Annotated in this window: 47 protein-coding genes (1 of these 47 running past the window's edge); 18 read left to right on the plus strand and 29 right to left on the minus strand. The window is 34.0% G+C overall.

What is annotated here, in order from left to right; translation table 11 throughout:
* Positions 1 to 131 (plus strand): T9SS type B sorting domain-containing protein (locus tag AC23MC_RS12160; protein WP_487568691.1); only part of this gene is annotated, 131 nt, incomplete at its 5' end.
* A 169-nt stretch (positions 132 to 300) separates the two neighbouring features.
* Positions 301 to 660, plus strand: a complete 360-nt coding sequence (locus AC23MC_RS12165) for a hypothetical protein (protein WP_487568625.1) — start codon at positions 301 to 303, stop codon at positions 658 to 660.
* Positions 661 to 709: 49 nt separating this feature from the next.
* On the opposite strand, the gene AC23MC_RS12170 is transcribed toward AC23MC_RS12165, so the two are convergent.
* The 3 genes from AC23MC_RS12170 to uvrA all read right to left on the minus strand — a co-directional run bounded on the left by AC23MC_RS12170 (position 710) and on the right by uvrA (position 6,055).
* On the minus strand, positions 710 to 1,435 hold the full coding sequence (locus AC23MC_RS12170) for an LOG family protein (protein WP_487568626.1): 726 nt from the start codon (positions 1,433 to 1,435) through the stop codon (positions 710 to 712).
* A 200-nt stretch (positions 1,436 to 1,635) separates the two neighbouring features.
* A complete protein-coding gene (locus AC23MC_RS12175) occupies positions 1,636 to 3,129 on the minus strand; it encodes a T9SS type A sorting domain-containing protein (RefSeq protein WP_487568627.1) in 1,494 nt (497 codons plus the stop codon).
* Positions 3,130 to 3,223: 94 nt separating this feature from the next.
* Positions 3,224 to 6,055 carry an excinuclease ABC subunit UvrA gene (gene uvrA, locus AC23MC_RS12180; protein WP_487568628.1) on the minus strand — a complete coding sequence of 944 codons (2,832 nt, stop codon included), beginning with the start codon at positions 6,053 to 6,055 and terminating at the stop codon, positions 3,224 to 3,226.
* 108 nt (positions 6,056 to 6,163) lie between these two features.
* On the opposite strand from uvrA, the gene AC23MC_RS12185 reads away from it, so the two are divergent.
* Entirely contained in the window at positions 6,164 to 6,685 is a 522-nt protein-coding gene (locus tag AC23MC_RS12185) for a hypothetical protein (protein ID WP_487568629.1), read from the plus strand.
* A gap of 69 nt (positions 6,686 to 6,754) precedes the next feature.
* Here AC23MC_RS12185 and AC23MC_RS12190 read toward each other — a convergent pair whose 3' ends face one another.
* The 4 genes from AC23MC_RS12190 to AC23MC_RS12205 form a co-directional block, all read right to left on the minus strand.
* The gene (locus tag AC23MC_RS12190; RefSeq protein WP_487568630.1) at positions 6,755 to 7,711 is read right to left on the minus strand and encodes a Fic family protein; all 957 of its coding nucleotides are present in this window, start codon (positions 7,709 to 7,711) and stop codon (positions 6,755 to 6,757) included.
* 61 nt (positions 7,712 to 7,772) lie between these two features.
* Positions 7,773 to 9,587 (minus strand): chloride channel protein, encoded by a 1,815-nt coding sequence (locus tag AC23MC_RS12195; RefSeq protein ID WP_487568631.1) that lies wholly within the window; start codon positions 9,585 to 9,587, stop codon positions 7,773 to 7,775.
* 37 nt (positions 9,588 to 9,624) lie between these two features.
* Positions 9,625 to 11,307 carry a gamma-glutamyltransferase gene (ggt, locus tag AC23MC_RS12200; RefSeq protein ID WP_487568632.1) on the minus strand — a complete coding sequence of 561 codons (1,683 nt, stop codon included), beginning with the start codon at positions 11,305 to 11,307 and terminating at the stop codon, positions 9,625 to 9,627.
* Positions 11,304 to 11,888, minus strand: a complete 585-nt coding sequence (locus tag AC23MC_RS12205; RefSeq protein ID WP_487568633.1) for an acyl carrier protein phosphodiesterase — start codon at positions 11,886 to 11,888, stop codon at positions 11,304 to 11,306. The genes ggt and AC23MC_RS12205 overlap by 4 nt, the downstream gene beginning before the upstream one ends.
* A 117-nt stretch (positions 11,889 to 12,005) precedes the next feature.
* On the opposite strand from AC23MC_RS12205, the gene glmM reads away from it, so the two are divergent.
* Together glmM and def are read left to right on the plus strand one after the other, a co-directional pair.
* Entirely contained in the window at positions 12,006 to 13,403 is a 1,398-nt protein-coding gene (glmM, locus tag AC23MC_RS12210) for a phosphoglucosamine mutase (protein WP_487568634.1), read from the plus strand.
* A 1-nt stretch (position 13,404) separates the two neighbouring features.
* Entirely contained in the window at positions 13,405 to 14,052 is a 648-nt protein-coding gene (gene def / locus AC23MC_RS12215; RefSeq protein WP_487568635.1) for a peptide deformylase, read from the plus strand.
* Here the strand turns inward: def and AC23MC_RS12220 are convergent.
* Positions 14,049 to 14,456, minus strand: coding sequence for a 5-fold beta-flower protein (locus tag AC23MC_RS12220; protein ID WP_487568636.1), 408 nt, complete (start codon positions 14,454 to 14,456; stop codon positions 14,049 to 14,051). The two genes, def and AC23MC_RS12220, sit on opposite strands and share 4 nt — an antisense overlap.
* A 4-nt stretch (positions 14,457 to 14,460) precedes the next feature.
* On the minus strand, positions 14,461 to 15,390 hold the full coding sequence (locus AC23MC_RS12225; RefSeq protein WP_487568637.1) for a TolB-like translocation protein: 930 nt from the start codon (positions 15,388 to 15,390) through the stop codon (positions 14,461 to 14,463).
* A gap of 145 nt (positions 15,391 to 15,535) precedes the next feature.
* Between AC23MC_RS12225 and AC23MC_RS12230 the strand changes: the two genes are divergently transcribed.
* Positions 15,536 to 17,017: an aminotransferase class V-fold PLP-dependent enzyme gene (locus AC23MC_RS12230; RefSeq protein WP_487568638.1), complete on the plus strand. Its 1,482-nt coding sequence runs from the start codon at positions 15,536 to 15,538 to the stop codon at positions 17,015 to 17,017.
* Positions 17,018 to 17,020: 3 nt separating this feature from the next.
* Here AC23MC_RS12230 and AC23MC_RS12235 read toward each other — a convergent pair whose 3' ends face one another.
* Complete coding sequence (locus AC23MC_RS12235) at positions 17,021 to 17,890, minus strand: lysophospholipid acyltransferase family protein (RefSeq protein ID WP_487568639.1); 870 nt, start codon at positions 17,888 to 17,890, stop codon at positions 17,021 to 17,023.
* Between the two features lie 103 nt (positions 17,891 to 17,993).
* Between AC23MC_RS12235 and AC23MC_RS12240 the strand changes: the two genes are divergently transcribed.
* Together AC23MC_RS12240 and AC23MC_RS12245 are read left to right on the plus strand one after the other, a co-directional pair.
* Entirely contained in the window at positions 17,994 to 18,635 is a 642-nt protein-coding gene (locus tag AC23MC_RS12240; RefSeq protein WP_487568640.1) for a rhomboid family intramembrane serine protease, read from the plus strand.
* A gap of 140 nt (positions 18,636 to 18,775) precedes the next feature.
* Positions 18,776 to 19,462 (plus strand): SIMPL domain-containing protein, encoded by a 687-nt coding sequence (locus AC23MC_RS12245; protein ID WP_487568641.1) that lies wholly within the window; start codon positions 18,776 to 18,778, stop codon positions 19,460 to 19,462.
* A 62-nt stretch (positions 19,463 to 19,524) separates the two neighbouring features.
* Here the strand turns inward: AC23MC_RS12245 and AC23MC_RS12250 are convergent, their stop codons facing one another.
* The 6 genes from AC23MC_RS12250 to AC23MC_RS12275 all read right to left on the minus strand — a co-directional run bounded on the left by AC23MC_RS12250 (position 19,525) and on the right by AC23MC_RS12275 (position 25,615).
* Positions 19,525 to 21,396 carry a monovalent cation:proton antiporter-2 (CPA2) family protein gene (locus AC23MC_RS12250; RefSeq protein ID WP_487568642.1) on the minus strand — a complete coding sequence of 624 codons (1,872 nt, stop codon included), beginning with the start codon at positions 21,394 to 21,396 and terminating at the stop codon, positions 19,525 to 19,527.
* Complete coding sequence (gene kefF, locus AC23MC_RS12255) at positions 21,389 to 22,000, minus strand: glutathione-regulated potassium-efflux system oxidoreductase KefF (protein WP_487568643.1); 612 nt, start codon at positions 21,998 to 22,000, stop codon at positions 21,389 to 21,391. The genes AC23MC_RS12250 and kefF overlap by 8 nt, the downstream gene beginning before the upstream one ends.
* A gap of 55 nt (positions 22,001 to 22,055) precedes the next feature.
* Positions 22,056 to 23,402, minus strand: coding sequence for an adenylosuccinate lyase (purB, locus tag AC23MC_RS12260; RefSeq protein WP_487568644.1), 1,347 nt, complete (start codon positions 23,400 to 23,402; stop codon positions 22,056 to 22,058).
* A 146-nt stretch (positions 23,403 to 23,548) separates the two neighbouring features.
* Positions 23,549 to 24,238, minus strand: a complete 690-nt coding sequence (locus AC23MC_RS12265; protein WP_487568645.1) for an SIR2 family NAD-dependent protein deacylase — start codon at positions 24,236 to 24,238, stop codon at positions 23,549 to 23,551.
* A 49-nt stretch (positions 24,239 to 24,287) separates the two neighbouring features.
* Complete coding sequence (locus AC23MC_RS12270; RefSeq protein WP_487568646.1) at positions 24,288 to 25,085, minus strand: anti-sigma factor; 798 nt, start codon at positions 25,083 to 25,085, stop codon at positions 24,288 to 24,290.
* Positions 25,082 to 25,615, minus strand: a complete 534-nt coding sequence (locus tag AC23MC_RS12275) for an RNA polymerase sigma factor (RefSeq protein WP_291095203.1) — start codon at positions 25,613 to 25,615, stop codon at positions 25,082 to 25,084. Before AC23MC_RS12275 ends, AC23MC_RS12270 begins: the two co-directional genes overlap by 4 nt.
* A 59-nt stretch (positions 25,616 to 25,674) precedes the next feature.
* On the opposite strand from AC23MC_RS12275, the gene AC23MC_RS12280 reads away from it, so the two are divergent.
* Positions 25,675 to 26,340 (plus strand): TrmH family RNA methyltransferase, encoded by a 666-nt coding sequence (locus AC23MC_RS12280; RefSeq protein ID WP_487568647.1) that lies wholly within the window; start codon positions 25,675 to 25,677, stop codon positions 26,338 to 26,340.
* Between the two features lie 350 nt (positions 26,341 to 26,690).
* Here the strand turns inward: AC23MC_RS12280 and AC23MC_RS12285 are convergent, their stop codons facing one another.
* The 3 genes from AC23MC_RS12285 to AC23MC_RS12295 form a co-directional block, all read right to left on the minus strand.
* Positions 26,691 to 27,455, minus strand: a complete 765-nt coding sequence (locus tag AC23MC_RS12285) for a carboxypeptidase-like regulatory domain-containing protein (RefSeq protein ID WP_487568648.1) — start codon at positions 27,453 to 27,455, stop codon at positions 26,691 to 26,693.
* A gap of 86 nt (positions 27,456 to 27,541) precedes the next feature.
* The gene (locus tag AC23MC_RS12290; protein ID WP_487568649.1) at positions 27,542 to 29,413 is read right to left on the minus strand and encodes a DEAD/DEAH box helicase; all 1,872 of its coding nucleotides are present in this window, start codon (positions 29,411 to 29,413) and stop codon (positions 27,542 to 27,544) included.
* A gap of 151 nt (positions 29,414 to 29,564) precedes the next feature.
* A complete protein-coding gene (locus AC23MC_RS12295) occupies positions 29,565 to 30,143 on the minus strand; it encodes a non-canonical purine NTP diphosphatase (RefSeq protein WP_487568650.1) in 579 nt (192 codons plus the stop codon).
* Positions 30,144 to 30,229: 86 nt separating this feature from the next.
* Between AC23MC_RS12295 and AC23MC_RS12300 the strand changes: the two genes are divergently transcribed.
* From AC23MC_RS12300 to AC23MC_RS12310, 3 genes are all read left to right on the plus strand, one after another.
* Positions 30,230 to 30,751 (plus strand): GNAT family N-acetyltransferase, encoded by a 522-nt coding sequence (locus AC23MC_RS12300; RefSeq protein ID WP_487568651.1) that lies wholly within the window; start codon positions 30,230 to 30,232, stop codon positions 30,749 to 30,751.
* A 21-nt stretch (positions 30,752 to 30,772) separates the two neighbouring features.
* Entirely contained in the window at positions 30,773 to 31,405 is a 633-nt protein-coding gene (trhA, locus tag AC23MC_RS12305) for a PAQR family membrane homeostasis protein TrhA (protein WP_487568652.1), read from the plus strand.
* Positions 31,406 to 31,607: 202 nt separating this feature from the next.
* A complete protein-coding gene (locus AC23MC_RS12310) occupies positions 31,608 to 33,989 on the plus strand; it encodes a 7TM diverse intracellular signaling domain-containing protein (protein WP_487568653.1) in 2,382 nt (793 codons plus the stop codon).
* A gap of 188 nt (positions 33,990 to 34,177) precedes the next feature.
* Here AC23MC_RS12310 and AC23MC_RS12315 read toward each other — a convergent pair whose 3' ends face one another.
* Positions 34,178 to 34,933, minus strand: coding sequence for an NYN domain-containing protein (locus tag AC23MC_RS12315; RefSeq protein WP_487568654.1), 756 nt, complete (start codon positions 34,931 to 34,933; stop codon positions 34,178 to 34,180).
* A 167-nt stretch (positions 34,934 to 35,100) separates the two neighbouring features.
* On the opposite strand from AC23MC_RS12315, the gene capB reads away from it, so the two are divergent.
* On the plus strand, positions 35,101 to 36,360 hold the full coding sequence (gene capB, locus AC23MC_RS12320; RefSeq protein WP_487568692.1) for a cysteate-C-fatty acyltransferase: 1,260 nt from the start codon (positions 35,101 to 35,103) through the stop codon (positions 36,358 to 36,360).
* 54 nt (positions 36,361 to 36,414) lie between these two features.
* On the opposite strand, the gene AC23MC_RS12325 is transcribed toward capB, so the two are convergent.
* Together AC23MC_RS12325 and AC23MC_RS12330 are read right to left on the minus strand one after the other, a co-directional pair.
* Positions 36,415 to 37,533, minus strand: coding sequence for a GTP cyclohydrolase (locus AC23MC_RS12325; protein ID WP_487568655.1), 1,119 nt, complete (start codon positions 37,531 to 37,533; stop codon positions 36,415 to 36,417).
* Between the two features lies 1 nt (position 37,534).
* A complete protein-coding gene (locus AC23MC_RS12330; protein ID WP_487568656.1) occupies positions 37,535 to 38,497 on the minus strand; it encodes a transporter in 963 nt (320 codons plus the stop codon).
* A gap of 119 nt (positions 38,498 to 38,616) precedes the next feature.
* On the opposite strand from AC23MC_RS12330, the gene AC23MC_RS12335 reads away from it, so the two are divergent.
* The 5 genes from AC23MC_RS12335 (at position 38,617) to AC23MC_RS12355 (ending at position 44,551) form a co-directional block, all read left to right on the plus strand.
* Positions 38,617 to 38,877: a hypothetical protein gene (locus tag AC23MC_RS12335; protein WP_487568657.1), complete on the plus strand. Its 261-nt coding sequence runs from the start codon at positions 38,617 to 38,619 to the stop codon at positions 38,875 to 38,877.
* Between the two features lie 46 nt (positions 38,878 to 38,923).
* A complete protein-coding gene (locus AC23MC_RS12340; protein ID WP_487568658.1) occupies positions 38,924 to 41,362 on the plus strand; it encodes a YfhO family protein in 2,439 nt (812 codons plus the stop codon).
* Between the two features lie 40 nt (positions 41,363 to 41,402).
* Positions 41,403 to 41,567: a hypothetical protein gene (locus AC23MC_RS12345; RefSeq protein ID WP_487568659.1), complete on the plus strand. Its 165-nt coding sequence runs from the start codon at positions 41,403 to 41,405 to the stop codon at positions 41,565 to 41,567.
* Positions 41,568 to 41,759: 192 nt separating this feature from the next.
* Positions 41,760 to 43,052 carry a glycosyltransferase family 4 protein gene (locus AC23MC_RS12350; protein WP_487568660.1) on the plus strand — a complete coding sequence of 431 codons (1,293 nt, stop codon included), beginning with the start codon at positions 41,760 to 41,762 and terminating at the stop codon, positions 43,050 to 43,052.
* Between the two features lie 35 nt (positions 43,053 to 43,087).
* Positions 43,088 to 44,551 (plus strand): lipopolysaccharide biosynthesis protein, encoded by a 1,464-nt coding sequence (locus AC23MC_RS12355; RefSeq protein ID WP_487568661.1) that lies wholly within the window; start codon positions 43,088 to 43,090, stop codon positions 44,549 to 44,551.
* A gap of 192 nt (positions 44,552 to 44,743) precedes the next feature.
* Here the strand turns inward: AC23MC_RS12355 and AC23MC_RS12360 are convergent, their stop codons facing one another.
* The 7 genes from AC23MC_RS12360 to AC23MC_RS12390 all read right to left on the minus strand — a co-directional run.
* On the minus strand, positions 44,744 to 45,193 hold the full coding sequence (locus tag AC23MC_RS12360; RefSeq protein ID WP_487568662.1) for a hypothetical protein: 450 nt from the start codon (positions 45,191 to 45,193) through the stop codon (positions 44,744 to 44,746).
* Positions 45,194 to 45,485: 292 nt separating this feature from the next.
* Positions 45,486 to 47,282: an SLC13 family permease gene (locus AC23MC_RS12365; protein WP_487568663.1), complete on the minus strand. Its 1,797-nt coding sequence runs from the start codon at positions 47,280 to 47,282 to the stop codon at positions 45,486 to 45,488.
* Between the two features lie 497 nt (positions 47,283 to 47,779).
* A complete protein-coding gene (locus AC23MC_RS12370; protein WP_487568664.1) occupies positions 47,780 to 48,130 on the minus strand; it encodes a DUF2200 domain-containing protein in 351 nt (116 codons plus the stop codon).
* A gap of 132 nt (positions 48,131 to 48,262) precedes the next feature.
* Positions 48,263 to 50,956 carry a T9SS type A sorting domain-containing protein gene (locus AC23MC_RS12375; RefSeq protein ID WP_487568665.1) on the minus strand — a complete coding sequence of 898 codons (2,694 nt, stop codon included), beginning with the start codon at positions 50,954 to 50,956 and terminating at the stop codon, positions 48,263 to 48,265.
* Positions 50,957 to 51,148: 192 nt separating this feature from the next.
* Positions 51,149 to 53,320, minus strand: a complete 2,172-nt coding sequence (locus AC23MC_RS12380) for a DUF7619 domain-containing protein (protein WP_487568666.1) — start codon at positions 53,318 to 53,320, stop codon at positions 51,149 to 51,151.
* A 438-nt stretch (positions 53,321 to 53,758) separates the two neighbouring features.
* Positions 53,759 to 56,164 carry an alpha-ketoacid dehydrogenase subunit alpha/beta gene (locus tag AC23MC_RS12385; protein WP_487568667.1) on the minus strand — a complete coding sequence of 802 codons (2,406 nt, stop codon included), beginning with the start codon at positions 56,162 to 56,164 and terminating at the stop codon, positions 53,759 to 53,761.
* Between the two features lie 186 nt (positions 56,165 to 56,350).
* Positions 56,351 to 57,671: the 3' end of an aminopeptidase gene (locus AC23MC_RS12390; protein ID WP_487568668.1), read on the minus strand. The gene runs 1,511 nt beyond the window's last position; only the last 1,321 of its 2,832 coding nucleotides appear in the window; its start codon lies off the right edge, out of view; it ends in the stop codon at positions 56,351 to 56,353.

Consider the following 57,671-nt stretch of genomic DNA (forward strand, 5'->3'; position numbering starts at 1 on the left):
CGGCAGGCCAAGGTTGGGATGGAACATTCAACGGTCAAAACCTCCCATCAACCGATTACTGGTTTACAATTGAGTACTTGGAAAACGGTCAAAATAGAACATTTAAAGCACATTTTTCATTAAAAAGATAGAAATAAAACTTAATAATAGAAAACTCCTGATGAACGTCAGGAGTTTTTTTTATCGATGAAATCCACTTGGCATTAAGTTAAACGTTTATATCTTCATTTGAACGATTTTAATGTTTATAGTTTGTTCTAATCATTAGATTTACAACAGTTTATTTCTAAATGTTGTTTAATGAAAAGGATTATTGTAGTTTTTGTAATTGGATTAATTTTGATCGGATGTGAATCAGAATCTGCTGAACTTGACATGCAAGTATTTAATTTGCCTGAATGGTTAAAAGGAGATTATGAAGGAGTTCATACAGGTGAATATCTTCAAATTTCAAATCAAAATATAGTATTTAAAGTTGATGAGCAAGTTTATCAATTTCAACCTAATATGATTATTTCGGAAACGGAAGATGAAAATCATTATATTTTAACTACCAATACAGATGTTTTAGTATTTAATAAAACAACTTTGGAAGAAGAAATTAATTTTCAATTTAATGATTTAAACTTAGGGTGGTTCAAGGGTATAAAAGTAGAATAAATATAAAATTTAAAATCCCGCTAATTCAAAATTAGCGGGATTTTTTTAATTAAAAGTTTGGACTCAAATTGTATTTTTTATAGAACGCATCGAGCACTTCAACTACTTCGTCTTCAGTATCAACTAATTTGATTAGATTCATATCATCCGGACTTGCATTTTTCTGCTTGTCAATCATCACATTTTTAATCCAATCTAGTAAACCAGACCAATATTCTGTTCCCACTAAAATAATGGGAAATTTACCAATTTTTTTGGTTTGAATTAAGGTGATGGCTTCAAACAGTTCATCCAACGTTCCAAATCCACCTGGCATTACAACAAAGCCTTGCGAATATTTTACAAACATTACTTTTCGAACAAAGAAGTAATCAAAATTTAAATTTTTGTCTTTATCGATATATGGATTGAAGTGTTGTTCAAAAGGCAATTCAATATTTAAACCAACCGAGGTTCCTTCACCACGGTGAGCACCTTTGTTTCCTGCTTCCATAATTCCGGGACCGCCACCAGTAATAACGCCATAACCTGCTTTACTGATTTTATAAGCTACACTTTCAGCTAACTCATAATATTTTTCACCTGGTTTTGTTCTGGCAGATCCAAAAATAGAAACACACGGACCAATTCTAGCCATACTTTCGTATCCATTAACAAATTCGGACATGATTTTAAAAATCGCCCAAGAATCATTCGTTCGTATTTCGTTCCAGTTTTTTTGTTTGAATTTTGCCTGGATTCTATCGTCATCGTTTTCGTAATTATGTACTGACATTTCTTTTCTTTTTTAATTAAACAAACGTGCTAAAGTAATTCTTTTTTTAGAAATTTAGCCGTAAATAATGCTCTTAGTATGAATATTTTCTTGCCATCTCTTAGATCTATAAACTTTGTCATGAAGATGGACGATATAACCGGGATAAAAAACCAGTTGATAAAAGTGTATATTTTTTTGAGAGTAGGAAGGGTGGAAAATTATTTTTTTACAAATTTTTGAATGAATTTCTTGTCATCATTATTGCTAACTTCCAAAATGTATGTTCCTGTTGAAAGTGATGAAATATCAAGATTATCGTTCTTATCATTATCATCAATAATAATCCTTCCTTGGAGATCAATGATTCGGCACGTTTTTATCTGGATACCTGAAATTGAAAGTAAATTGCTGGCAGGGTTTGGGTAAATAGTCATTTTTTCAACTTCATATTCTTCTATATCTAAGGCTTGGCTAGGGTTGAGTCTTCCCATCCTCCAATTAAAATCTACACCTCTTGAATGTCCGGCAAAATATATTTTATTATCAGGGCCGAGCTTAAGTTTGTTGATATTTTCGTTTCCAGAAGAAAATGAAACGGTATGCAATCCATTTGTTCCAAAAGTTGTATCGGTTGTACCATCTGCATTATATCTCCTAAAATAACAATTAGCACCGTTACCTTCCACTGCATCTATGTAATCTCCTGCAAAAACCATTTTACCATCAGGCTGAATTGCAGCTGCAGTACCAGTACCGAAAACGTTAAAAATTTTGGTTTCACTAGAAATAATATTACCTGTATTATCAAATTTTGCATAAACCATATTTGCTGTTGGGCTTGAAAATGTTGATTGTCTGCCAAGTGTGGTAATCTGATCATTGGAATCCATTTCTATAAACTGAAATAAATTTACAAGTTCAGTAGGAAAACTAATTCCATCTGAGCCGTAAGTTTCATCTACTAATCCTGTGGAAGATGATATTCTAGTTAAAAATAGCTTACTTTTCGTGACTCCTTCATCAACATATTCGCAATTACCTGCTACTACTATTTTTCCATCGCTTTGAAGAAAACATTTAACACCGCCATTATTATTAAATCCAGCATCTATTGTTACAAATCCATCAGAACCAAAATTTGTATCTATGTTGCCGTCTGGATTAAGTTTTTTTAAGATTAATACTCTTTTAGAAAAACCAGTTGGCTTTCCTGAACCAAATATCAGAATATCTCCATCGGGCAGCAAAAGCAAATTATGTGCACTACTAGAAGAACCGAAGTCACTGTAATACTTAACTCCGTTGTTGCCAAAACTTGAATCTACAATACCGTCAGGACTCATTTTTACTAAACAATGATTAAAATAGTTACCTAACATAAATAAGTTTCCTGAATCATCATTCATTAAATCACTTATTGAGTAATTGGTTGAATTTGGATGTACTTGTGTCACTCCATTTGTACCAAATGAGGTATCCAGTGCTCCAGTATTTAAAAACCGTGCAACAGCCATTTTTTTTGGACCTGTTGCTCCGGAAGTTTCTTCAACTGAACCACCAACAATAAGCCTACCATTTTGCTGGAAATGAATTTTTCTTGCATCATCATAATAACCGATATTAAGTCCAAACGTGATATCAATTACCTGAGCATGTCCAAATATACTAATGAAGGAAAAACATAGTAAAATAATGAAGTAATTTTTTTTCATAATTATTTTAAATTTCATTAAATCTGATTGCTTTGCTGTTGGAGCAAAAATACTATAAAAATAGGAAATTTTTGGTTCTCATACTTTTAATCATCTAGCCTAGTTCCTTTTTAAGAAATTGTGCCGTGAAGCTTTTCTTGTTTTTCACAATTTCTTCCGGAGTTCCTTTGCATATGATTTCTCCGCCACCTTTTCCGCCTTCCAAACCAATATCAATAATATGGTCGGCAAGTTTTATGACATCCATATTATGTTCTATAACCAATACGGTATTTCCTTTGTCAACTAATTTTGTGATTACTTCCATCAACACACGAATATCTTCAAAATGTAAGCCGGTGGTAGGTTCGTCTAAGATGTAAAAGGTATTTCCTGTATCTTTTTTAGATAATTCGGTTGCCAATTTAATCCGTTGAGCTTCTCCGCCTGAAAGTGTTGTACTTTGTTGTCCTAACGTAATATAACCCAAACCAACATCTTGAATTGTTTTTACTTTTCGATATATTTTCGGAATGTTTTCAAAGAATTCAACTGCTTCATCCACCGTCATATTCAAAACATCAGAAATCGATTTTCCTTTGAAACGGATTTCTAAGGTCTCTCGGTTAAAACGTTTTCCCATACAGGTTTCGCATTCCACATAAACGTCCGGTAAGAAACTCATTTCGATGGTTCGAACTCCGGAACCTTCACAGGTTTCGCATCTTCCGCCATTTACATTAAAACTAAAACGTCCGGCTTTGTATCCGCGAATCATTGCTTCCGGAGTTTGCGTAAACAGACTTCTGATTTCCGAAAAAACATCGGTGTAAGTAGCAGGATTACTTCGTGGTGTTCTTCCAATCGGACTTTGGTCGATGTCGATGACTTTATCAATGTGTTCCAAACCTTCAATTTTTTTGAATGGTTGTGGTTTTTTTACCGCATTAAAAAAGTGTTCGTTTAGAATAGGATAAAGTGTTTCATTAATTAAAGTAGATTTTCCGCTGCCTGAAACTCCTGTCACGCAAATTAGTTTTCCTAAAGGAAATTCTGCCGTAACATTTTTTAAATTATTTCCGGTTGCTCCTGATAATTTCAGCACTTTTCCGTTTCCTTCACGACGTTTTTTGGGAATTTCGATTTTCATCTTTCCACTCATATACTGAGCCGTCATTGTATTTTCTAATAATAATTGTTTTGGAGTTCCTTCGCTGATGATTCTTCCGCCAAAACGACCTGCTTTCGGACCAATGTCGATGACCCAATCGGCACGTTCAATCATATCTTTGTCGTGTTCGACTACTAAAACAGAGTTGCCAATATCACGAAGATTTTCTAACGAATTAATCAAACGTTCGTTATCTCGCTGATGCAATCCAATACTAGGTTCATCCAAAATATATAAAACACCAACTAATTGTGAACCAATTTGCGTGGCCAATCGAATACGTTGTGCTTCGCCACCCGAAAGCGATTTGGAACTTCGGTTTAGCGATAAATAATTCAAACCAACATCCAACAAAAATTGCAATCGTGCTTTAATTTCTTTGGAAACTTCAATAGCGATGGCTTTTTGTTTATCGGATAAATTTTCGTCTAAATTGATAAACCAATTTGCTAATTCCGAAATATCCATTTGCGATAAATCGGCAATGTTTTTATCGTTTATTTTAAAATATAATGCTTCCTTTTTCAATCGAGAACCGTGACAATTAGGGCATTCAATTTCATCCATAAATTCTTTTGCCCAACGTTTGATGGAAGTGGAACTGCTTTCGTCGAATTGATTTTTAATGAAATTAGAAATTCCTTCAAATTCAATTTTATATTCTTTGGTAATGCCTAACGTTTTTGATTCAACTGAAAATTTTTCTTTTCCGCCATTCAAAATCATTTCCATGGCTTCGTTTGAAATACTATCAACCGAATCGGTTAATTTAAAACCATATTTTTCGCCAATCGTTTCCAATTGTTTAAAAATCCAATTCGATTTATATTCGCCAAGTGGAGCAAAACCACCTTGTTTGATGGTTAATTTTGGGTTTGGAATTATTTTTTTCAAATTAATTTCGTTCACCGTTCCCAATCCGTTGCAATGATCGCAGGCACCTTTTGGCGAATTGAATGAAAAATTATTCGGTTCCGGATTCGGATACGAAATTCCTGAAGTTGGACACATTAAGGTTCGACTAAAAAATCGAACTTCGTTACTTTCGTGTTCAATCACCATCATTACATCATCTCCGTGATGCATCGCTGTTTTGATGCTATCGGCTAAACGTTTATCGGTATTTTCATCTTCATCAATTTGCATTCGGTCGATGACGATTTCTATGTCGTGGGTTTTATATCGATCCAATTTCATTCCGGCTGTGATGTCAACAATTTCGCCATTCACACGAACTTTTACAAATCCTTGTTTGGCGATTTGTTGAAATAATTCGGCATAATGACCTTTACGTGAACGAATCACCGGAGCTAAAATATTAATGCGTTTTCCTTTGAAATTTTCAATAATCAATTCTTTGATTTGCTCATCAGAATAGGAAACCATTTTTTCGCCGGTGTTATAACTGTAAGCATCGGCGGCACGAGCAAATAACAAACGCAAGAAATCATAAATTTCAGTAATGGTTCCAACGGTCGAACGTGGACTTTTACTTGTTGTTTTTTGTTCAATGGCAATCACAGGAGAGAGTCCGTCAATTTTATCCACATCCGGACGTTCTAATCCGCCTAAGAATTGTCGAGCATACGCCGAAAAAGTTTCGATGTATCTACGCTGTCCTTCCGCATAAATAGTGTCAAAAGCCAACGATGATTTTCCCGAACCTGAAAGTCCGGTGATGACCACCAATTTTTCTCTTGGAATGGATACGTCAATGTTCTTAAGGTTGTGAACCCGAGCTCCTAAAATTTCAATCGTTTGGTCTGGTTGTTGCATAATTTTTTGGCAAAACGCAAAGTTACGATTTTAACAGCAAGATTTATGCAGACAGATAAGAAGAATTTGTTAAACAATTTCTATTTTTGAAAAAATTAAATTTAGAATATGAAGATATTAGGAATTGGTTCCAGAATTAAACATCCGGAACACGGAGCAGGAGTAGTTACAAACGTTACAGCCAAACATTATTGGGTAACTTTTATCGAAAGCGGATTAGAAACCATCGATGTTGATAGCGAATTTGAAGTTATTGAAGCCTTGGAAGACGAAGTAGACTCTGTAAGTTTTTATGAAGTTGAAAAAACCTTGAAAAATTTGCTACAAAAATGGTCTGATGTTTCACAAATTGTTCCCATTGCTGATAAATGGAAAGGCGGAAAACTCATCATGGAACCGGGAACGGCAACGCAAAACAAGGAAGTGCCAATTGACACTTTTTTCCATAAAATCATCATGGTTCGTGACCGTTTGCGAGTAATGGAACAAAAAATAAATGCAAGCAATCTCGACGCGGCAGAAAAAGTTGATTTGCAACAATATATTACAAGAATTTACGGTAGCTTAACTACGTTTAATGTGTTGTTTAAAAGCACGAATGATTATTTTGTGGGAGAGAAATCAAAGTAGTATTCAGTAAACAGTTTTTAGTGTTCAGTTTATAACTCCAACTGAATACTAAAAATTGAACACTGCCAGCTATCTCATCCGCTTCCTATTCGCCATGTATTCTTCAATGGCTTTTTTTGTAGTAAACCAATTTCTGCCTTCTTTGTGAGCATCAATTTTCCCTTGACGGGCTAGTAAACTAATGTATTCTTGTCCGTATGGCAATTCATTTGGTTCCCTAACTATGTTGGAAATTTCTTGAAAGTCATAATCATTATCAGGTAATGAACTTACATAAATGTTCAGCGTTCTTTCCAAAGCTTGACTCATCAACAAAATTAATTTTTGATAATTTCCTGAATTAGCTTGGTTGAGTGCTTCGTAATATTTCTTTCGGTCATTTTTTAAGATGATAGCGGGAGGAAAACCTTTCCGCATTAGCAATAAATTCATGGCTAAACGAACTGTTCTTCCATTTCCATCAAAAAAGGGATGAATCCAAACCAATTTATGATGAAAAACAGTTGCCAATTCAATATCATTTAAATCAAGTGGATTTGTATTGACAAAATCAATTAATTCATCCAACAAGTCTGAAACTTTATTTGCATTTGGCGGAACAAAATTGGCTCCAGTAATTCGCACACCACCATTTCTGATTCTTCCTGCAAATTCATCTTCAATCATTCGCAAAACTAATTCGTGTAATGATAGAATATCAATACTCCGTAAAGTATAATTTTCATCAACTAATGAGTACAAATAGTCAATTGCTTTTTCATGGTTTTTGGCTTCAAAATGTTCTCGAAGCGATTTGCCTTTTATGGTAATTCCTTCCTGTAAAACCATTTGAGTTTCACGCAAAGTCAATGTATTTCCTTCAATACTGTTGGAATTATAGGTCCATTCAATCGTTAACGATTCTTTAATTTTTTGCAATGCAATGTTAGGAAGCGGTCTGCTTTGTTTTAAAACAGTCAGCTTTTCATACAATCGTTCAAAAGTTGATTGAAATTCGGGTCGGTATGATGTATCAATGTTCCACATAATAAAACAAAGATACTATTATCGGTTGTATAAAAAAATAAATCTATCCGATATTAAGAAATTATTCAATAATCATATTCTTCAATCGAATTCGATACGCTTCTAAAATTGAGGTTTTTGACAATAATCCAATCACTTGATTATTTTTTAAAACAGGTAGAAATTCTTCTTCAGTACGATCAAATTTCTCCATGATGGTATCCATGATTTCATCATAGTTTACTTTTTCTGCGGCTGGACGCATGATTTCTTGAATTTTTGTGAATTTTACTTTATAAGAATTGAAAATATAAGGACGTATATCTTCAAAATTTACCATACCAATCAATTCATTATTATCATTTACTATCGGGAAAACAGATTGATTATGAGAAGAAATTTTGGTTACCAATTCTTCTAATGAATTTGATAATTTCAACGTCTGAATATTGGTTTGAATGAGATTGGAAGGTGCAATGCCTGAAAGAATATTTCTATCGCGATCATCGGTAAACACATCGCCTTTGGCTGCCAGATTTTTTATATCAAAAGAATATGGTTCATATCTTTTAGAAATAGCAAAACTAATGGATGAAACCACCATTAGTGGAACCATTAAACTGTAACCACTCGTAATTTCGGCAATAAGGAAAATGGCGGTCAGTGGAGCATGAAACAATCCGCTCAGAATTCCTGCCATACCAACCAACGTAAAATTAATTACGGGAAGTTTAAAACCGATTTGGTTAAAAAATGTAGCAATAACAAATCCCAAATATGAACCCACAAATAGGGAAGGAGCAAAGTTTCCACCGTTTCCACCACTTCCAATGGTGATACTTGTGGCATAAACTTTAATAAGCATTGTAGCTCCCACAAAAAGTAGCAAAACCCAAATATTATCTTTAAAATTCTGAAGTACAGTGTTTTCTAAAATTTGTTGCGGATTTGTATTGGCTAACATTTTGATACTTTCATATCCTTCACCAAATAACGTTGGAAAAAAGAAAATCAAAATAGCTAATAGAAAAGCTCCGTAAAATGCCTTTCGTATGGGTTTGAGTTTTGATTTTTCAAAATGATGTTCGATTTTTCTGAAAGTTCGGGCATAATTTACGGAAACAAAGCCTGAAACTACTCCTAATAAAATATAAAAAGGAAGGTTATGATAATCAAAATCCAATTGTTTGCTGAACGTAAATAAAATTTCATCTTTCAACAAAATAGCTGAAACGATTGCTCCGGTTGCAGACGAAATCATGATGGGAATAAAAGCTGTAATACTAACATCCATCAAAACCACTTCGATAGCAAAAAGCACTCCTGCAATTGGAGCGTTAAACGCAGCAGCAATTCCGGCAGCAACTCCACAAGCCAAAAGCAACGTTCGGTCTTTATAGCTCAAGCGATAATTTTGGGCAAAATTGCTACCAAAAGCAGCTCCTGTAATGGTGATAGGCGATTCTAATCCGGCAGACCCTCCCATACCAACTGTGAGTGAACTGGTTATAATCTGAGCGTACATTTGCTTTTTAGGCATGATACCTGACTTTTTTGCAACGGCATACATAATTTGAGAAGTACCTTTTTCGATGGAACCATCCAATACTTTTTTTACCACAAAAGCGGTTAGCACAATTCCAATGATGGGAAGCGTACTATTACTGTACGGCAAGTGAAAAATGGAATCGATGTACTGAGCAAAAATATAAACCCAGTGAGCAAATGTTTTTAGTACAATTACAGCTAGAGCAGAGGAAACTCCCACCAAAAAACAGGCTAAATAAATAAATTGTCTTGGAGAAAGAAATGATTTTAGATAAAAAATAAATCCTTCCAGTCTTCTGAAGTTCTTTCTGAAAAATGTTTTAAAGATTGATTTTTTTTCGTTTGGCATGAAAATTATGTTTTAAACCGCTAAGATAAAACTTAATTTAAAAACCAACTGCTTTATCGTCGCCTCTTTTGTCTGCACCACCTTCATATTTTCCGTCAGGTAGAACTAAAATGGCGTCAACTTTTCCTAGAATTGGAGTAGCTTTTTCGTTAATGAGATAATTTTTCTTCTTTAACGATTGGAGAATTTCTTTAGAAAAACTTTCCGGTTCAAAAATCACTTCATCCGGTAACCATTGATGATGAAAACGAGGAGCATTTACGGCTTCTTGCATACTCATTTCAAATGCAGCAACATTTAAAAAAGTTTGTAAAACCGAAGTGATAATTGTTGAACCGCCTGGAGTTCCTAAAATCATAAACAATTTTCCTTCTTTCTCAATAATGGTTGGTGTCATCGAACTCAACATTCTTTTTTGAGGAGCAATGCTGTTTGCTTCGGAACCGGTTAAACCAAACATATTAGGAGTTCCTGGTTTAGAAGAGAAATCATCCATTTCGTTATTTAAAAAAAAGCCTAATTCGTCGCAATACAATTTAGAACCATACGCATCATTTATTGTTGTTGTAGCAGAAACTGCATTGCCAAATTGATCGACAATAGAATAATGAGTGGTTTCCATACTTTCCGAAAATTGAACGTTTCCATTTGAAACATCACTTGATTTGGTTGCTTCATCAAATGAAAAATTACTCATTCGGCTTTTCAAATACACATCATCCAATAGTTCTTTACTCGGAATTTTTACAAAATCAGGATCACCTAGATAATGATTTCTGTCGGCATAAGCTCTTCGCTCGGCTTCCACCAAAAGTTGAATGTACTTTTCAGAATTATGTTGTAAAGTATGAACGTCATACGGTTCAGTCATTTTTAAAATCTGACCCAATGTAATTCCGCCACTACTCGGTGGAGCCATCGAAGTTACTTTATAATTTTTAAAGTCAATTGAAATTGGATCACGCCAAACTGCTTCATATTTTTCTAAATCTTCCAAAGTTATGATTCCGCCTTTGGTTTGAATGTACATGACTAATTTCTTAGCCGTTTCACCTTTATAAAACTCATCTCGACCGTTTTGGGCAATTTGTTCTAATGTATTGGCTAGGGCAAAATATCGAATCGTGTCATTTTCCTTGTATGATTTTGAAAATAGCGATTCATTTCCGTTTGCTTTGATGATTGCATTTCGATAATGGTTCAATCGTTCTTCTTGTTTTTTGGTGATGATAACTCCTTTTTTTGCTAATTCAATTACCGGTTTTATAATAGTTTCTATCGGAAGCGTTCCAAACTTTTCATGCACAGCAAAAACGCCGGCAATAGTTCCGGGAACGCCAATACTTTTGGCAGATTCAGTGCTCATTCCGCTTACGACATCTCCTTTTTCATCTAAAAACATACTTGAAGTAGCGGCTAATGGAGCTTTTTCACGGTAATCTAAACTGCCGGTTTCACCGGAAAATTTTCTAAAAACCATGAATCCACCACCACCAATATTTCCGGCATACGGGTAGGCAACAGCCAAAGCCAATTCGGTGGCAATCATGGCATCAAAGGCATTTCCGCCTTGTTTCATAATTTCTACACCAATTTTTGACGCTTCTTCACGGGCAGAAACTACCATCGCTTTTTCGGTTACTAATCCTGTTGGAATAGTGGTTTGTTCCGATTTGCATCCCATTAAAATCAATAAAAAAAGTAATGAAATAGTTCTCATAAAGTAGCTAGTTTTTCTTGGCAATGGATTTGTAATTCTTCAAAAAAGGCAGTGAATTCTTCTTCAAATTCTGTATAAAATTCTTGTAATTCGTTTATTGAAAGATGCATATCAACTCGGTTTTTTGTGCGATGGTCCATTTGAAATAAAATCATCGATAAACCTTCAATTGAGGCATAACTCACAAACCAATTTCGGGCAATCATATAAGGCATCATTCCTTTGGTTCTTTCGGTTAAGATGTCATAATGACTTCGCAAATTTTCATAAAAATCGTTCGCCACTTTCTCTAAAGGCTGACTGGAGTAGTTGCCCCAATTCTTAGCCAAAAAATGATCATAAAAAATATCGATAATTACACCCGAATAATGTCCGTATTTTTCATGCAAACGATGCTTACTCTTCCTAAAAATGGGATGAGCATCAGTAAACGTATCAATGGCTCTGTGCAAAATAATTCCTTTTTGAACTTCCGGAGGATAATTCAAATAATCGTTGCCACGAATGCCATCGGCCATGAAATTTCCGATTTGAATTAGCCTGTTGTCGCCAGAAAGGTATATGTGTGCTAGAAAATTCATTTGCCTAAATTAGGAATTTATTCTTAAAAAATTGAATTTTAAATCACTTTTACAACATTTCAATTCTTTATCTTTGTCGTGTTTTTCAATTTAAAAATATAATCAAAACTATATTCAATGACATTAATTAAATCAATTTCAGGCATTAGAGGAACAATTGGCGGAAAAGTAGGCGATAATTTAACTCCGGTTGATGCGGTAAAATTTGCTTCGGCTTACGGTACATTTTTGAAAAACTCGCAACCTGCAACCCGCAACTCGAAACTTAAAGTCGTTATTGGTCGTGATGCTCGAATTTCCGGTCCGATGATTCATAATTTAGTGATGAACACGTTGATTGGATTAGGTATTGATGTAATTGATTTAGGGCTTTCTACAACGCCAACAGTTGAAATTGCAGTTCCGTTAGAAAAAGCAGATGGTGGGATTATTTTAACCGCTTCGCATAATCCAAAACAATGGAATGCATTGAAATTATTGAATGAAAAAGGTGAATTTTTAAATGGTGCAGAAGGTGTAAAGATTTTAGAAATTGCTGAAAGTGAAGCATTTGATTTTTCGGATGTGGATAGTTTAGGAGAAGTTACTGTGAATGATGCCTACATGGATATTCATATTGATGAAGTATTGAATTTGCCTTTAGTTGATGCTGAAGCCGTTGCCAAACGTAAATTTAAAGTGGTGGTTGATGGTGTAAATTCTTCGGGCGGAATCATTATTCCAAATTTATTAGAACAAATGGGCGTGGAAGTAGTAAAATTGTATTGCGAACCAAACGGACATTTCCCTCATAATCCTGAACCTTTGAAAGAACATTTAGGAGATATTTGCGAATTGGTTGTTAAAGAAAAAGCCGACTTCGGAATTGTAGTTGATCCGGATGTAGATCGTTTGGCTTTTATTTCAAATGATGGCGAAATGTTTGGCGAAGAATATACATTGGTTGCCGTGGCTGATTATGTGTTGAGTAAAACACCCGGAAATACCGTTTCTAATATGTCATCGTCAAGAGCTTTGCGTGATATTACCGAAAAACACAACGGTAAATACCAAGCCAGTGCTGTTGGTGAAGTAAATGTGGTGGAATTGATGAAATCTACCAATGCTATTATTGGTGGAGAAGGAAACGGGGGAATCATTTATCCTGAATCGCACTATGGACGTGATAGTTTGGTGGGTGTGGCTTTATTTTTGACGCATTTAGCCAATTTGGATGTTACGGTGGCTGAACTTCGTGCTTCGTATCCACAATATTATATGAGTAAAAATAAAATTGAATTGACTCCTGAAATTGATGTAGATGCTATTTTGGTGGCTATGACTTCAAAATATGCTCATGAACAAATTTCTACTATTGATGGAGTAAAAATAGATTTTGCGAACGAATGGGTTCACTTACGAAAATCGAATACAGAGCCCATAATTAGAATTTATACAGAAGCTCCAACGCAACAAGCAGCAGATGCATTGGCTTTGCGAATTATTGATGAAATTAAAGCCGTTATTTCAAAATAAAATGAAAAATTCAATTCTGGTTTGTTTTTTATTGATTTGGATTGTGGCTTTTTCACAGAAGTTTACAAAAGAAGAACGCGACTTTATTTTGGCAGCCGATTCAACCCAAATGTTCAAAGTAATTCAGATAACTGAACCCAATGAATTAAAAATTTTGAAAGCGGTTTCAACCGATGTTAATCCGAAAGATAAATTACTTCCGATTGTGGCGAAAAGAATGCTTTTGGCAATGCAAAATCCTGAAAATCCGGGAATTGGTATTGCCGCTCCCCAGGTTGGAATTAATAGAAATGTATTTTGGGTACAACGATTAGATAAACTCGGCGAACCGTTTGAGTTTTATATTAATCCGAAAATTGTTTGGCGTTCCGATTTATTGCGAAAAGGAATGGAAGGCTGTTTGTCTATTCCGGAAGATCGGGGCGATGTGTATCGAAATTACACCATCAAAGTCACTTATTTTGATTTAAAAGGAAATTTTAAAGAAGAAATAGTAGAAGGTTTTACAGCCGTTATTTTTCAACACGAAGAAGATCATCTAAACGGAATTTTGTTTACCGATAGAATTAATGAACAAACCAATTGGAATGTTCAATCGATTAATGATGATGTGAATTTGTTTTTGAAGAAGAAACTGAAGCGGAATTAATCAAACTTAAAAAAGAAAAACACCACGGCAGCCCATTCTTTTTTGACTCCTTTGGCATAGCCAATAGTAGAATAATTGTTGTTTTGAACGGTTCCGTCTTCTTTGATGTAACCTAAAGTGGAATAGTTGTTATTTTGAACCGTTCCATTTTCTTTTACATAACCAACTGTGGAATAATTATTATTTTGAATAGTTCCGTCGCTTTTGATGTATCCAATTGTGGAATAATTGTTATTTTGAATGGTTCCGTTTTCTTTGATGTAGCCAACCGTTTTGTAATTTCTGTCCTGAATAGTTCCGTCGTTTTTAATATAGCCGGTTGTTCCGTAATTGTTGTTTTGAATGGTTTGACTAATAGAAATTAAAGATGAAAAAAGAAGAAAAAGGATTATGAATTTTTTCATGGTTTTAATTTTTTTCTAAAACGTCTTTCAACGAAACTTTATAAATTCTACTTAAACCGTTTTGGTATTTCTGAATTTCCGATTCAAATTCTTTTACGTTTTGAAAGGATTTTGTAGTGGGAAGACTTCTTTTACTTGTAAAATATAACGTTTGGGTTGAAGCATCATAAAACGGACAATAATCCATGCTTTCAGAATTGAATTCTTTCAAGTTGAATGATTTTTTCCAATTGCCATTATTATCTTTAAAACTGATATATAAATCGCCACTTCCTAAACCATCAGGCGAACCATAAATTGTGTAGATCAAGAGCGTTTCATCAGGAGAAATGTATGCATTGAATTCATACCCTTTACTATTAATGCTTTCATCTAAACGAATCGGACTTTCATAATTTTTTCCATTCCAAACACTCATAAAAATATCATCTTTTCCCATTGATTTATCAGAATCAGAAGTGTAATACAGGTTTTTATTGTTTGCCACGGTGGGATAAAATTCATCGGCAGTAGTGTTTATCGGACTTCCAATATTGATAGGAGAAGACCATTCACTTTTAGTGTTTTTTCGTTCCACATACCAAATATCAAAATCTTTTGGTTCTCCACTTTCTGTTAAAGGTCGATTTGATGCAAAATATAATCGCAATCCATCTGTTGATAAAAAAGGTTCTAAATCTTTATATTTTCCGGTGAACGAAACCAATTCCGGTTTGCTCCATTTGTCTTTTCCTTTTTTCATAATTGCAATTGCCGATAATTTTTCGTTCGGACTAACTATTGAAAAGTAAGCTTCGTTTTGATTGGAAGAAATCGTAAAATCTCTTACGTGATGGTAGTTTGAAAGGAATTCAAAAGCCGGTTCAACCGAATTATTATTTTGTGATGAAGCAATTGAAGAAATGAAAATAATAGAAAATAAATAGTTTGTCATCTTGGATAAATTAAAAAGCACTATTCAAATATACTTTAATAATAGAATCAAAAATCTGAATTTTAATTAATTTAACACTTCAAGGCAATTGGTTTTAATGATAGAAATTACCAAAAAAATGTATCTTTGTCCAAACTCTTTTGTTATGATTACTACGGAAATGACAACGCAACTGGAATTGTATTTTCAACAATTTCGTGAAAATATCATCGGAATCAATCAGGAATTTGTTTCGCCTTTTGGTAAGCAAAAAATGGTTTATACAGATTGGACCGCCAGTGGAAGGTTATATCGCCCAATCGAAGAAAAATTAATGAACGATTTTGGTCCGTATGTTGCCAACACACATACCGAAACAACGATTTCCGGTACGGCGATGACAATGGCTTATCATCAAGCGAGAAACATCATCAAAAAGCACGTGAACGCCAATGAAAATGATGTGTTGATTACCGATGGAACGGGTATGACCGGAGTTGTGAATAAATTTCAACGTATTTTGGGTTTACGAATTGCTGAAAATTTAAAAGAGTTTACCGATATTCCAAAAGCAATTAAACCAATTGTGTTTATTTCGCACATGGAACATCATTCCAATCAAACTTCTTGGTTAGAAACGATTGCGGATGTTGTCTTGATTCCTGCAGACTCAGAAGGGCTTTTTTGTATAAATGAATTTAAAAAATTAGTTGAACAATACAGCGATAGAAGTTTTAAAATTGCTTCTATAACTTCTTGCTCTAATGTTACCGGAATTAAAACACCGTATCACGAAGTGGCAAAAATTATGCACCAAAATAATGGTGTTTGTTTCGTTGATTTTGCTTGTTCCGGACCTTATGTTGAGATTGATATGCATCCCGATAATGAAGGTTATTTAGATGCTATTTTCTTTTCGCCTCACAAATTTTTAGGCGGACCAGGAACTTCCGGTGTGTTAGTTTTTAATAAAAATTTATATAAAAATAATGTACCCGATTGTCCCGGTGGTGGAACAGTCTCGTGGACAAATCCGTGGGGCGGACACAAATACATCGATAATATTGAAGATAGAGAAGACGGCGGAACACCTGGTTTTTTACAAGTGATTAAAACCGCTCTAGCTATTCAGTTAAAGGAAAAAATGGGTGTTCAAAATATTCTTGATCGTGAGCACGAACTAGTTGAATATGTGTTTGAACAACTTGAAAATGTTGAAAATTTATCCATCTTAGCCAATCAACATAAAGATCGATTGGGTGTGATTTCTTTCTATATAAAAGATTTACATTTTAATTTAGGTGTAAAAATTCTGAATGATAAATTTGGAATTCAAACCCGTGGTGGTTGCAGTTGTGCCGGAACGTATGGACATTATTTGCTTCATGTGGACGAAGAAACTTCGAATGATTTGATTTACCAAATTACTTCGGGCGATTTAATCAAAAAACCGGGATGGATTAGAATGTCTATTCATCCAACTACAACAAGTGAAGAAATTAAATTTGTTTGCGAAAGTATCAAACAATTAGCCGAAAATCACTCAACTTGGGCTGAAGATTACCTATATGATGGAAAATCAAACAACTTTCGTCATAAAAACGACTTGGTTTTAGAGAAAGAAATGGTGAAAGGTTGGTTTTTGTAGTTTCTATTTTTTCACTTTAAATCGCTTGTGCGACCAAAGATAATATTCAGGAGCTTCCAGAATTTGTACTTCTAATTTTTTCATAAATAAATCGGTAATTTCAAAATCAGGAAACTGATTCGGATTTTCTGTTAATTCTTCAAATGAAGCTTCATAATATCCTCTTTTAACTTTCTTTATTTTAAGATATAACATTGTCATATCATATTTTTTAGCCAACATTTCTGCACCGGTTTGCAAAGGCGTTTCTACGCCAAAAAATGTTCCCCAATAAAAAGCACGTGATGGTTTCGGAGATTGATCACTTGCAAATCCGTAAATTGAAAGTAAATTGTTTTTGTGATTCTCTTCTATAGTAGGAATCGTATCTTTTGTTGTAATAAGTGACGCTCCAAATTTTGAACGAATAGCACGCACTAATTTATCAAAATAAGGATTGGCGATTTTTTTATAAATAGCAAACGCACGATGCGTAAAATGTTTATTCATCGAAATCGACCATTCATAACTGGCATAATGTCCGGTCATCAAAGCGATACTTTTTCCTTTTTTTTCGTATTCTTTTGGTAATTCAATATTAGTTATGACGAAACGTTTGTCCATTTCTTCTTCAGAAATAGTCAAGGTTTTAATCATTTCTAAAAATAAATCACACAAATGTTGATAGGATTTTTTTTCAATTTCTAATCTCTCTTTATCAGATAAATGTGGTAAAGCGATGGCAATATTGTTTCGAACTGTTTTTATTCGATAACGAATTATTCGATAAACAATAAAACAGATAAAATCAGAAAATAAATAGAATGGGCGATAAGGCAAAATCGAAATTAACCAAAGAATAGGGTAAAGTAAAATATAAACAAGAAATTGCATGCCAATAATTTTTGCAAATATACAGTAATTTCAGGTTTTATAAATCACGGTTTAACAAATGGTAAAGAAACAATTGCTATTTTTACAATTCTAAATTTTAGCCATGGATATTGCTCTTATTGTTATTATAGTTGTCAATGCACTCGTTAGTTTTAAAGCATTTGACGATCAGTTTTTCTTTAGAAAGTATGAATTTCACATTGGTAGTATTCGTGCGGGTGAACATCTTCGTATGATTACGTCAGCTTTTTTACATGTGGATATTGGTCATTTGGCTTTCAATATGTTAACCTTGTATTTTTTTGCACCAACGGTAATAGCTTTTTTAGGAGTACCTTCTTTTTTGATGGTTTATTTTGGTAGTTTACTGTGCGGTAGCTTATTAACTTTGCAATTTCACAAAAATGAGTATCATTATCGTGCTGTAGGAGCTTCAGGAGCTGTAACAGGAATTTTGTATGCAGCTATATTGCTTAGACCGGATATGAATTTGTATTTGTTTTTTATCCCGATTCCTATTCCGGCTTATATATTTGGAATAGGTTATTTGCTCTATTCTATTTACGGAATGAAATCAAGAAAAGATAATATTGGTCACACGGCTCACTTTGGCGGAGCGATTGGAGGCTATTTGATTACACTTTCCAAAGAACCGCAAATGCTAACAGAAAATACGTTGATGGTAATTCTTTTGGCGATTCCGATTATTATTCTTTTTATTATGGCTAAAATGGGAAAAATTTAGAATTGTTCTGTGGATTGAAAATTTTATGTTCTTAATTATTTGATTAATAATTGATTGAAAATTGAATTTTTAAAATAATTAAATAAAATTTTTATTTGGCATACAAATTGAAATAGACCTTTAAAATAAATCAAAACAAAATGAAAAAGTCAATTATTATTTTATTAACGTTAGTAGCTACGTCAATGAATGCACAAGAAAACAAAATAGTTCCACAAATTTCCGTTTCCGGAGAAGGAAAAGTAAAAGTTACTCCGGACCAAGTTGTCATCAATTTAGGTGTTCAAAATACTGGTAAAGATGCTGCCGAAGTTAAAAAGTTGAATGATGAAACAGTGGACAAAGTAGTGAAATACATTAAAAAATTTGGTATTCCAACTTCCGATTTTCAAACTACAAATGTGAGTTTATACAAATCGTATGATTATGAAAAAAAGAAACACAATTTTCAAGCTTCGCAATCCATCACAATTACTTTAAAAGACATCAAAAAATATGATGAATTGATGATGGGATTGGTTGATACGGGAATTAATAACATCAATGGTGTTGAATTTAAATCATCAAAATTAGAAGAGCATAAAGTTACTGCAAGAAAACAAGCTGTTTTGGATGCGAAGAAAAAAGCCGAAGATTTTGCTTCAGCCTTAAATCAAAAAGTTGGAAAAGCAATCTTGATCACGGATAATTCTCAACCAATGTATCAACCACCAATGTACAGAAATGTGATGATGAAAGCTGAAGGAATGGATTCTTCTCAAGAAACCTTAGCTATTGGTGAAATTGAAATTTTAACTAACATCAATGTGACATTTATGTTAGAATAATAAAAAATAAACCAAAATTTAAAACCACGAATTCAATTGAGTTCGTGGTTTTTTTATGAAAATTATTCAGAAATCTGTTTTTTCAAATGTTCGCTATCCCAAGCGTGGTCAGAGGCTGAAAAATTGATATGCATATCGTTTTTAAGTAATTGTTCCTGCATTTCAATTTCGTCTTTCACGGTGGCTAAGTAAGCCATTTTATCATGTCGTTTAGCGGCTAATTTTCGAATGGCAGCTTCATCATATTTAATAAAACGTTGCCCTTGACGAGTAGCAGAATACTTTCGATGTCCCAATTGTGTCAAAGCATCAACTCCTAAATGAACAGCTGTGTAAAGTGTTTCTCTATAAATTTTAGTCACTCCGTGATCAATTAATTCATACGCATCTACTCTGTTTCTGGCTCGAGTTAAAATATTTAAATGTGGAAAATGTTTACGTAAAATTTCAACCACACTCAGATTTACTTCCGGATTATCGATTGCTGCAATAAAAATTTTGGCATCTTCGGCTCCGGCTGCTTTGAGTAATTCCAATCGAGTGGCATCGCCATAATAAACTTTGAAACCCATTTTACGAAGTAAATCAACGCGATCTGAATCATGATCTAAAATTGTTGCACTTACGCCGTTTGCTCGTAACAATCGTCCAATTGTACTACCAAAGTGTCCAAATCCGGCAATGATAACTTCGTTATGTTCATCAATTTCATCGTGTTTTCTTCCTTCTTTTTCTTTAACACCAAAATAAGGATCAATCCATTTTTCATTAATTAAAAGTAAAAAAGGTGTCGAAAGCATACTCAATGCAATTATCGCCATCATTTGATTGGCTAATATGTTTGGAAGGATATTCAACTGCATTGAAAAACTCAGAATTACAAAACCAAATTCACCAGCTTGACTTAATCCAAACGAAAACAACAAATTTTGGTCGTTACTTTTTTTATAAAATTTCCCAATTCCGAAAAGCACAAAAAACTTAACCGCTGTGAAAATTGCTCCAAATACTAAAATAAAAATTGGATTCTCAATAATTAATTTAAAGTTGATGGATGCTCCAACACCTATAAAAAATAAACCTAACAACAATCCTTTGAACGGAGCGATGTCGCCTTCTAATTCATGTCGGAATTCTGAATTGGCTAATACAACTCCGGCCAAAAATGCACCAAGAGCAGGGCTTAGTCCCACCAATTGCATTAAATAGGAAACGGCTACAACTAATAATAAGGCAGATGCTGTAAATAGTTCTTGCAAACGAGTTTTTGCAACCATTCTAAGAACAGGAATTACTAATAATCTTCCACTAAAATAAACAGCAATTATTGTTGCGGCGACGATAAGTGTTTGAATCCAAGCATCAAAATCGGATATTAATGAGGAATGCAAATTCTCTGCTTCAACAGTACTTCCTGAAACCATTAGTGGAATAATCGCTAAAATTGGAATCACAGCAATATCTTGAAAAAGTAAAACGGCAAAAGAAGATCTTCCCATCGAAGTTTGTGAAAGTCCTTTTTCTTTCAACGTTTGTAGTACGATAGCTGTAGAAGAGAGTGAAAGTGCCAAGGCTATCACAACTGTAGTCTGCCAAGACCAATCTAAGAAAAGTTGGCAAAGTATAAATATGACAATCGCACTTCCTATTAATTGCATAGAACCCATTCCGAGGATGAATTTTCGCATCTTCCAGAATTTATAGGGATCAAGTTCTAATCCGATAAGGAATAACATCATGACAACGCCAAATTCAGCAAAATGCATGATGTCTTCGCCTTCGTTACCAATAAAACCTAACACAAATGGGCCAATAAAAATTCCGGCAAAAAGATAGCCTAAGATGGAACTTAATCCCAGTTTTTTAGCTATCGGAACACAAACAATGGCCGACGTTAAATAGATGATGGCTTGTATAAAAAATCCGTTATCCATTTAATTTTATTTTTGAAAACCATTCATTCATGTAGAAATTACTATTTATTTCTTCGGAATTGATTTCGTTTTTGGTTAAAAAAAGTAATAATTCGGCGTATGTTTTGGCATGATTAATAGCTTCCTCCTCATTCATTTTATGCGTTCCATGCACTACAAATGGTGGCAAATAATTCATATTGCAAACTTTTGCAGTTTGATTAAAAGGCTCTAGTAATTCAGGAATTGAAAAACGGTCACGACCGGTAGCACAATAATTTTCCTTTGCTCCGCCGGTGGTCATCACTTGAAAAATTGATTTTCCGTTTAAGGCATTTCCGTTTTTTCCATAAGCCCAACCATATTCTAAAACCATATCAATCCATTGTTTTAGTAGTGGCGGACAACTATACCAATACATTGGATGATGCCAAATAATAATATCGTGTTTTTCCAGTAAACTTTGCTCATGTTTTACATTGATGTCAAATTCAGGATATTCTTCATACAAATCATGAAAAGTAATGTGGTTTGAAATAGGGATATGACGAACGAGCTCCTGATTGACAAACGATTTTTCAAACAGGGGATGAGCAAATAGAATTAAAATTTTGTTTTGTGGCATGCTTTAAATCTACAGCTTTTTTTTGTAAAACGAGGTTTGTTTTTTTAAAATAAAACTAAATTCCTAAATAATTAGATGGTGTAATTTGCAGTAATTCGGCTTTTATATCTGCAGAAATGGCTAACGTATGAATGAATTCATGAATTGTTTTTTGGTTCATTACTTCATTTGTTCTAGTCAGACCTTTCAACGCTTCATACGGATTTGGATAGCCTTCTCTACGTAAGATTGTTTGAATTGCTTCGGCTACAACAGCCCAATTTCGTTCTAAATCTTCTTCTAATTTGGATTGGTTTAATAGCAATTTACTTAATCCTTTCAAAGTAGCTTCAAAACCAATTAAAGTATGACCAATCGGCACTCCGATGTTTCGTAAAACGGTGCTATCGGTTAAATCACGCTGCAATCTGGAAAGTGGCAATTTGGCAGAAAGATGTTCGAAAATAGCATTAGCAATGCCTAAGTTTCCTTCAGAATTTTCAAAATCAATTGGATTTACTTTATGTGGCATGGCCGATGAACCAATTTCTCCGGCTTTAATTTTTTGTTTGAAGTAATCCATTGAAACATACGTCCAAATATCTCTGTCTAAATCAATTAAGATGGTATTGATTCGTTTTAAACAATCAAAATAAGCTGCAATATGATCGTAATGTTCAATTTGTGTTGTTGGAAAAGAATGATGAAGTCCTAATGTTTCTTCCACAAAAGAAGTTCCGAAATTTTTCCAATCTATTTGCGGATAAGCTACGTGATGAGCATTGTAATTTCCGGTTGCACCACCAAATTTTGCCGCAAATGGAATGTTGAATAACTGACGCATTTGTTCTTCTAAACGTTCAACAAAAACACCAAATTCTTTTCCTAATCGGGTAGGAGAGGCCGGTTGTCCGTGTGTACGAGCAAGCATTGGGACATCTCTCCATTCCTGACTCAAGTCTTTTAATTTTGAAATAACATTAACTAAAAGTGGTAAATATACTTTTTCAAAACTCTCTTTTACAGAAAGCGGAATCGCTGTGTTGTTGATGTCTTGTGACGTTAACCCGAAATGAATGAATTCTTTATGATTTTCTAAACCTAATTTATCAAACCCATTTTTAATAAAATATTCAACCGCTTTTACATCGTGATTGGTTGTTTTTTCAATTTCTTTGATAGATAAGGCATCTTCAGTTGAAAAATTCCGATACAAATCTCTCAGTTTTTCATAAACACTTGCATCAACCGATTTTAATTGTGGTAATGGAACTTGACAAAGTGCAATAAAATATTCAATCTCAACTAAAACTCTGTATTTTATTAGAGCTTCTTCTGAAAAGTAAGGAGCTAAGGAAACCGTTTTGTTGCGGTATCTTCCGTCTATTGGAGAAATGGCATTTAATTCGTTTAAAGTAATCATGAGTTTTGTTGTTGTTGAGTTAGTCTGTTTTACCAGATTTTTTTGAAATGCAAATATAGGGTTTAATGCAAAAAGGTAAAAGAAAAATTGAGAGACTATCGTAATTTTACTTGTTTGTTTTTAATTTTAAGAAGGTGTTTAAAATGTTATTTTAACATTAATAAACGATCTCTTAACATCATCATTCCTTCAGAACCTGAAAGCGTAATGATTTCTAACGGATTCGCTAATTGAAACACACTTGCCGGTTTTGGATCAATATAGAAAACAGGAGTTTCAGGCTTTGTATAATGCATAATTCCTGCTGCGGGATACACTTGTAATGAAGTTCCGATTACGATAAAAATATCGGCTTGCTCTGCCAAATCAATTGCTTCTTCAATGGCAGGAACATCTTCGCCAAACCAGACAATATGAGGTCGCATTTGAAATCCATTAGGGTCTTTATGTTCTGAGGTTAAATCGTCATTCCAATCTAAAATGTATGTTTCATCTTTTGTGCTTTTTACTTTTAAAAGTTCTCCATGCAAATGCAGAACTTTTGTACTTCCGGCTTTTTCATGCAAATTATCTACGTTTTGAGTGATGATATGCACATCAAAATGTTTTTCTAATTCGGCTAAAATATAATGTCCTTGATTGGGTTGAACCTCATGCAACTGCTTTCTTCTTTTATTGTAAAAATCTAAAACAAGTTCTGGATTGTTATTCCAACCCAATGGAGAAGCTACTTCCATGATGTCATGACCTTCCCAAAGTCCGTCAGCATCACGAAAGGTTTTGATGCCACTTTCTGCACTAATTCCGGCTCCGCTTAAAACTACTAATTTTTTCATAAGCAAAAAGAAACCCTCTCAATGTGAAAGGGTTTTGATTTATATATTTTTAAACTTTTCCTAAGGTGTACAACTGTTCTAAAGTTGGACTTACACTTCCGCCTGCGGGTTCTAATGTGATACCGAAGGCTTCGGCTTCTACGACATTGTCAACCGGGAACAGACGTTTGTTATCTCCTTTAAAGTCATCCAAAAGACCAATACTTAACGGAGTTAAAGGGTTTAATTTTAAAGCCCATACTTGATAAACATATCCTTCCGGCGGTTCCGGTAAACCAGCTCCATCGATATAAACGGTTTGGGTTTCCTGATTCCAATATACTTTTGCATACGATGTTGGCGAAACTTCTTGACCGGCTAAAGAAACAATAGTATTTTTTGGATCTCTAACCAATGCAAGAGCTTCTTCGTTTGCTTTGTTTTTCAATTCCAAATCAACAACGGCTTCTTGTAATTTGCCTTTTTCTTTTTCGATGTTAGCAATAGCTTCTTTTTTACCTTCAACTTGTTGGTATAAATAACCTCCACCAACTAGGAAAACAATTGCGGCCGCCCATCCGAGATACTGACTGATGCCGGATTTTGGTTTTACTTCCGGTTTTAAATCGACTACTTTGGTTTCGTTGCCAAATATTTGTTGTTTGATGGCTTCATAGTTTTTACCGGACAATCGAGGAGCAACGCTTCCTGATAAATAAACCATTGCGTTTTCTATCTCAATAATTTCCGCTCTAATTTCCGCATGTTGTTTGGCCATTTTAACGACCTCTTCAACTTCGGAGTCGTTTAATTTACCGTAGACATACAATTCCAGAATTCCTGATTCTATATATTCTTGTGTACTCATGATACTTGTAATAAGTTTCTTAATTCGTTAATACAGTTTCTGTTTTGTGTTTTAACGGTTCCTAACGGAATTTCGAGTTCGTCTGACGCTTCTTGTTGGGTGTAGCCTTTAAAGAATAATAAGTCGATAATCTTAATGCATTTAGGTTTTAATTTTTTAACAAATTCTTGAATTCCGATGGAATCAATCTTATTGTTCATTCTTGTGTTATCGTCAAGTAGATGTACGAAATTATCTGCCGATAGGTTTTTTTGACTGTTATTAAATCCTTTTGAGCGAAGCTTATCAATAGAACTATTTCTGGCTATATTGACAATCCAAGTATAAAACCTGCCTTTGTCTTCACTGTATGAGTCGATGTTTTTCCAGATTTTTACAAATACATCTTGCAAAACATCTTCGGCTTCTTCTCGGTCTTTTATAAGGTTACTAATTACTCCAAAGAGACTTTTTGAGTACATGTCATACAAAAGTGTGAACGCCCTATCATCTTTTTTGTAAATTAGTGGCAATAATTCTTCTTGTGTCATATTTAGCTTTTTTTTGAAGTAGCCAAGATAACAACTTAGGAATTAAAAACCAATTTTGTATGAATGAAAAGTTAACTACGATTGAATACCTTGCTTATTTAGAAGGTTTTTTGACCGAAAGCAGAAAATCAAAGTTTTTAGAAGTACTACAATTTAGAACTAAACATTTTACCGTTGCCATTGAAGATGTTTTTCAAATGCATAATACGAGTGCCGTGATGAGAAGTTGCGATGTGTTTGGAATTCAGGAACTTCATGTGGTTGAACAGAAATTTGGCAAGAGTATTGATGCTGAAATTGCCATGGGTGCTCAAAAATGGGTAGACGTTCATCAATATCAAACGAATCAATCGTGTATAAATGCTTTAAAAGATAAAGGTTATCAAATTGTAGCGACTTCACCTCATATTGATTCTTGTTTGATGGATGATTTTGATGTTTCTAAAAAATCTGCTTTGTTTTTTGGAACGGAAAGAGATGGTTTATCAGAAGATGTAATGGCTCAAGCCCATTGTTTTTTGAAAATTCCGATGGTAGGATTTTCTGAAAGTTTGAATATTTCGGTGGCGGCAGCGATTATTTTGCAAAATTTGACAAATAGACTACGGAATTCTGAGTTGGATTGGAAATTGAGTGATGAGGAAATTTTTTTGAAACGAATTGATTGGGCGAAGAAATCGATTAAGGATATTGAAAGGATTGAGGGGAGGTTTTTGGAGGGGTGAAAGTTGCGGGTTTCGGGTTTCGGATTTTCTGTAGATTCTGTGTTTTCTGTGTTTTCTGTGAGAAATTTTTTTAGCCGGTTTTTGTTTCCAAGTAGGCGATTTGTTTACTTTTTAGCCCCGATAGTAGCGGCATCCTTTTGTGGAGTTTACGGAACAAAAGATAGAGCGGATAGCGGGAAAATGGATGGCTGGAAATGCCCGAGTCATTCGCTTCTCACGGTTATCGGTTGTCTGTTATCAGTTATCAGGTTTCGGTTATAAGTTAGCAATTATCGGTTAGCGGTTTACAGACAACGGACAACGGACAACGGACAACAGACAACAGACAACAGACAACAGACAACAGAAAACTACTTTCTTTTCAGGATTTTGTATTCTTCGTAGCAATCATTAATTGCATCTAAAACTTGAAGGTCGTTGGCGGTTTTGATGAAGGATTCGGAATAATTACAGCGTTCTAAAATCTCAGGAATTTCTTTTTTGTCGATGCCAAGCATGATGGCGATTGTTTCGCGGTCAAATTTGGATTCTAATAGGTTTCGTACCGTATCGTCTTTCTTCATTTCTTTTAGCTTACGGAGTTCGCGAGGCTTGTTTCCGAAGAAATTATAAAGCATGTCGGTGGGATTGAAAATGGAGCCAAGCACGCGATTGAATGCGTTTGGTGAATATTGTCCGGCTTCGTAACCATAGTTTAGACCTGAAATTCCATAACGGTGATTTTCTTTGATTGGAATTAATTTGGCATCTACTTGAAGGTAACCTGTTAAATTGTAAGGTGTTAAAACGACTTCTTCTAAAGCAATTGCTTTTTCGGTTAGTTTTATTTGTGTGTTTTTTGATTTAATCCAGTCGTTTGTAACACGAACTCGAATGGATTGAAATCCGATTAACGAAATATGTAGTGTATCGTTGACTTGTACGCTGATTTCAAAAACGCCTTCGTTATTTGAGATGCTTCCGCGAACCGAATTCATGTTGATGATATTCACATTTGACAGCGGTTTAGAATCGCTATCGTTAAGTACAGTTCCGGTTACTTTTTCAGTTCGTTCTTTGTCCTGAGCATTTAATTGAAAAGTGATAAGCAATAAAAAAACTACAAAATATTTCATAAGATGATTTAACGGTTTAAAAGTAATAAATCACCGGAATATATTTTGTAGTTTCAGTATAATTATAAGAAAATTAACAAATGATGTTAGCTTCTTCTTGGTCTTCTGGTTTTTGCAGCTTCAAAAGAACGGCTTGCTGGTCTGTCGCCTTCTGTTCTTCTTGGTCTGTCTGACGATCCGCTTTCTGTTCTTGGTCTGAATCCGCCTTCACGTCTGTCTGATCTTGGAGCTCCGCCACCTTCTTTTCTTGGTCCGAAACCTCCGCTGCGTTGTCCAGAGCTTCTTTCTCCTCTGAATCCACCGCCACCGCCAGAACTTCTTCCGTTGTGGTCACGTCTTCCGCCACCATCATTTTTAGAAATTTCTACGTTGATTCTGCGACCTTCTATTTCCATTCCGTTAAGAATTCCCATTACTTTATCAGTATGTTCTTCGTCTGTGTTAAAGAAAGAGAAACCTTCTTTTACATCTACTTTATAAACATCTTCGCGACCTAATTCTAATGTGTCACGCAAGAAATCTTTCAGTTGCATCCAATCAAAATTGTCTCTAGAACCGATGTTTACGAAGTAACGAGTTGCTCCGCTTGTGTTTTCTCTTGGAGCTCTTTCTTCCCGACGGTCTGAACCGGAAGTTTGTGAAGATAAATCTCTGTTCTTTTTATAGTAATTAATGAAACGGTTAAATTCAACAGAAACCATTTTTTTAATTAATTCTTCTTTGCTTAAACCTTCTAAAACCTCGTTGATTGCCGGAAGATAGTTGTCAATTTCGTGATCTACTTCGGTATCTTTAATTTTAGTGGCTAAGTGTAATAATTGGATTTCGCAGATTTCGATTCCAGAAGGAATTGTTTTTTCTTCAAATTTTTGTTTGATGATTCTTTCGATAGACGAAATTTTACGTAATTCACTTTTGGTTACAATTACGATCGAAGTTCCTAATTTTCCTGCACGACCTGTACGGCCTGAACGGTGATTATAGGTTTCGATTTCATCAGGCAATTGATAATTTACCACGTGAGTGATGTTATCCACGTCAATTCCACGAGCTGCAACATCTGTCGCAACTAACATTTGAATTTGACGGCCGCGGAATGATTTCATAACGCCATCACGCTGAGCTTGTGATAAATCACCGTGCAAAGCAGCAGCATTATATCCGTCTTCGATTAATTTTTCGGCAACGGCTTGTGTATCTCTTTTGGTTCTACAAAATACTACCGAAAAGATATCCGGATTGGCATCGGCTAAACGTTTTAACGCTTCATAACGATCACGAGCATTCACTAAATAAAATTCGTGAGAAACGGTAGCGGAACCTGAATTTTTTGTTCCAACGGTAATTTCTACCGGATCGTGCATAAATTTTTTGGCGATACGAGAAACTTCAACCGGCATTGTAGCCGAGAATAGCCACGTATTTTTTTCGTCAGGAGTTGTTGAAAGGATGCTAACGATATCTTCGTAGAAGCCCATATTCAACATTTCATCTGCTTCGTCAAGAATACAATAATTAATTTGAGTGATGTTTACCAACCCTCTGTTAATCATATCTTGCATTCTTCCCGGTGTTGCCACAATAATTTGTGCACCGCGTTTTACTTCTCTGGCTTGTTCGGAGATGCTTGCACCACCATAAACAGCTACTACATTCAGTCCTTTTTCGTACTTGGAGTACAGCTTAATTTCGTTCGTAATCTGCAAACAAAGTTCGCGGGTTGGTGATAAAATTAAAGCTTGCGTATTTCTATTGTTCGCATCAATTTTTTGGATTAGCGGGAAACCAAATGCTGCCGTTTTCCCTGTCCCAGTTTGAGCCAACGCAACTAAATCTGTTTCTTGTTCCAATAAGAGGGGAATCGCTTTTTCCTGTACTTCGGTCGGATTTTCAAATCCTAGATCGATAATCGCACGTTGTAGCGACTCACTCAATCCTAATTGTTCAAATTTACTCATAAAATATTTTAAATTGGGTGCAAAGGTAGTCTTTTAAAATCACAAAAACTAATGATGTTAGTGATTGATTTTTAAATAGTTGGGAGTTGGTAGTTAGGAGTTAGGAGTTTGGAGTTGGAGGATTGGGGTGGAAGTTGGGTAAAAATGTGATTTATTTAGTTAAAAACGCAACCAATTTTTCAACCGCTAAACCACGGTGACTAATTTTGGATTTTTCGGCAATTGGCATTTCAGCGAAGGTCTTTGAATAGCCGTTTGGAATAAAAATTGGGTCGTATCCAAATCCTTCTAAGCCTCTTTTTTCGTTGATGATTTCACCTTTAATTATACCTTCGAACAAGTGCTGATTTCCATCCAAATTTAAACAAATAACGGTTTTGAACTGAGCATTTCTGTTTTCTTTATCAGCTAAGTTAGCAAGTAATTTATTCATATTGTCATCTGCATTTTTTTGCTCGCCGGCATAACGTGCTGAATAAACTCCGGGTTCGCCGTTTAATCCTGCAACTTCTAAACCTGTGTCGTCGGCAAAACAGGAATAACCATATTTTTCGGTTACATAATTTGCTTTTAGGATAGCATTTCCTTCGATTGTTATTGCTGTTTCGGGAATATCTTCAAAACATCCAATTTCTTCTAAACTTAAAATCGTAATTTCATTTGGAAGTAATAACTGAATTTCTTTAATTTTATTTTGATTATTTGAAGCGAAAACAAGTGCAAGTTTCATTTTTTTGTAACTAAATTTGATTTGTAAAAATAGTTCATTTTTTGAAGTTTATTTATAAATTTAAGAGCTTAATTTTTTTGATTTTGATGACAACTAATAGATTTTTACTTAGGCAGTTTACAGACAACGATTTGCAAAACGTTTACAAAGGACTTTCTCATCCGGAAGTTATCAAGTACTACGGAATTAGTTTTGCTTCTTTGGAAGAAACTAAAGAACAGATGAGTTGGTTTTCGCAATTGGAAAAAGACGAAACCGGTATTTGGTGGGCAATTGAATCGATTGAAAATCAAGAATTCTGTGGAGCAATCGGTTTTAATAATTTGAATAAGCAACACAAACGAGCCGAAATTGGTTTTTGGCTACTTCCTGAAAGTTGGAAAAAGGGAATTATTTCTGAAGTTTTACCTACAGTTTGTGATTATGCGTTTGAAAGTCTAGGTTTGCATCGTGTTGAAGCTCAAGTTGAAACTGAAAATTTAGCTTGTCAAAATATAATGAAAAAAAATAATTTTTTATTTGAAGGCACATTAAATGAATGTGAATTTAAAGATGGAAAATACATTAGTTTAGATTTATTTGCTCTATTTAATACAAAGGATAATTAACTTTTTAGTTAATTTTGTAGTATGTCAAAACGAGATCAAACCCCAAAAGAAGAAATTGTAAATGCTATCACACATGGTATTGGAATTCTTTTTTGTCTTGTTGCAATGCCGTTTTTATTAGTTGATTCGTTCAATGAAAACCAGCTGTCTACTTTTATATCAGTTCTTGCTTTTGGAGTTGGAATGTTGCTGGTTTATACATTTTCTACCTTATTTCACGCAGTTAAAAACCCCAAAGTCAAAGATATTTTACAAATTGGCGATCACATCAGTATTTATTTTCTAATCGCAGGAACCTACACTCCGCTAATGGTTAGCTATTTACAGCCAAAAACGGCAACTGTTTTTTTAGGTATAATGTGGTCAATTGTGGCTATTGGAATCATTTTTAAAATTTTCTTTACCAAAAAATTCAGATTTGTTTCAGTTTTACTCTATTTAGCTTTGGGTTGGATGATTGTTTTTGTGATAGAACCTCTCATTCATACCATGCCATTTTCCGTTTTTATGTGGATTTTAATAGGTGGATTGAGTTACACAATCGGAGTTTATTTTTATATGAAAGATCATAAATTTTATTATCACACTATTTGGCATTTTTTCGTTCTTTTTGGAACAATTGCTCATTTTGTTTCTATTTATTTAAGTGTTTAAGTGCTGGATTACTTCAATTGGCTTGCACATTTTATTACTTCAACAATAGTTAAATATAATTCCTTTATTATTTTTTATGTTTATACTTGTGTAGTTTTCTATATCAGGAAGTTAAGTTTCATTTAAAATATTATTTCAAAAAATAAAACCAAGCAAATAAAATTTCCGTACATAGAAAACCAATAAAACTAAATACCACAAAATGAAACATAATTACGAAGCCCCATCGTTTAAAGTTTTCTGTGCTTTTTCTTTTCTATTTATAGTAAGTATTTTTCATGTAAACGCACAATTTGTTATTAAAAATAACAGTCTTGCAGATGAAATTTCTCTACATCCTTACGCAAAAATTGCCAACTTAGAACAAAATAAGCGAACAGTTGAGCAAATAATTCTTGATGAAAAATTAGTTTTTGAAAATTTACCAAATGAAAACACTGATTTAGGTTTTACTAATAATAATTATTGGATAAAATTCGATATTCATAATGAAACCGATTCCGAAAAAACATTCTTTTTAGAAGCTTGTCGTCCAATTGTTGATGTCGCCGAATTTTATACCGTTGATGAAAAAGGAAACATATCTAAACAAATTAGCGGAGATGCAATTCCGTTCAAGGAGAGAAGTTTAAAAAACAGAAAAATTCTCTTTAAAATAACGCTTCAGCCAAACTCTGATTATTCCTATTTTCTTCATCTCAAGAGCGATGGCGAAGTAATTAATGCCGGAATCATGCTCAGAACAATGGATAATTTGATTCAAACCTTATCTTTTGAACAAGTTATTTTCGGAATTTTCTATGGAATTCTTCTCATTGCAGCTATAATTTATATGTTCTTCTTTTTTGCAATGAAGGAACGCAGTTTTTTGTATTACAGCTTATATGTTGTTTTTATCGGAATGTTGCAATTTTCATTAGATGGTTATTTTTATCAGTTATTTTCGCCCAATTCGGGTTGGCTTTGTTTAAATGCCGTTATTTTATCTGCTTGCATCGCTAATTTTTTCTTAGGAAGATATGCTCAAGTGTTTCTTCAAATAAAAAAGTATAGTAAGTTTATTAACAATGCTTTTTATGCAGTTTTTATTTTAGATTTCATTCTTTTAATTTCATTATTCGTTCATCCAAAAGCGTTAGAAGTATCCTATCCAATAGCCAATATTTTAGGGTTGTTTTTACTTATTTTAATAATATCTTCAGTAGTTGTAATCTATAGCAAAACCAGAAAAATAGATAAGTATTTTGTAATTGGTATTTTCTTTTTAATTGCAGGTTTTGTGATGTTTATTTTAAAGAATTTCAGTGTTTTACCTGTTACATTTATGACCGAAAACGGATCAAAACTAGGAACAGGAATGGAAGTAATTTTCCTCTCTCTTTCCATGGCAAATTTAATTCGATTATTGCGAGATGAACGTGAGGAATTGCAAGTGGTTGCCCTTCAAAAATCGGAAGAAATGAACGAAATGAAATCTTACTTTCTTTCAAACATTAGCCACGAACTTCGCACACCTTTGAATGCCATTTTGAATTTATCCAAAGAAATTTCAAAAGATTCTAAAGACGAAAACATTCAGAAAAATAGTTTATTAATCAAAGATTCATCCTATAGTTTGTTGAGTTCTGTGAACGATATTTTGGATTTTTCTAAAATTGAAAAAGGCGAATTAAAACTAGATTTAGAGGAATTTAGTCCAAAACCATTGCTAGAACATTTAGCTAAAAACATGGTTTATCGGGCAAAAAATCAAGGTCTCGGATTTAATTTAGACATTTCTCCGGATTTACCCGAAATGATTTTAGGCGATAAAATGCGTTTAACACAAATGATCAACAACGTGTTGAGCAATGCATTAAAGTTTACTACTCACGGATTTGTAACTTTTAAAGTTGAATCTAAACAGAAGAAAGGCAGCAATGTTGATTTGATTTTCACAATTGCAGATACCGGAGTTGGTATTCCAAAAGAAAAAATGAATTCTATTTTTGAATCGTTTACGCAAGAAAGCATCAACAACAAACGAAAATTCGGTGGATTAGGATTAGGGCTTTACATCGTAAAAACCTTGGCCGATTTGCACAATGGTAAAGTTGATTTGCAAAGCATTTTAGACCAAGGAACTGTATGCAAAATCACTTTAGAATACAAAACTATTGCAGTTGTAAAGCAAGAAATTCCAATTATTGAGGTGACTGATTATGATTTAAAAGGCAAAAATATTCTTGTAGTAGAAGATAATGCCATGAATCAAATGGTGATTAAAATGATTACTAAGAAGTGGTTAAATACTACTGTCGTTTTTGCTAATAACGGTCAAGAAGGCGTTACAGCATTACAGGAAAATCATTTCGATTTGATTCTAATGGATTTACAAATGCCCGTAATGGATGGCTACGAAGCCACGATTGCCATCAGAAATGGTGCTGCCGGAGAAGAGAAAAAAAATATCCCCATTATTGCTTTAACCGCCGATGTAATGGAAACAACAAAAGATCGAGTAATGGAAATCGGCATGAACAAATACATGTCTAAACCCGTCGATAAAGAATTGTTGTTTAAAAATGTTGCTGAGTTAGTCTAATTTTTTCAGAAGCTATTCCGGCTTTCCACTGCAAGTTTTTTGCATAAAACAAAAGTTTTGCACGGTTTTGCAAGAGCTCCCAAGGTCGCTTTGCAAAACCGGCAAAACTAAATTGTTTCATTCAAAAAAGCTTTCCGTTTCAATCCGGGCTAGGAAATCCCATTTCAAAAGAAAATCTTTTCAAAATTCTATTTCAATCGAACATAAACGTGTTTAATTCCTTTTTTATCCGATTCACGTTCATGAATTTCTAACAAATGTGTAAGCGATTTCATTAACGGAGTTAACTTAGAAAAACCAAAATTACGAGGATCAAATTCAGGTTTTTTCTTTACAATCAAATTTCCAACGTCACCCAAAAATGCCCAACCGTCATCATCGGCAATATCTTCGATGCTTGATTCGATTATATCAATAGTTTCCACATCAATTTTGGTGAATATTTTTTCTTCTTTCTTTTTATCAGCAGAAGTTGCAGTAGTTTTCTTCTTTTTGGCACCTTCTAAAACTTCAATAAAAATAAATCGGTCGCAAGCACTAATAAATGGTTTTGGCGTTTTTTGTTCGCCAATGCCAATCACTTTCATACCCGATTCTCTTAATCTAATGGCTAATCTTGTAAAATCACTATCACTTGAAACAATGCAAAAACCGTCTAATTTTCCGGAATATAATAAATCCATTGCATCAATAATCAACGCTGAATCCGAAGAATTTTTCCCTGTCGTGTAACCATATTGCTGAATTGGCGTAATTGCATTTTCTAACAAAACACCTTTCCAACCATTGGCATTCGGACGTGTCCAGTCGGCATAAATTCGCTTTGTAGTAGGCGTTCCATATTTTGCAATTTCTTCCATCATGCCTTTAATATTGCTAAACGGAACATTATCGGCATCAATCAAAACAGCTAATTTTAAATCATTATCGTCGTGTTTACTCATAAAAAATCGAATTATAAAATCAAATATACAGATATTAACACATTCTCATTACACTTTTTATGAATAAAATAAAAGTTACAATCAATTCAAAATCATTCTACAAAAAATATTATGAAAGTAGATTTGAAATCCTTATTTTTGCCACGTTTTTTAACACACAAAAAATCATGGTAAAAGATTTATTCGAAAGAATTCAGAACAATAAAGGTCCACTAGGAAAATGGGCATCTCAAGCAGAAGGTTACTTTGTTTTTCCAAAATTAGAAGGCGAATTAGGACCAAGAATGCAATTTCAAGGGAAAAATATTTTAAATTGGAGTCTAAACGATTATTTAGGATTGGCAAACCATCCAGAAGTTCGTCAAGCAGATACAGATGCGGCCATTAAATATGGTGCAGCTTACCCAATGGGAGCCAGAATGATGAGCGGACACACCGATGCTCATGAACAATTAGAGAATGAATTAGCTGCTTTTGTAATGAAAGAATCGGCTTATTTATTGAATTTTGGTTACCAAGGAATTATGTCTGCCATTGATGCATTGGTTACTAAAAATGATATTATTGTGTATGATGTAGATGCACATGCTTGTATTATTGACGGTGTTCGTTTACACATGGGAAAACGTTTTACCTATCGTCATAACGATTTGGAAAGTATGGAGAAAAATCTTCAACGTGCTACCAAAATGGCAGAAGAAACAGGTGGTGGAATTCTTTTTATTACCGAAGGTGTTTTTGGAATGCGTGGTCAACAAGGAAAATTGAAAGAAATTGTTGCCATGAAAGAAAAATACAATTTCCGATTATTGGTTGATGATGCTCATGGTTTTGGAACATTAGGAAAAACAGGAGCAGGAGCAGGCGAGGAGCAAGGTTGTCAAGACGGAATTGATGTTTATTTTTCAACTTTTGCCAAATCGATGGCTAGCATCGGAGCTTTTCTTGCTGCGGATAAAGATATTATTGATTATTTAAAGTATAATTTACGCTCGCAAATGTTTGCCAAAGCATTACCAATGATTCAAACTGTTGGAGCTTTAAAACGTTTAGAATTACTGCGAAATCACCCTGAATTAAAAGATAAATTGTGGGAAAACGTAAATGCTTTACAATCAGGTTTACGTGAAAGAAACTTTAATATCGGTGACACAAACACTTGTGTTACACCGGTTTATTTAGAAGGAAGTGTGCCTGAAGCAATGGTGATGGTGAATGATTTAAGAGAAAACTACGGTATTTTCTTGTCTATCGTAATTTATCCGGTAATACCTAAGGGAATAATTTTGTTGCGAATGATTCCAACTTCATCACATACACTTGCGGACATTGATGAAACACTTACAGCTTTTGAAGCAATCCGTGAGAAATTAGAAAACGGAACTTATAAAAAGATTGCAGACGCTACTACGGTAGATGTTTCTTAAATTTTTATAATAACTATAAATAATAAACCACTCTTTTACGGAGTGGTTTTGTTTTTATAAATCGATTCGGTATGTTCTTCGTTTTCGGTCAACAACCGAGTTGAAATTTTTCCATAAATTGTGAATGGCATTGTTTTCCTCTAATTCGGGAGTTCGGTTGCATTGTGTAATTCCTTTTTCTTTAAAAACGCGATAGTATTCTCTAAAAACAAGTGCTGTTACTCCTTTGTTTTGGTACTCAGGATCAATACCAATGAGATAAAACAAAACTTCTTTACTGTGTTTTTTGGCTTTCAGAAGATGATAAAATCCAAAAGGAAATAAACGACCATTTGCTTTTTGTAAGGCTTCAGAAAAACCTGGCATTACAATACTAAACGCAACCATTTTGTCATTTTTATCTACCACAAATAAAATATATTCAGGATTAACAAACGGAATATACTTCTTTTTAAAATATTCCTTTTGCCTTTCTGAGACAGCAACAAAAGAAGCTAGTTTTTCATAACTTGAATTAAACAAATCAAACATCTTGTCCACATACGGAAGGATGTCTTTTGTGTTTGTAAAAGTGAGTGCTTTTAATTCATACCGCTTTTGAATCAACTCACTGGCCTTCATGAACGTATCCGGATTTACATTTGAAAACGAAAATACACTTTCAAAATATTCCTTTTCTCTCACATAGCCCAGTTGTTCCAAATGATCTTTGTAATAAGGATAATTATACCAAGTAATCATCGACCCTAAACGATCAAAACCTTCGGTTAAAACCCCTACTTTGTCAAGGTTTGAAAATCCCATCGGACCTTCTACATATTCTAAATTGTTTTTTCTACCTAATTCATATACTTTTTCCAGCAGGGCTTTAGTAACTTCAATATCATCAATCACGTCCCACCAACCAAAACGTACTTTTCTTTTTTGCTGATTATTAACTTCTTCCCAATTGATAATGGCCGCTATTCGTCCAACAATTTTATTTTCTCGGTAAGCTAAATAAAAATAAGCTTCTGCATTATCAAAGGCTGGATTTTTCTCTTTGTTAAATGTTTCTAATTCATCCGAAATTAAAGGAGGAACCCAAAACGGATGATTTTTGTATAACGAAAATGGAAATTTAACGTAATCAGTAAGCAGTTTTTTTGAATTTGCTTCAATAATTTGTATCATATTATTCTCCTCCTTCAACTTCATCAACACGTTTTTTCTTATCTTTTTTATCTTTTTTCTTTTTATCTACTCTTTTTCCACCATCTTCTTCGCGTTCCATTTTCACTGGTTTATGTTTTTTATCAAATCGCCAAGAAACACCAACTCCACCATATAAAATATCGGGAGTATCTTTAAAGTTTTTACTGATGGAAGCATCTACTTGCAAATTGTTTTGAATTAAATAAGCAGAACCAATTCTAAAAATACTATCTGAATAATAGTCACCTTTTACACCTTGATTTTCAATAAAACCCGACCATTTCTGATTAAATCCACGCGTCAATGTTAAAATGTAACCTAATGATTTATAATCGGTTGTGAATTTGTCGTAGAAAATATTAGTCACCAAAACCCATCGGGATCCAAAATGATTTTGAGCTATAATCATTATTTTCGGACTCATACTTGGTTCATTTGCATACGCATAATCTTCATTGGCAAAACCAAAATTCATACCGGCATAAACACCAATAGCAGGAATAAATTGTTTCCATTTGAAACGATGATTGGCTTTCCAACTTAATAAATTTGGTTTGTCTTCACCTTTTTTAAACGGATCATAGATTAGATATTTTGCTCCAAAAGTTGTACTTCTAAATCCGCTTCTGGATGTTTCAACCAACGGTGTATAGTATTTGTCATATTGGTATTTGAAGTTTCCAATTACTTCCAATTGTTCAAAAAGAAATCCGTAACGAACATCTAAATCAACTCCAAATCCATTTGAATTATAACGAGAAAGGTTATGGTCTTCTCTAATTCCATATAGACCACTTTCCATTTGAAAAACATTTTTTCCAACCGAAAATGCCGCCATCGAAAGTCCGGGACGGTTAGAGTTTATCATATCTGTGTGCTGAGCCAGTAAACTTGAAAAGCTTAAGACCAATGCAAATTGAAGTAAATTTTGAATTTTTTTCATGGTAGTAATGAGGTTGAATTACTGATTAGAAACCAAAAATAAGACTTTTTATTATTTATTTAAGATTGTTAGTTTAATTTTGATTGACGTATTTCTTATTTTTACCAAAAATATTAATTATGCAAACAGCATCAGTTCCGGGATTTATCAGAACAATTTTAATTATTGTTGGAATTTACTATGCTTTTAAGATTTTAGCTCGTTTATTAATGCCTTTCTTGTTAAGAAAAATGGTTCAAAAAGCCGAACAAAATTTTAAGCAACAAATGAATAATCCCAATCAAAATACAACTCAATCACAAAATACAGCTGCTTCATTTGAAAAGCCTAAATCCAAAAAGCAAGTTGGAGAATACATCGATTATGAAGAAGTAGATTAGAATGATTACTTTCGCTTAATTTTAGTATTGATTTTAAAAGTTTAAAATGAAATATTTTCAAAAATTTCTTCCGCATCTTTTAGCATTTTTTGGTTTTGTGATTCTTTCACTGGTTTATTTTTATCCTGTTTTGCAAGGCAAACAAATTTCGCAATCCGATATTGTGCAATACACAGGTATGGCAAAGGAACAAAACGATTTTCGAGCAGAGTTTGATGAAGAACCGTTTTGGACAAACTCCGCTTTTGGCGGAATGCCAACGTATCAATTAGGAGCAAAGTATCCGCATAATTACGTGAAATCAGTTGATGGTTTTTTACGATTTCTTCCTCGTCCTGCAGATTATTTGTTTTTATATTTTCTTGGTTTTTACATTCTTTTGAGTGTTTTAAAAGTTGATCCGCTAAAAGCCTTTTTTGGAGCATTAGCTTTCGGATTTTCCACATATCTCATCATTATTTTAGGAGTCGGACATAATGCAAAGGCTCACGCAATCGCTTATATGCCGATGGTTGTAGCCGGAGTTTTACTTGTTTTTCAAAAACGATTTATCGTTGGAGGATTACTTACGATGGCAGCTGCAGCTCTTGAAATTCAAGCGAATCACTTTCAAATGACATATTATTTACTGTTGTTGTTAATTGTGATTTCCGTTTATTACATTTATAAATTAATCAAAGCTAAAGAATTCAAAAATATCGGAATTGCTTTTGGAGTTTTTACCATTGCCGGCATTTTAGCTTTAGGTACAAATGCCACAAATTTATTGGCTACAGCCGAGTATACCGAATTTAGTACCAGAGGCAAAAACGAATTAACCATTGGTTTAGAAGGTGAAAAAGTAGAGAATAAATCTGGTATGACGTATGAATACATCACCGAATATAGCTACGGAATTGCCGAAAGTTTCAATTTAATTGCCCCTCGACTATTTGGTGGAGGAAATTCTGAAAAATTAGGAGAGAATAGTGCTTTATACGAAATGTTTATTGGTTTAGGTGCTCCTGAAAGCGATGCATTGGAATATGCTTCTCAAGCACCAACCTATTGGGGAGACCAACCTATTGTTGCCGCTCCGGCTTATATTGGAGCAATTGTATTTTTTCTTTTTGTATTAGCAATGTTCACAGAAAAACGTAAATTGAAATATGCTTTTTTAGTAGGAGCCATTTTTTCATTGATGCTTTCTTGGGGTAAAAATTTCCCAATTCTAACCGATTTTTTTATCGATTATTTTCCGTTGTATAACAAATTCAGAGCAGTTTCTTCTATACAAGTCATCTTAGAATTATGTATTCCGGTTTTGGCTGTTTTGGGATTGTATTCATTTTTTAAATTAGAAAAAGGAGAACAATGGAAAGCACTTTGGAAATCATCTGCAATTGCAGTAGGTGTTTTAGTCTTGCTTTTTGTGTGTAAAGGAATGTTTAGCTTTTCTGCAGAAAGCGATAGTTATTTCAGACAAGCGTATGGCGAAATTGGTCAACCTTTTGTTGATGCTTTGAAGGAAGATAGAAGAGCGATGTACACCTCCGATTTACTTCGTTCAATGGGATTGATAGCAGCAGCTTTTGCTCTTTTCTGGTTGTTTATAAAAGAAAAAGTGTCACAAACTATTTCGGTAATTTTAATTGGTTCTTTGATGGTTTTGGATTTGTATGTAATTGATAAAAATTATGTAAACGCCGATGATTTCGTAAATGCAAGACAAGTCAATCAACCGTTTCAACCCACAGAGGCTGATTTAAAAATTTTGGAGGATAAAGATCCAAACTTCCGTGTTTTCGAACCAAGTCAAGGAATGGCAGGAGGTAGAACTTCCTATTTTCATAAAGCGATTGGCGGCTATAGTGCAGTAAAACCGCAACGTATTCAGCAATTATACGATTATCAAATTGCGAACAATAATATTCAAGTTCTGAATATGTTGAATGTCAAATATGTTATTCAAACCACCGAAGAAGGTCAGCCTATTCCACTTCAAAACCCAAATGCAAATGGAAATGCATGGTTTGTGAGTAATATAAAAACCGTTAAAAATGCGGATGAAGAAATTCGTGCTTTGGATAGTTTAGATACTAAAAATGAAGCGGTTGTTGACAAAGAATTCATGAAATCGGTAAGTTCAAAATCGTTTGTAAAAGATAGTTTAGCAACCATCACATTAGAGGAATACAAACCGAATTACCTAAAATATACTTCTCAAAATACCAATAAAGGTTTAGCTATTTTTTCTGAAATCTATTATCCAAAAGGATGGAAAATCACAATTGATGGGAAAGAAGCAGAACAGATTAGAGCTAATTATGTGTTAAGAGCTTTAGAAATTCCGGCAGGAAAACATACTATTGAGTTCAAATTTGAACCGGATGTAGTGAGAACTGGAAGTTCAATTGCTTTGTTTAGTTCGATTGGAATTTTGTTGCTTTTGATAGGCGGAATTTATTTTGAAACTAAAAATCATTCTAAAAAAGACAAAATATAGCTTACTATTTATTTGTATATTTGATTGAATTAAGTGAAAGATGAATAAAGCAATTTTACATCACGGAAATCCAAAAGAATTGGAAGCAAAAAGAATAGCTGAAATAAAATCACTTTCTTATGCAAGACGATTAGAATGTTTAATTGCGATAATTGAGGTTTCGTATGCGTTAAAAAATGCACCTAAAATTTATCTTAAAAAATGATTGAAGAAATAATAAATAGTTAGAAAAATCATTTAAGTTAATGTGTGTCATTTCGACGAAGGAGAAATCACATAAAGTTGCGTAAAAACATTAAAACTTTTTGATAAATTCATATTATGTGATTTCTCCTTCGTCGAAATGACACGACAATGTCATATTTTTTTTAAGAAGTTTATAAATCATTTCCTAATCTTGCAACAAACCACAAAAAAAGTCCTCATCATATCCTACTACTGGCCGCCAGCCGGAGGTCCCGGTGTACAACGTTGGCTAAAATTCGTGAAATATCTACCGGATTTTGGGTATGAACCGCATATTTATATTCCCGAAAATACAACCTATCCAATTGTTGATGAAAAGTTAATGAATGAAGTTTCCGAAAAGGCGATTATCATCAAACAAAAAATTAAAGAACCGTATCGTTGGGCTTCTTTTTTATCCAAAAAAAACACCAAAAAAATCAGTTCCGGAATCATTCCAAGCAAAAGGAAACAATCATTAATTGAAAAAGTAATGCTTTGGATTCGCGGCAACCTTTTTATTCCGGATGCTCGCGTTTTATGGGTGAAACCTTCGGTTGCTTTTTTGAAAGAGTATATTGAAAAACATCAATTTGAAACAATCATTACAACCGGTCCGCCACACAGTTTGCATTTAATTGGTTTGCAATTAAAAAAGCAAAGTAATGTCAAATGGATTGCAGACTTTCGTGATCCTTGGACGACAATCGGTTATCACAAAGAATTGATGCTGACTGAAAAATCGGAAAAGAAACACAAAGAATTAGAGAAAAAAGTTCTCAATTCTGCCGATAAAATCATCGTTACAAGTCCGACAACAAGAAGCGAATTTTCTAAATTAACTTCAAAACCAATTGAAGTAATTACAAATGGTTATGATGTGGAAAAAGTTACTAAAACCGAATTAGATGATAAATTTTCCATTGCTCACATCGGTTCATTTTTATCAGACAGAAACCCGAGAATTTTGTGGAAAGTAGTAAAAGAATTAGTAAAAGAAAACAAAGAATTTGCAACTGATTTTCAATTGAAATTGATTGGAAAAGTGAGTCAAGATGTCTTGGAAACGATTGATGAATTTAAGTTGACTAAATTTGTTACTAATTTAGGATATGTTTCACACGATGAAGCGGTTATTCATCAACGAACTTCACAGGTTTTGTTGTTAATTGAAATTGATTCAGAAGAAACCCGTTGCATCATTCCCGGAAAATTATTTGAATACATGGTTTCCGAACGTCCGATTATTGCAATTGGACCTAAAGAATCCGATTTTGAAGGGATTTTGAAAGAAACAAATACCGGACAGTTTTTTACATATGATGAAAAATGGAAATTAAAAGAAGCTATTTTTGCTCACTATCAATTGTATAAGCAGCGTAATTTAAAAGTTTATCCGGTTGGTTTGCAACATTATAGTAGAAAGAGTCTAACTGAGAAGTTAGTCAAAACCTGTTTAGAATAACAATCTAAAAATCCAACAATCTAATTATCTAATCAATGGGAATCGTACTCAATCAATCCTTCAAAAACACCGTCATTACCTTTATCGGTTTTGCAATTGGTGCAACGAATGCATTGTTTATGTACACGCATTTTTTGGGAGAAGATTATTATGGATTAACCGCTTTTTTGCTTTCATCAGCCAATATAATGATGCCCTTGATGGCGTTTGGAATTCAAAATACATTAGTGAAATTTTATTCCGAACATCAAACTGAAGATGAAAAATCACGATTTCTGAATTTAGTTTTGGTGTTGCCGTTCGTCATAATCATTCCAATTTTCTTGATTTTGTTTCTGTTTTATGGAGAAGCAGCGACTTTACTTTCCAAAAAAAATCCAATTATTCACAATTACGTTTGGATAATTCCGGTGATCGGATTGTTTATGGGTTATTTCGAGATTTTTTATGCGTGGGTCAAAGTCCATTTGAAATCGGTTTTTGGCAACTTTGTGAAAGAAGTTTTACTTCGTGTATTCATCAGCATTTTTCTTTTTGCGGTTTATTTTGATTGGATAACCAACGTGCAATTTGTCTATTGTTTGGTGTTTATTTATTTTACGATGATGGTTATTATGGGATTGGTCGCTTTTTCTGTGCGAAAACCCCAATTTCATTTGAAGTTTCCAAAAGAAAAAAGAGAAGTCATTGTCTATTCCGCATTTATCATATTTTCGTCCAGCATCGCGGTGCTTTTGTTGGATATTGATAAGTTTATGATTGGGCAATACATTCCAATTAATGAAGCGGCATATTATTCGGTGGCGATTTTTATTGCCTTGACGATTTCTGTTCCGATGCGGGCGATGCACCAAATTACGCACCCAATTACGACCGATTTAATGGCGAGAAAGAAACACGATGAACTGAATGATTTATACAAGAAAACAGCCATCACACTTCAAGTGATTGGAGGATTTATTATGTTGGGAATTCTAACCAACATTCATCAAGTGTATGCGTTATTGCCAGAAAAATACAGCGGTGGAGTAGCGGTGGTGTTTTTGATTTCCTTTTCAAAATTCTTTGATTTGATGTTGGGAAATAACAATTCCATCATTTTTAATTCAAAATATTATCGAACGGTGCTGTTTTTAGGGTTGTGTTTGGTGGTTCTGACTGTAAGTTTGAATATGTATTTTATTCCGAACTTTGGTATTGAAGGAGCGGCGATTGCCACTTTAATTTCCATTGGATTATACAGTCTAGCCAAATTTTTATTTGTGGTTTTTAAAATGGATTTGTTTCCGTTTACCCAAAAAACAATTGTTTCATTAGGAATCATCGCTCTAACTTTTGTTGTCTTTTATTTTTGGAATTTTTCCTTTCATCCGATTTTGAATATTGTATTGAAATCGGTTTTAATTGCCTTATTTTATTGGTTTTTGAATTTTAAATTTAAAACTTCTGATGATATTAATGGGGTGATAAAAGGGGTTTTGAAGAAGGTTTGGAGGTAGAGAAATGAATTTTTTGTGATTTTTGACGGTTTTGCAACTAAGTAAAGTTGGCGATTTAGAAGCACTTCACTGTCAACCAAACTCAAACTTTGATAGATTCATAAAGCTTGATTTAACCACTGAACCGCCATTCTTGGGTAGGTGCTGTTAGCTGTTCGTACATTTTTATTTATTTGTCGATTCAAAGTTTCTTTATTTTATAAATCCTTCTTTCTTCAATTCTTCTATTTCGTCTTTTGCTTGGTGGTGTCCTTTTTTTTCAGCCATTTTGAGGTATTTAATAGCAAGATTTCGTTCTTCAATTGAGCAACTGTCTAAACTAAGTGTTGTTCCTTTTCTTTGAGTTGATTTTAATGTTTGAAAATAAACATCAAAATATGCCTGAGTATAGTCGTATTTATCTGCCATTACTTTTGCAAACTTGAAAAATTCTCCGTGTCCATAGTCTAAGTAGGCAATCTCCAATTCAGAATAAGCATTTGTATCACCTTTTTCAAGAACAAGGTATTCTAATTCGCTCATTGGTCTACTTGGTTCGTTCATAGATTTCACGCTGTCTTGATTTTCTTTGTTGTTACAAGAACAAACAAGTAATAGTAAAAGGCTAACAATAATAAATTTTATTTCTCCGAGTTGTTTCATATTCTATTCCAGTTTTGTATTGCAGCTAACTTGTTAATATGTCTATCAATCCTCAGTTTTATTTCCTCAAATTTAATAAATAATTCGTACTGATCATCAAAACCACTTATTCAATGATTTTTTGTTTTAAAGCATAATCCCATAGCCCCGATTGAAATGGAAAGCCTTGTGCAGCCGAAGCTTATTTTTTCTTGCTGACCCAAAGCGACCAACGGAAGCTCTTGGGGCGGCTTAGAAAAAACAGCAATGGCAAACAAGCTTGGAATGAAAAGCGGGATTAGCTTCTAAAAAATTACTTAAACGGAAAAAACAGCGGTATCACAAAGACAGCTACGATCCAAATGATGATGTTGAGGGGCAAACCGACTTTGATGTAATCTTTAAAAGTGTAATTTCCGGGAGAATAGACCATCGTATTAGTTGGGTTGCAAATGGGCGTCATAAACGTATAGGCACACGCAAACATAATGGCAATAAGGAACGGTTGATAGTTCACTTCCATACTGATTGCAAACTGAATCGCGATGGGTGCCATTAAGGCGGCGGCGGCTTTTCCGGAGAGGATGTTGGTAGCAATGAGTGTGACTAAATAGACGAACGCTAATGTAATGTGTAAATCAAAATTACCGAGATTAGTGGCTAAAAAGGCGGCTATGATTTTGGAAGTGCCTGTTTTTTCTAAAGCGGTTCCCATACTTAACACACCGGCAATCATAAAAATTACTTTCCAATCGATGGTGTCGTAGGCTTCTTGGGGTTTCAAGACATTGAGCACCACAAGCGATAAACAACCGACCATTCCGGCAACGACAATCGAGGTAATTCCCATCGCAGCGGCTGTAATTACGCCGACTAAAATGAGTACGCTAATAATCGCTTTGCGTTTATCCAATTTTTGACTTGCAATTTCTTGGAGCGGAAAAAGCATTTTGTGCTTAATCATCTCGCTAAAGGATTCGGCAGAGGAATCAACAACCAAAACGTTTCCTTCGCTTAATTTAAAGTTGCCTAAATTTGAAAACCTATTTTTCTTTAAATTTCTCACAGCTAAAACATTGGCACTGTATCTTTCTCTGAATTTAATGTCATTTAACGTTTTTCCTGCTAGTTTGGAACCAAAAGGAATGATTGCTTCGTATAGCTGATTTCCTTTATCATTTTTTTCAATAACATCGCTAAAGAGCGGTTTGTCATCTTCTAACGTGTAATTGTTATCGTGTCGGATGTCGTTGAGTTCATTAAAATGAATGACGATTTTCAGATGGTCATTGGCTTTTAATTTCCATCGTTCTTCAAGTTTGTTTTTTCGGTTGTTGAGGTTATTTACTTCAATGATTTCGACGTTGTATTTTTGCCTGAGAATGCTCTCGGAGATGGTTTTGCCGATGTCGGCACTGTCTTCATTAATGATAATTTCGGTAATGAATTGGTTGGATTCTTTTTGCATATCTTCCACCAAACTATTTCTTTTGGGTAATAAAAAAGGAGCGACAAACAACAAATAAACAAATCCGACGGAAGTGATTATCAAGGCCGGAAGTGCAAAACTAAACATCTCAAAACCTGGTAAACCATTGTCTTCTGCATAGCCACTCACGACTAGATTGGCACTCGTTCCAATGATGGTTGTGGCTCCGCCCATTGCCGCTGCAAAAGAAACAGGTAATAATAATTTTGATGCACTAATGTTGCTTTTGCTACTCACTTGAAGCACAATCGGAATCATAATTGCCACGACTGCTGAGTCATTGATAAAAGCCGAAAACGCGGCAGTAACTAAACAAAACACAACAAGTGTTAACGCATAGTTTTTCTTACCGATTTTGACTAGAATGTCCCGAAATCCCTTGAGTAAGCCCGAATTTAGGACGGCGTAGCTCATCACCATCATACAAGCTATCGTGATGGGAGCACTGTTGGTAAAGCCCGAAAGACCTTCTTTGTAATCCAATATCCCGGTAACGATGAACAGGGTCATAATGATAATGGATGACGTATCGATGGTGAAATATTCTTTGACGAACAGAAATATACCAATCAGAATGATGATTAGTGTGATGTATATGGAAATGTATTCGGATGAAAACATAGGCAAAGGATGATTTTACTTGTATTTTCAAATGTAGGAAATAAAGTTGATTGTTTGGGGAATGAAATTTTTGATATCTTTTTATATGAAAAGACTAAAAAACGCCAACGTTGACGTCTTGGACGTCAAAGATGGCGTTCTTGATGTCAACGTTGACGTTGCTGATGCCAACGTTGGCGTCAGCGACGTCAAATTTGGCATCGACCGACGTATATTTTGGCGTCATTGATGCCAACGATGGCGTCTTGGACGTCAAATTTGACGTCGTTCACGTCAACGTTGGCGTATTGTGCTTGTTTTTATGAATAAAAAGGGGAAAGGATTGATTTTGGGAGCGGGGCTTTACTTATGCTTTCGAATATTGGAAAGTATGTTGTTTTTTTTGGAGGTAAGATGAAGATAAAAGTTGTAGGTTTTTGTTTTTAATTCAAGCGGCTTTCTGAAAAAGTATCTTCTTTAAAGTTTATCGATTTAGTAAATGTGAAAAACTTCGGTTTTTATTTCCTCAAAATCTTCTCCATTGTTCTGCCTTTTGCCAATTCGTCAACTAGTTTGTCGAGGTAGCGAATTTGTTGCATGAGTTTTTCTTCAATATCTTCCACGCGGTAGCCACAGATTACGCCTGTTATTTTAGAGGCATTGGGGTTTATTTGTGGAGCTTGAGCAAAAAAGGTTTCAAAATCTGTTTTTTGATTCAAGTGGTTTTGAAAAGTTTCTGCGTTGTAACCGGTGAGCCAGAAAATAATTTCATCAACTTCGGCTTTGGTACGGCCTTTTTTTTCTGCTTTGGCAATGTAGTGCGGATAGACACTTGCAAAAGACATTTTATAGATTCTTGTGTTGTTCATATCGTTTTGTTCGGATAGATTGTTTTGTAAAAATAATACTTTTACAGAAAACGGAGTAAAGTATAATAAAAAAGCCCCAAAGAGTAGTTAACTTTTTGGGGCATTTTTAAAATAATTGAGTCTTCGATTTATTTATCGTTTTATAAACTTGATAGGTTTAAAATTATCGATGGCAATAAAATAAACGCCATTAGCCAAATCAGCTACTTTGATGCCTTGCTCTACAACCAATGATCCGTGTAATACAACTTTTCCGGTCATGTCTGTAACGTTATAATTATTTGCAGCACTTTCATCTTTTAAACGAACAAAAAGTGTTTCTGCCACCGGATTTGGATAAATTTGAACGTTAACAATGTCTGGATTGATTAGGCTCAATGTTTCTTCTAAATGATATTTAGCCATTACTTGATCATAATCTATGCTAACATCGTCATATATTATACCGCTAACTACTAATTTTCCGTCTGAGGTTGGTGATGCAGAAATTACTTGTGCATTTTGACCAAAATCGGTAATAACAACACCGGAATCTCCAAAAGAGGAGTCGGTTTCTCCGTTTCCGGAATAGCGAGTTAAGGCAAATTTTCCAATTTCATCGGTAAATGTTGTACCAATTAACGTGATTTTTTGGTTGGTTGGATTGTAATGAATTTGGGCTGATTTATCAACACCAGTGACATACGTATTTACATATCCACCAGACCCAAAGTTAGTATCTGCCGTTCCGTTACTGTTTAAACGATAGAGAATAAAATTGTCGTATGCAGATTCAAACGTACTAAGAATTTTTCCGTCATTTTGAACTTTGATATCACCATTCATATTGAAATCAACAGCTTTTTCGGTAAAATATTTACCGTTTCCGTTGAAAGTTGGATCTAATAAACCAACTGAATTGAATTTTAAAACAACCGCTTGAAGATCGTCACCAAAATTTTCATTGGTAAAACCAACCGCAACAATTTTACCATCGTTTAGCACTTCAATTGAAGAAATCATTTCATCAACGCCATCTATACCAACTTGACTAATTCCGTTGTCTCCAAAACCACTATCTAATGTTCCATTTGGGTTTAATCGAACTAATAAATAATTTTGAATTGCGTTAACACTGTTTCCGCCACCTAAAACAATTTTATTATCTGTTTGAATTTTAATCGATTTTAAAATAGGATTAAACGTTAAGAAATCTTCCGGCAAATAGGTTATCCCTTGATTGCCAAAAGTTGGATCTAAAGCACCTGCTGGCGTAATTTTGAGAATAATACCACTTTCAAATGTTGTATTGCCACTTATAATAATGTTATTGGCATTATCAACAGCCAATCCACTAAATTCTGTAAGATAAAAACCTAGACCAATTTTTCCATTTGAACCAAAAGTGGTGTCTAATGATCCATTTTCATTAAATCGTTGTAAACCCGAAAAATAAAAGTTGTTGACAAATATTTTGGTAAGAACCACAACCTTATTGTCTGATTGCACCACTGATTTTATTACTTCTTCGTAGGTTGGAAAAGGCACGCTAAGTTGCTTTTTTCCGCTTGTGCCAAAAGTAGAATCAAAAGAAAGCGGATTTAAATTGAACTTTGCAAAGGCGATGTTATTGTCAATTACAGAAGTTTCAGCGTTTCCTGATATGATTAATTTGTTATCTGCTATAGATATGCAAGCGGCTGTATCATTCAAACCATTAAACGGGAACGAAACACCCCAACTTGTTCCGCTGAAAGAGGTATCAAGCTCTCCTGTTGATGTATAACGAGCCAATAGCATGTTTTCTTTACTGGTATTAAAGTTATAATACGTATCCATTTGGATGATTTTTCCATCCGACTGAAGAGCTATTTTTCCGGGACGGTTAAGGCTTACGTCAACAGTTGCTGATTGAAAACCATCACCACTGAATGAAGTATCAAAAGTTCCGTTAGTGTTAAATCTAGCCATGAACAAAGCGGTTGCATTAGCATAATATTTTCCGCTAAGTAAAATTTTTCCATCCGACTGTAATTGCATATCAGTTACTCTTGAAGATGTTGAATTTGTTATAGAAAAAGATCTTCTTCCGTTTGAATTGAATGTAGTATCTGCTGTTCCATTAGAATTATAACGAGCAATAAAGAGTAAAGAAACTGAGCCGTTAAAGTTATAACCACTCACAATTATTTTATTATCCGATTGAATACTTAGTGCGACAGGATAATCTGTGGCTCCAAAATTATCTGTAACGTTTAACGAATTGTCTAAAATTCCATTTGCATTTAATCGGAACAATTTATAATAATTTACATCACTAATTTTTATTGTTGTCAAGGCAACAATTTTGTTGTCCGATTGAATTTCCAAATCTACAACGGGATTTGGTGAGGAGTTTGAATTATTTGAATTGGTGTTATAATATGTTCCGTCATACGCAAAACCGGTATCCAATGTTCCGTTGGCCATATATCGGGCAACTGCAATGTCATTAAGATATGAGCTACCAACCAAGATTTTTCCGTCTGCTTGTAACTTTACTACATTAATTCCGTTGATAAATGGATGAACGGCTTTTCCATCTGTTCCAAACGAAACATCAATGTCACCATTTGCCAAAAGTCGCATGACAAAACCTCTTGGTTCCATGTCGTTATTAATTTCACCCACTACAATTGTTTTTCCATCAGGAAGAACTACATGGCTTTTAACATTAAAACTTGCATTCCATAGATTTGATTTAACAACACCATCTGATCCAAAATTGGTATCTAATTCTCCGGCTTGTTGAGCAATGCTTGTAAAGAAACTTAAAAAAGCTACTACTAAAAAGTAATTTTTATTCATCAATTTTGGTTTTAAAAATTTTTCAAAAATAGTGTTTTCAATTTTAAATTAACAAGTTGTTGAAAAGTTTTACTTACTTTTTTCAACACTATTTTTCTGAAAAATACATAGTTATAAAATGAATTTTCTAATTTAGAAATAGGGAAGGAGTTGCAAAGTAGATAAAGGAATTGTGTGCTAATTGCTGCTGTATTATTCTTTTATAATTTTTGTGTTAATAATTCCTTTTTCTGTATAAAGTTTTAGAATATAGTTTCCGGTTTTTAGTTCGCTTAAATCAATTTTATTTTCAGAAACTGAATTTGAACTTACTATTCTTCCTGCAATATCGTAAACTTCAACTTTTGTTATATTGTGCTCTGTTTTGAAGTTTAAAATATCTTTTATTGGATTTGGGTAAGTTAAAATATCATTAATAATATCATTTTCTTGTAAACCTAATATATTTTGAATTGTTGTAGTATAATTATCTGTAACTATAGGAAAATTGTAATCAAAATAAATATTTGCTGAATTACTAAAAGTATTACCAATTACTAAATTTGGTTTTGTTTTGATTTTAAAAGATACATAACCATCATTACTAGCATCATCAAATGGTAAATTTATATTTTGAAAAATAAATTCTACTTTGTTTATGCTTGATATTCTTGTTTCAAAGTCATGACTTCCGTTAATTGGAATTAAGGTATTTATGTCAAATTTATTTATGTTGATCATATCTTTAACAACAATATTTTGAGCATTTGCCGTTCCATTGTTTTCGAAGCGAATTAAATAATGAACATATTCACCAACCATACTTGGTGTAATTGTTGTTCCTTCTAAACAAGTTTTGTCATTAGGGTCATAAGAGTTTACAACGGTTTGATTTATCGTTGCAATGTTGTCAATAGGTGTTTCATCTGTTTCACCATTTATTGTAGCCGTGAAGTTTAAAATATCTCCACTATTTAAAGCAGGTGTTTCAGTCGGTGAATTTAAGTTAAAAACAATATCAATTTCTCTGCTTTCAAATGGCATTAGATTTGTAAAATTCCAAGTCATATTTCCTGCTACTTGATCTGAAAAAGAAGGATTACTTGAAACAAAATCTAAAACGTTATCGTCAAAATCTAAGTTGACTGAACCAGATTGAGTTGTTGTTCCTTTGTTTTTATAAATTAATTTATAATCGGCATCAAAACCAGGTCTTGCTTGATTTATTGGAAGTAAAATTACTTCTAAATCATTGTGATTACCATTTGCAGTAATACAAAAATCTTGATTGTATGGACTAGTGAATATAGGAAAATTAGCTGAGGCTGTAGCTGGGGTAGCATTATAATAAGTAGGATTATTAAGTATTGGAGTTAAAGTGAAAGAACCAGTACCAACTGGAATAGAATAATTACCTGAAGAATTTGGAATTAATATATTTGAAGTTATTCCATCAGTAAAACTGATTTTAAAATTTGGATAAATAGGATCTGATAAAGAACATCCGTCATTTGTTAGATCCAATCTATTTGTTCCATTAATTATATAGTAGCTACCTCCAGGTGTAAATGAACAATAAGTATTTACTTCAGAATTTGGATATGAACTTTGAATGGAAGCTATTTCAAATTCATCACAACAAATATATTGCACGTTTTGTGTTAATCCTCCAATATTTTCATTGATTCCATTTTTCAGCAAAATACCTTCTATTGTTGGGTTATTAGATAGATAAATACCATTTATAGTTGTACATTGGTTAAAATCTAAAAAGGTTAATAAATTATCAGATAGATAAGCATAATCTAAACTAGTACAACCTTCAAAAGTCACATTATTTAATTGATTATTTTGTGCCTCAAGACTCTGTAAACTTTGCAATCCATTCAAATTTAAATTTGTTATTTGATTATGATCGCATTTTATAGTATTTATATTGGAAAGTGCTTGTAGGTTTATAGAAAGTAGATTGTTATAACTACAATTTACATAAGTTAGATTCTGTAAGCCATTAATATTTAGAGAGGTAAGAATATTATTTGAGCAACTTACAGAGTTTAATTGCGGTAAATGACTAAAATCTAATGATGTAAATTGATTATAATCAAAATTAATATTTATTATGCTTGGACAATTTACAATACTATAATTACTAACGCCACAATATCTAATCAATAATTCTTCTAAATATATCAATGAATCAAAGTTTACATTTGTTATTGATTTATTATCTATTAATATCTTTCTCAGATTTAAAAAACTATTTATTCCTTCAAGGTTAACAGTATTATTATTCCCAATAGTATTTGGGGTCATATGTATTTCATAAACTAATAATGCTTCTGACAGTTGAATTTCCCCATCAGAATTAGTGTCAACAGTCATATTGCTACCATTTATGTTTTTTTGCAATGGAATTCCATTGCCAAGTTGACCCTAATAAAGCATTCTTAAAATTCACATCAGGTATATTTACAATTTGTGCATTACAAAATGTTGTAAAAGAAATTAAAATTAAGAATATTTTTGCTTTCATTTATTGTTGTTTGACAATCATTAAAATTATTTTCACAAATTTAATAAATATACTTTATCAAACTGACTTTTTATTTGTTGACTGCTTTTTAATTGCTATGTCATAAACAATGTAAATATCTTGATAGCACTCACCTGCGTTAGGGATAGTAGTGGAGCTCTTTTTTTGGTTGTTTTTTTAAACAACCAAAAAAAAGCGGGAACGGATAGCCCGACCCGTAGCTTGCGGAGGGTAACGCCCCAAAAAAACATAAAAAAAACCGCCAATTAGCGGTTTTCACTATAGTTTTAATACAAACTCGGAAATTCTTTCGGGTTTACTTCATGCATCATGGCATATACTTTTTCAAAAATATCTTCCGCGGAAGGTTTACTGAAGTAATCGCCATCTGTGCCATAAGCCGGACGATGAGGTTGAGCTGCTAAGGTTTGCGGTTTACTATCTAAATAATCGTAGCCGTTTTGCACATCCAACACTTGTTGCAGAATAAAGGCAGAAGCTCCTCCGGGAACGTCTTCATCTACTACCAAAAGACGGTTGGTTTGGGCTAAACTTTTCTTAATGTCGTGGTTAATATCAAATGGTAAAAGTGACTGGATATCAATAATTTCACAATCAATTCCAACTTCTAACAATTCTTTTGCTGCTTGCTCTACCAAACGTAATGTTGAACCATAGGAAACGATAGTGATATCGGTTCCTTTTTTGATGGTTTCTACCACGCCAATTGGAGTTTTAAACGTTCCTAAATTGGTTGGCATTTTTTCTTTTAAACGGTAGCCATTTAAACATTCAACAATAAGAGCCGGTTCATCGGTTTCTAACAGCGTGTTATAAAATCCTGCTGCTTTGGTCATGTTTCTTGGTACCAACACGTGAATGCCACGAACGGCATTGATGATCATTCCCATGGGTGAACCGGAGTGCCAAACGCCTTCCAAACGGTGTCCGCGAGTACGAATAATCAACGGTGCTTTTTGACGGCCTTTGGTGCGGTATTGTAAGGTTGCTAAATCATCGCTCATGATTTGAATAGCATACAGTAGATAATCTAAATATTGAATTTCGGCAATAGGGCGAAGGCCTCGCATCGCCATTCCGATTCCTTGGCCTAATATGGTTGCTTCACGAATTCCGGCATCGGCTACTCGCATTTCGCCAAATTTTTCTTGCATGCCTTCTAAACCTTGATTTACGTCGCCAATGTTTCCGGAATCTTCTCCAAAAATCAAGACTTCAGGATGTTTGCTGAAAATAGCATCAAAGTTATCTCTAAGTACCAAACGAGCATCTACTTCTTCAGCAGTTGCGTCGTAGGTTGGTAAAACTTCTTTGACTGATGTGACTTGATGAGCTGATTCTGAAAACAAATGTGAACTGAATTTTGGTTGAATTTTTGCGATGTAGTTTTTAATCCACGTTGCTAATTGTGGTTGACTTTTTTCACCTACAATCATACGAAGAACTTTTCGGGCTGTGGTAATTATATCTTTGCGAATCGGTTCTTTAATCTCTTTTAAATCATTGGCGAATTTTTGTATAAAAACGCGGTTCACACTCGTTGAAGCAATGCTTTCCAACAAAGCAACTAATTCGTTTTGTTCTTTTTTGAAAGGTTCCACAAAAGCAGTCCAAGCTGCTTTTTTGCCTTCTAAAACCTCTTTTTTGGTTACGTTGTCAATTTCTTCAATTTCTTCGGCAGTGGCAATGTTGTTTGCAATCATCCACAAACGCATTTGAGCTAAACAATCAAATTCGGCTTCCCAAGCTAATCGTTCTGCATTTTTGTAACGTTCGTGACTTCCGGATGTAGAGTGACCTTGTGGTTGCGTTAATTCGCTTACGTGAATTAAAACCGGAACGTGTTCTTCGCGAGCAATTTGAGCGGCACGTTGATAGGTTCCTACCAAGGCGGCATAATCCCACCCTAACACATTCATGATTTCGTAACCTTTATTGTCTTCGTCTCGTTGAAAACCTTTTAGGATTTCGGAGATATTTTCTTTTGTAGTTTGGTAACGAGCATGCACGGAAATTCCGTATTCGTCATCCCAAACGCTCATGACCATTGGCACTTGCAGAACTCCGGCGGCGTTAATAGTTTCAAAAAACAAACCTTCTGAAGTACTTGCATTTCCAATAGTTCCCCAAGCAATTTCGTTTCCGTTATCGGAGAATTTATTTTTTTTTGGTAAAACCGATACGTTTCTATAAATCTTAGAAGCTTGAGCCAATCCTAACAAACGCGGCATTTGTCCGGCAGTAGGAGAGATGTCGGCACTTGAATTTTTTTGTTTGGTTAAATCATTCCAGTTTCCGTTTTCGTCAAGCGAATGTGTAGCAAAGTGACCGCCCATTTGACGACCGGCACTCATTGGATCGTGTTCCAAATCGGTATGACCATATAATCCTGCAAAAAACTGTTGAATGTTTAGGTGACCAATTGCCATCATAAACGTTTGATCACGGTAATAACCTGAACGGAAATCACCATTTTTAAACGCTTTTGCCATGGCTAATTGCGGTACTTCTTTTCCATCACCAAAAATACCAAATTTGGCTTTTCCGGTCAGCACTTCACGTCGCCCTAAAAGGGAACATTCTCTGCTGGTAGTTGCAATTTTATAGTCGTTTAAAACTTCTGTTCGGAAATCTTCAAACGTCATGGCTTGTTTGGTTTCTGGTGCTGTCATAGTTCAAAAAAATTCTTGTAATGAACAAATTTAAGTAAAAACTTGGAAAAACAATACATTCTGTATAAAAATAAATTTATACTATTGATAAAAAAAATGTTGATATGAGATATATGTTTGTGTTTTTAATTGAAAAATATTCATATTAATGAATAAAATGTAATTTATTAAAGATTTTTCAATCAATTAAAACCATTTTCGAGTAAATAAACTGACTAACACATTCGGACTTAAAGTTACCATAAATCGGATACGTTCACCATAGTTTTTATTATCAACTTCCCAACCGTTTGAGGAGTAAATTGGGAAATAAAGTTCAAAATAATCGGTAACTAAATTTAATCGAATTCCGCTATCATAGACAAATTTGGCGGATTCGTTTTCGTTTTTTAAAGCACCTATGTCGCCATATACTTCAATCCAGTTCCAAATATTAACACTTGTATTAAAAGTTGTAATCCATTGATTGGCGAATGGTGTATCGAGTTGAGATTTAAAAGCACCTTCGGCCACAATGTACTGTTGACTGAACAGTCCGGATGTTTCAGAGCGTCCATACAAACCGTAATCAAACATATAGTCAGTTGGTCTGTTGAGAGCAAAACTAAAGAAATCGGAATCTGTTTTTCTATACAAAAATGTTCCTGCATAAAAACGAAGGTTAATTTGTCTATTGCTTTCAAATAACTTTCTATATTCTAATTCTACCACAGCTTTTCCGAAGGAATTGGCTATTTGAAGATCAGATTTAAATCCGAAATGATTTTTTACTTCGGTTTTAACGTTGTAGTACCGCATATTAAAAATGGAGTAATTTTCATTTTCTTCTTCCAATGCAACAAACGGAGATTCTTCTCTTTCTATAATGATTTGTCGCAACATCAATGATTCTTTTCGATTATCGCGGTAATTATCCGGACGTTTAAAGAATTGAATTGTTGGATTAAAACGGATATAACTTGCATCTTGTGCATAATCGAAAAATTGACCTGAAAATCCGTATCGAATGAGATAGATATTGCTGTGTCGTCTGTACTGATTTCCGGTAACTCTAAAATTTCCAATCATTTTTTGAGTTAACGTGGAGTAGGCCGGATTGACATCAAAAATGATAGGTTTGTCTAAAAATGTTTTGTTGTGAAATCGCATTCCGGGCATCAAGCCGTTATACAGATTGTATTCTAAGGTTGGCACATATAAAATTTGGTTGTGATAAGGATCTTCCAAATCTTTCAGGAAATTGAACTTTATAGGACGGTCGTTGAACGAATAATTTTTGAGTGATTTCCAGTTATTTCGCAAATTATATTCCGGAACTTCGTTTTCATAATTTAGTACAATTCGGTCGGCATCGTTTTGACTCATCGTAATTGTTGTGTCTTTTTTAATGTTTTCAAGCCATTCTTTAAATACGATTTCGCCCTTTTTTAATCCATAAATTGGAATGGGAACAACTACTCCGGTTTTATTACGAACGGTAAATGTGATACTATCGTTTGCTTTAGAA

This window comes from Flavobacterium sp. T50_26 (genome assembly GCF_057652995.1).

Excerpts from the sequence above, each read along its gene's own strand:
- AC23MC_RS12165 (WP_487568625.1), top strand. The coding sequence starts at position 301 with ATGAAAAGGATTATTGTAGTTTTTGTAATTGGATTAATTTTGATCGGA.
- AC23MC_RS12170 (WP_487568626.1), bottom strand. The coding sequence starts at position 1,435 with ATGTCAGTACATAATTACGAAAACGATGACGATAGAATCCAGGCAAAA.
- AC23MC_RS12175 (WP_487568627.1), bottom strand. The coding sequence starts at position 3,129 with ATGAAAAAAAATTACTTCATTATTTTACTATGTTTTTCCTTCATTAGT.
- uvrA (WP_487568628.1), bottom strand. The coding sequence starts at position 6,055 with ATGCAACAACCAGACCAAACGATTGAAATTTTAGGAGCTCGGGTTCAC.
- AC23MC_RS12185 (WP_487568629.1), top strand. The coding sequence starts at position 6,164 with ATGAAGATATTAGGAATTGGTTCCAGAATTAAACATCCGGAACACGGA.
- AC23MC_RS12190 (WP_487568630.1), bottom strand. The coding sequence starts at position 7,711 with ATGTGGAACATTGATACATCATACCGACCCGAATTTCAATCAACTTTT.
- AC23MC_RS12195 (WP_487568631.1), bottom strand. The coding sequence starts at position 9,587 with ATGCCAAACGAAAAAAAATCAATCTTTAAAACATTTTTCAGAAAGAAC.
- ggt (WP_487568632.1), bottom strand. The coding sequence starts at position 11,307 with ATGAGAACTATTTCATTACTTTTTTTATTGATTTTAATGGGATGCAAA.
- AC23MC_RS12205 (WP_487568633.1), bottom strand. The coding sequence starts at position 11,888 with ATGAATTTTCTAGCACACATATACCTTTCTGGCGACAACAGGCTAATT.
- glmM (WP_487568634.1), top strand. The coding sequence starts at position 12,006 with ATGACATTAATTAAATCAATTTCAGGCATTAGAGGAACAATTGGCGGA.
- def (WP_487568635.1), top strand. The coding sequence starts at position 13,405 with ATGAAAAATTCAATTCTGGTTTGTTTTTTATTGATTTGGATTGTGGCT.
- AC23MC_RS12220 (WP_487568636.1), bottom strand. The coding sequence starts at position 14,456 with ATGAAAAAATTCATAATCCTTTTTCTTCTTTTTTCATCTTTAATTTCT.
- AC23MC_RS12225 (WP_487568637.1), bottom strand. The coding sequence starts at position 15,390 with ATGACAAACTATTTATTTTCTATTATTTTCATTTCTTCAATTGCTTCA.
- AC23MC_RS12230 (WP_487568638.1), top strand. The coding sequence starts at position 15,536 with ATGATTACTACGGAAATGACAACGCAACTGGAATTGTATTTTCAACAA.
- AC23MC_RS12235 (WP_487568639.1), bottom strand. The coding sequence starts at position 17,890 with ATGCAATTTCTTGTTTATATTTTACTTTACCCTATTCTTTGGTTAATT.
- AC23MC_RS12240 (WP_487568640.1), top strand. The coding sequence starts at position 17,994 with ATGGATATTGCTCTTATTGTTATTATAGTTGTCAATGCACTCGTTAGT.
- AC23MC_RS12245 (WP_487568641.1), top strand. The coding sequence starts at position 18,776 with ATGAAAAAGTCAATTATTATTTTATTAACGTTAGTAGCTACGTCAATG.
- AC23MC_RS12250 (WP_487568642.1), bottom strand. The coding sequence starts at position 21,396 with ATGGATAACGGATTTTTTATACAAGCCATCATCTATTTAACGTCGGCC.
- kefF (WP_487568643.1), bottom strand. The coding sequence starts at position 22,000 with ATGCCACAAAACAAAATTTTAATTCTATTTGCTCATCCCCTGTTTGAA.
- purB (WP_487568644.1), bottom strand. The coding sequence starts at position 23,402 with ATGATTACTTTAAACGAATTAAATGCCATTTCTCCAATAGACGGAAGA.
- AC23MC_RS12265 (WP_487568645.1), bottom strand. The coding sequence starts at position 24,238 with ATGAAAAAATTAGTAGTTTTAAGCGGAGCCGGAATTAGTGCAGAAAGT.
- AC23MC_RS12270 (WP_487568646.1), bottom strand. The coding sequence starts at position 25,085 with ATGAGTACACAAGAATATATAGAATCAGGAATTCTGGAATTGTATGTC.
- AC23MC_RS12275 (WP_291095203.1), bottom strand. The coding sequence starts at position 25,615 with ATGACACAAGAAGAATTATTGCCACTAATTTACAAAAAAGATGATAGG.
- AC23MC_RS12280 (WP_487568647.1), top strand. The coding sequence starts at position 25,675 with ATGAATGAAAAGTTAACTACGATTGAATACCTTGCTTATTTAGAAGGT.
- AC23MC_RS12285 (WP_487568648.1), bottom strand. The coding sequence starts at position 27,455 with ATGAAATATTTTGTAGTTTTTTTATTGCTTATCACTTTTCAATTAAAT.
- AC23MC_RS12290 (WP_487568649.1), bottom strand. The coding sequence starts at position 29,413 with ATGAGTAAATTTGAACAATTAGGATTGAGTGAGTCGCTACAACGTGCG.
- AC23MC_RS12295 (WP_487568650.1), bottom strand. The coding sequence starts at position 30,143 with ATGAAACTTGCACTTGTTTTCGCTTCAAATAATCAAAATAAAATTAAA.
- AC23MC_RS12300 (WP_487568651.1), top strand. The coding sequence starts at position 30,230 with ATGACAACTAATAGATTTTTACTTAGGCAGTTTACAGACAACGATTTG.
- trhA (WP_487568652.1), top strand. The coding sequence starts at position 30,773 with ATGTCAAAACGAGATCAAACCCCAAAAGAAGAAATTGTAAATGCTATC.
- AC23MC_RS12310 (WP_487568653.1), top strand. The coding sequence starts at position 31,608 with ATGAAACATAATTACGAAGCCCCATCGTTTAAAGTTTTCTGTGCTTTT.
- AC23MC_RS12315 (WP_487568654.1), bottom strand. The coding sequence starts at position 34,933 with ATGAGTAAACACGACGATAATGATTTAAAATTAGCTGTTTTGATTGAT.
- capB (WP_487568692.1), top strand. The coding sequence starts at position 35,101 with ATGGTAAAAGATTTATTCGAAAGAATTCAGAACAATAAAGGTCCACTA.
- AC23MC_RS12325 (WP_487568655.1), bottom strand. The coding sequence starts at position 37,533 with ATGATACAAATTATTGAAGCAAATTCAAAAAAACTGCTTACTGATTAC.
- AC23MC_RS12330 (WP_487568656.1), bottom strand. The coding sequence starts at position 38,497 with ATGAAAAAAATTCAAAATTTACTTCAATTTGCATTGGTCTTAAGCTTT.
- AC23MC_RS12335 (WP_487568657.1), top strand. The coding sequence starts at position 38,617 with ATGCAAACAGCATCAGTTCCGGGATTTATCAGAACAATTTTAATTATT.
- AC23MC_RS12340 (WP_487568658.1), top strand. The coding sequence starts at position 38,924 with ATGAAATATTTTCAAAAATTTCTTCCGCATCTTTTAGCATTTTTTGGT.
- AC23MC_RS12345 (WP_487568659.1), top strand. The coding sequence starts at position 41,403 with ATGAATAAAGCAATTTTACATCACGGAAATCCAAAAGAATTGGAAGCA.
- AC23MC_RS12355 (WP_487568661.1), top strand. The coding sequence starts at position 43,088 with ATGGGAATCGTACTCAATCAATCCTTCAAAAACACCGTCATTACCTTT.
- AC23MC_RS12360 (WP_487568662.1), bottom strand. The coding sequence starts at position 45,193 with ATGAAACAACTCGGAGAAATAAAATTTATTATTGTTAGCCTTTTACTA.
- AC23MC_RS12365 (WP_487568663.1), bottom strand. The coding sequence starts at position 47,282 with ATGTTTTCATCCGAATACATTTCCATATACATCACACTAATCATCATT.
- AC23MC_RS12370 (WP_487568664.1), bottom strand. The coding sequence starts at position 48,130 with ATGAACAACACAAGAATCTATAAAATGTCTTTTGCAAGTGTCTATCCG.
- AC23MC_RS12375 (WP_487568665.1), bottom strand. The coding sequence starts at position 50,956 with ATGAATAAAAATTACTTTTTAGTAGTAGCTTTTTTAAGTTTCTTTACA.
- AC23MC_RS12380 (WP_487568666.1), bottom strand. The coding sequence starts at position 53,320 with ATGACTGTTGACACTAATTCTGATGGGGAAATTCAACTGTCAGAAGCA.
- AC23MC_RS12385 (WP_487568667.1), bottom strand. The coding sequence starts at position 56,164 with ATGACAGCACCAGAAACCAAACAAGCCATGACGTTTGAAGATTTCCGA.